Genomic DNA, 57,671 nt, shown 5'->3' with positions numbered 1-57,671 from the left:
GTGGTTGAGTTGAAACCCTTGCTGCTTGAGTGCGACGATGCGTTGTAACCTGAGAACGTCTTTTTGGGTGTAGAGGCGGTAGTTGCTGGGCGATCGCACTGGTTGAGGAAGTAACCCCAGTTGATGGTAATGGCGAACCATCCGCGGAGTCATCCCGCCTCCCACTGCTTGAGTGAATTCTTTGATAGTCAGTGTTGTCATACCCCACTACCTAAATTCTTTCGCAGCATTTGCAAAAAATTTATCCCAAGGAATATTTGCAGGTGCATCATCACAGACAATTGCAATCATAGTACGCAATAAAGGTAAAGCTTCTCCATCTAAATCTCCTCGCTTCACCATTGCTTCCACAGTTTCTCCAATAGCTAAAGCTAAAGAAGCACCTTCAATGGTATCGTTTGGCATATACTCAGCTTTCGCTTGACTGTAGAGCATATCCAAACCCAAAAGCCTACCCATACGGCTATTACGTCCACCTTGACAGGTGACATACAAATCACCAGTACCAGGAAGACTATAAACACTGTGGGATTTACCACCCATTTTTTCAACTAAATAAGCTGTCTCTTGCATTCCTTGGGCAAAGATTGCAGCGGCTAGATTGTGCATATCAGCACCATTAGCAGCCTTACCTTCTTTTTCTAAGAATCCTATCACCAAGCCCACTGCCAAGGCGTAGACATTTTTGAGGGCGACACACACTTCGACACCAATCATGTCGGTACTTGTCCAGACGTGATAGTAATTTGTACGCAACAACCCAGCTAGCTTATCTAGTAAAGCTTGATTTGTACCAGTAAATACCACGCAAGTATGACGACGAGCTGCCAATTCTTGTGCAATGGAAGGACCACCAATAGCAGCTATTTGTACATCCTTTTGATATTTAACAGGCAACCCGGCACGGAGAACATCTGGCAAAATAGACAATTTTTCACCATCTCCTGCTAATCCTTTTGTGACTGCTAGGATGGGAATTTCTGGAGACAATACGGAACTGAGGGCTTGTGCTACCCACTCGATACCATGAGAGTTAACTCCTAAGACAACTAAATCTACACCCTCTATTGCCTCAGCTAATTTGTCGTGGGTATAAGGTTTAAGACTTTCAGCAACTTTTAAGCGTAACCCAGGATGAGGATAACCAGCCTGAAGCTTAGAAATAATATCACCGTCCAGATGGGTTCCGACTAGATGAACGATATGTCCGTTATCAGTTAGAGGGAAGCTGATAGCAGTCCCCATAACACCTGCACCCAGAATAAGAATTTTCGCCATTTTGTCAAAATTCCTTGACTATAGACTATAATTTAGTGGCAGTGGTTGTTAAATCGGTTAGCTTGTTTACCAACGACTGAATGCTAGGAAATAATGGCTTGTAAACTTCGCTATAAAGTTTAGAGTAGATAGCCTGCCTTTCCTCAGAAGGCGTAAAACGCTCAGCAGTGTGAGTCAGACATTTTGCGGCTGTACCAATATCAGGATACCATCCAACTGCAACTGCTGCGAGAATCCCCGCTCCTAAACAAGTCGCTTCTGTGGTTGTAGAACGCACTATTGGTATACCAGTCACATCCGCTAAAATTTGACACCAAAGATTGCTTGTGCTTCCACCACCCATGACTACATATTCGTTAAAACGTTGGTTTGTGGCTGACATGACTGCATCCCCTACAAGTCTTTGCTCAAAGGCAATACCTTCTAAGATAGCTCGGTAAAAATGTTCTTTACCGTGGGTACCTGTCCAACCAATTGTGATACCAGTAGCATTAGCATCCCAGTAAGGATTCATAACGTTGTTCCAGTAAGGCACTAACATTAATCCTTCAGCGCCAGGAGATACCTTTGCTGCAGCAGTTTCCAGTATCTCTAGTGGACTGAGGTTAAGATTGCAGTTGTGTAAGTCGCTGGCAAACTTTTCTACAAACCAGGTAAGAGTAAAGACACCACCAAGAAGAACAGTTTCTAGAAAATAAGACCCTGCAATGGGTGCATACATGGTGCGAAATGACGGATTGACAAAATACTCCTTACTGATTATGCCGCTTGCTATTGCCGTACCTAAATTAAGATAAGCCCGACTATTGCCCACAGCATTAGCACCTAAACCTGCACACTGCCCATCACCAGCACCCGCAATGACTCGTAAACCTTTAGGTAATCCTGTAGCAACAGCACCAGTATCGTTGACATAGCCAATAACTTCTCCTGGTGGTACCAATTCAGCAAATTGTTCTTCTCGCAATTCGAGTGACGTGAGTAAATCTGTTGCCCAGCAATGAGCTTCCATATTCATTGCTCCCATTGGATCAGCACAAGCCAAACTGGTACGAAAATTTCCAGTTAGGTGATACACCAAGAAGCCATGAACATCTAAAAATTTATAGGTGCGGGCAACATTTTCTGGTTCATGTTGGGTTAACCAGATGATTTTAGATAAAGAAGGCGTCATAGAGACGGGTTTACCAGTAACTTGGTTGTATTGTCCGCCAAATTTTTCATCTAGGAAAGTAACTTGGTTACGGCTGCGTTTATCCATCCAGGCGATCGCATTGCGAACAGGTTTACCCTCCCTATCTACTGCCACAAAAGTTTCCCGTTGATGAGTAATGCAAACTGCCTCTACTTGTGATACGTTGATTTGAGTTAGTAATTGTTGTATAGCCTCGCAGGTACTATGCCACCACCGTGCCGCATCCTGTTCGTACCAATTTGCTTGCGGTTGTAATAGTGGATAAAATGCTTTTCCAAAAGCGACAGCTTTCCCTTCCTGGTTCCATGCAATGGCTTTACAGGCTGTTGTGCTACAGTCGATGCCTATGACTAACGCGTTATTTTGACTCATTTTTTATGCGATTGTCGCCTGAATATGATTTTACATCAGATGCGACAACTTCTGTGCGTAACACTTGACATTGACATTAATGTCAAGGTTTAGCCTGAGAGAGTGTTGATAATGTCACTCTCATGCTCTACCCACAACGTCTAACTCAATTCACCAAAGAACATACAGAAGCTTTCGCCGCCATCCTTTGTGGAGTGCTGTTGTTTTTCGGATGGTTCGCCTTACATCTCAATTTTTTAGGATGGGCGCTGCTACTATTACCTGCAGCTTACGTTATTGGTGGTTATGAAAGCGCCCGTGAAGGACTGACAACGCTTTTCAAAGAAAAAGAACTGGATGTAGATTTGCTGATGATTGTGGCGGCGTTGGGTGCTGCGATCTTGGGCTTGTGGAAAAGGGAATACCATCTTATTCTTGATGGGGGAATCTTAATTCTCATCTTTGCGATTAGTGGGGCGCTGGAAGGCTACGCCATGCAACGAACCGAGCGCAGTATCCGCTCTTTGATGAGCTTGACACAAGATACAGCACGGGTTTTGCGTTCTGGAAGGGAGGAAATCATTTCCATCAGTCAGCTAAAGGTGGGAGACGAAATTGTTGTCAAACCAGGGGAACTCATTCCCACCGACGCAATGATTGTTTCTGGTTTGAGTACCGTTAACCAAGCTGCTATCACAGGTGAGTCCGTACCTATAGAGAAGACGGTGGGTGAGGAAGTCTTTGCAGGTACGCTCAACGGTTATGGTGCGCTCAAGCTTAAAGTGCATCAACCACCAGAAAGCAGTTTACTTCAGCGTGTGATTCGTCTGGTAGAACAAGCACAAACAGAAGCACCTCCTTCTCAACAATTTGTTGAGCGATTTGAACGGAGATATGCGCTGGTTATTGTGGTGGCTGGGTTGTTGCTGGCAATTTTACCGCCATTTGTCTTGAATTGGGACTGGGAAACGACGATTTATCGTGCTCTTACCTTTTTGGTGGTTGCTTCTCCCTGTGCTCTGATGGCTGCAATTATGCCCACGTTGCTTTCTGGGATTGCTCAGGGTGCAAGACAAGGAATTTTGTTCAAGAATGGTGCCCAGTTGGAAATGATTGGTAAAGTTCGGGCGATCGCCTTCGACAAAACTGGTACCCTAACAACAGGACAACTGCAAGTTTTTCAAGTCATTCCTACTAGTGGATATACAGAAGCAGATGTGTTGAAGGTGGCTGCTTCTGTAGAATCTTCTTCCGAACATCCTATAGGCGAAGCTATTGTGCAGGCTGCTCGTGATTTGAATTGGTCAAGAGCAGTTGAAGTACGAGCAATACCAGGACAAGGAATTTTGGGTATGAACGGACACCAAGAGGTTATTGTCGGGAAAGCGGATTTTGTCCAACAGTATGTAACTCATTTACCAAGTGTATTACCTCACCCCGCCCTAACGGGCACCCCTCTCCTTAGTAAGGAGAGGGGCAGGGGTGAGGTTTTAAACGCGAGTGAATTGAAGGATTCAGCAGACTTGTTACAACAGGAGGGTAAAACGGTTGTTTGGGTTGCACAAGGAGAACAGGTGCTGGGTGTGATTGTCATTGCAGATGAAGTCAGAGGAGAAGCAGCAAGAGCGATCGCCCGCTTAAGAAAACTGGGAGTCGAGCAAATTGTCATGTTAACAGGCGATAATAATCGCACTGCTCACAGCGTCGCCCAAGCAGTAGGAATTGATCAAGTGTATGCAGAACTTTTACCAGAAGATAAGCTTGATATCATCCGTCGTTTACAGAAAGAGTATCAAACTGTGGCAATGGTGGGAGATGGTATCAATGATGCCCCAGCCTTAGCTCAAGCATCTGTGGGAATTGCGATGGGCAAGATTGGCAGTGATGTCGCATTGGAAACCGCAGATATTATATTGATGGCAGATCGATTGGAGAAAATAGAAGCAGCGATGCGTTTGGGTAAAAGAGCGCAGGCGATCGTCAAGCAAAATATTACTGTTGCTTTGGGTTTTATTGTTTTGCTTTTGGTTGGTAATTTTGTAGGAGGAATTAACTTACCTATTGGGGTGATTGGGCATGAGGGTTCTACGGTGTTGGTGACTCTGAGTGGTTTACGATTGCTGAGGAAGTGACCAAATCAGTGAACAGTGAACAGTAAACAGTAAACAGTAAACAGTAAAAGTGAGTCCAGTGCTCCAGGTTGTGCACTGAGTTTGTCGAAGTGAGGGTTTCCCGACAGAGGCGACGGGCGTTCCCGAAGGGTGATAACTGATAACTGTATTCATGAGTCATTTGGTAGAAATTGTGTCACACATTGTCCGCCAAGAAATAAATTTCTTGGCTCAAAGTCCAAGTCCGTTAAAACGGACTGAGTAAGTTTTTTAGTCCGTTTTAACGGACGCGTGTTTATTAGCCCAGAACTTAAGTTCTGGGCGTACTCAGCCAGAGGTGCAAGATCTGAGCTAACGCACTTGCTGAACTCAGTTATACCCTTTTCGCACCGCCCAAAGAGCGATCGCGCAAAGCGCCCCCTCCTGCGGAGCAATAGCTTCGCTGCTGCGCTCCTTTGCAGATCGCCTTCGTGAAATCAAAAAAGAGAAGCGTATTACTAACCACTGACTCCTGAATTTTGCCGTAATTACTTCGTCAAGCTAGGTGCAATAATAGCCATGAGTAACAAAAACCCAATTTCTAACACGTAGCTCACATACACACTAGGGTTTAACAAACCATCCTTGAGGTAATTGCTACGTTTGGGCGAGAAAGAACTATGCTTGACAGCATGAGTCCATCCGCCGTATATGCAAGGACATCGTAATCCATGATTGGCGAGAATAGACTCAATCTCTGCAACACGAGGATAGAAACCGCGCTGAAAGTATTTCCATTGACTTTCTAATATCCAGAAAAATACGGGAATTGCACAACCAATTAAGGCGATGCTCCCGGAGGGAGCCGCGCAAGGCGCTAACGCACTTCCATTAGTTTTTTGCTGTAACATCAACGCTAAAATAGCCCCAGTGCCTGTGATACCAAGAGCTTTGATAACCCAAATTTGTTTATTGTAGTCTTCGATAGTCGTTTGCAAGAAAAAGTATTCTTTTTCCAAAATGTTGCGTTCAAATTCTGTGAGTGATTGAGTTTCAGGTTCTGGAGTTGTCGGCGGTAGATTAGACATAGAGAAATCTTGAGGCGTTGCTGAGATTGAGATAAATCAGGAAAAATTTCTAGGCGGAGATGAAAACACAGCTTTTCGCTAGCAGGGAGAGCAGATGCTGCGACAGTTGGGTACTCGCCTACAGAAGTTTGGGGAAACACCACTGTTGCTGAAGATGCTGTGTTCTGTTTTCATAGGGACGGGTAAAATACCGCCAAATCTGGGAATGGTGTTTCGCGAGTTTACCCAGTTTTGTGAGAACAAGCGCTTGGAGGGTGTTCTGGTAACAGATGAGTCTCGCCAGTGGTGGCGGCGACTGTTGCAACATTTAGCCTTAAAGATGACTCAAGCAAGTGAATCGACTGAGTTCCAAGTTGCCATTCCCAAGCAAGAAGCACAGGATATACTCAAGGAGTTTCTGCAACAGCAGGGATATCATCAACCCTGGAAAGCACTCGAATGGCTTGATGATTTACTCAAGTATCACCTGATTCAACTTGGTACAGAAAACAAAATTGAGTTTAAACACCAACTGATTCAAGAATATTACACTGCCGAGAGTCTACTCAAGCAGTTACCCCACTTTAGTGACGACAAGCTGAAACGGGAATATTTGAATTACCTGCAATGGACTGAACCCCTAGCCTTGATGTTGGGGTTACTGGAAGAAGAGAAACAAGCGCTGCGGGTGGTAAAGTTAGCGTTAGAGGTGGATCTGAAGTTGGTAGCAAGGCTAGCAGGTGCGGTAAAACCAGAATTTCAAGTGCAGACGGTGGCGTTAGTTGTTGGGTTAGAAGTTTCTCAAGAACTTAAATTTGAGTTATTAAGCACAACACGTTCTGAACATGCAATTTCGCCCTTGCTACAAGCTTTAAACCAGAAAGATTCTTATGTGCATAGGAGCGCGGCTAATGCGTTAGGAAATATCGTGGATTCCACAGCAGTCACTGGACTGATTCAAGCTTTAAAAGATGAAGATTCTCATGTGCGTAGGAGCGCGGCTAATGCGTTAGGAAATATCGGGGATTCCACAGCAGTCACTGGACTGATTCAAGCTTTAAACGATGAACATTTTTATGTGCGTAGGAGCGCGGCTAATGCGTTAGGAAAAATCGGGTATTTCAGAGCAGTCACTCCACTGATTCAAGCTTTAAACGATGAATATTTTCATGTGCGTTGGATCGCGGCTAATGCGTTAGGAAAAATCGAGAATTCCACAGCAGTCACTCCACTGATTCAAGCTTTAAACGATGAAGATTCTCATGTGCGTAGGAGCGCGGCTAATGCGTTAGGAAATATCGGGGATTTCAGAGCAGTCACTCCACTGATTCAAGCTTTAAACGATGAATATTTTCATGTGCTTAGGAGCGCGGCTAATGCGTTAGGAAATATCGGGAATTCCACAGCAGTAACTGGACTGATTCAAGCTTTGAACGATGAACCTTCTTCTGTGCGTAGCAGTGCGGCTAATGCGTTAGGAAATATCGGGAATTCCACAGCAGTAACTGGACTGATTCAAGCTTTGAACGATGAACATTCTTCTGTGCGTAGCAGTGCGGCTGATGCGTTAGGAGAAATCGCTAGTCCTGAAAAACTACCAGAATTAACTCATCTTTTATCAACAACCACAAAAACCTATCTACTAGATACAATCTCTAAAATACAAAACCGTTGCAAATTCTACAACTACACCCTAACTCAACCACCTCGCCCACACCCAACACCCATTTCTATCTCCATGACTTACATTCTCCATCTCTCCGACTTGCACTTTGGCACGCTTGAAAATGCAGATTTATGGTGTAGCCAACTCGCAGATGATCTCAAAATAGGACTCGATTGCTCCCGCCTCGATGTCCTCATCCTCTCCGGTGACATTGCTAACAAATCCACCTCAGAAGAATACGACGCAGCCAAAGAGTTTTTAGACGTGCGATTCGTTGCTAGCTGAATCACGGTGAAAATCCGTACATAAGCAAGCCAACTTCGTTGTAATGTCAACAAGTTGAACTTCAGGAGAAATGAAGGTGAAAGCCCTTCCCCTCAAACTCAGAGGTGACTCCCTATCTGCCCACACCGAACAAACTCGGAATTTTGTAGAGTGAAGCTGGGAACAGGGCGCAATCAGACGGTTGTTATGGACTGACACTGGCGCAAAGTCTGCCGGGGGGATACTCCCCCCGGCGAGCTTTGCGCTAACGGGGAGTGCACAAGATGAAAATAGAACCTAAGAAAGTGACTTAACCTCAAGCAGGGCATAAACACAAAACCCCTGACTTCACCAGAGAAAAACCCGCCAATGGTGTCTAAGCAAGTGGCAAAGAGTAAGGGGATCTGGTAGTCAAATTGGTTCCATCTGACGGCACAAAACAATCTCTCCTGAGGAACGAATAAAAACGAGTTAAGAGTCCTGGGCGGTCGAACCCAAGGTAGGTATGACGAGATACGGAACTCTCTTAACTCGGGTAGGATTCAGCGTAATTGCTGAAAGGTGTTCAGAAAACAATCAAAAGGAGCACGAGCATGATTAGGCACAGTCACCGGACTAGTGAATCTTGGAAGAATCTACCCTGGAAGAAATTCCGGAAAGATTTATTCCGCCTGCAAGTTAGATTGTTGTGCGATTCGTTGTGAGTGAATCACGGTAACCAGTCCGTAAATAACCTCACCAACTCTTAAGAGTTGAACTTTCGATGAGATGTAGGTGCAAGCCCTACCCGCCAGATTCAGGCGTGACTCCTTATCTGTCCACACCGAACAAGCTCGGTTCTTGTAGAGTGAAGCTGGAAACAGGGCACAATCAGACGACTGTTATGGGTTGACACTGGTGCAAAGCTCGCCGGGGGAAGCTTCCCCCGGCAGACTTTGCGCTAACAGGGAGTTCCCACGGTAAAATCGATGCCTAAAAAAGTAACCTATTACTAAGCGGGGCATAACCAAAACCCCCGACTTTATCAGAGTCAAATCCCGCCGAGTTCAACAATGACAGCGGCAAGAATCTAGGGGTTCTGATGGTTAAAGTGGCACTACCTAACGGAACAACGCCACATGCTTCAACCGGGGGAACCCCGGCAACGCAGTGGCTCATCAATCTATCGAAGGAACGAATAAAAACGAATCAAGGGTCATGGGAAGGTCGAACCCCATGTAGGTAAGACGAGATACGGAAGTCCCCTGATTCGGGTAGGATGCGGCTTATTGGCTGCAAGGTATTCAGAGTATATTCCCCGGAGTTAGAGCATGATTAGACACAGTGTAACAACTAGTGAATCGTGGAAGAATTTACCCTGGAAGAAATTCAGACGTAACTTATTCCGCCTACAAACGAGAATATATAAAGCAATTCGAGCGGGAGACAAGCGTAAAGCAATGTCCCTTCAGAAACTTATTCTGAAATCCCAAGCGGCTAGATGGATGGCCATCCGTCAAGTAACTCAGTTAAACGCTGGAAAGAAAACGGCAGGAATCGACGGCAAAAAATCCCTCACCATTGAGGAACGATTTGAACTAGAAAAACTGCTTAATGCATCCACTAACAACTGGAAACACCAGAAGTTACGTAGTATTCCCATCCCAAAAAAGGATGGCAGTACCAGAATGCTAAAAATTCCAACTATTGCAGACAGAGCTTGGCAAGCTATCGCGAAGTACGCTCTAGAACCAGCACATGAAGCACTATTCCACGAAAAAAGCTACGGATTCAGACCGGGAAGAAGCGCACACGATGCGCAGAAACTCCTGTTCAATAACCTTCGCTCCAAAAGTAATGGAATCAACAAACGAGTCATAGAACTCGATATTGAAAAGTGTTTCGACAGGATTAATCACACCACTATTATGGAGAACCTTATTGCCCCACAGGGTATCAAAACAGGTATATTCTGATGCCTAAAGGCAGGAGTAAACCCAGAGTTTCCAGAACAAGGAACACCTCAAGGTGGTGTAGTCAGTCCGCTTTTAGCCAACATTGCTCTTAATGGTATCGAAAGTGTCCATAAATACAGACACGACGGAAAACCGTACGAACCATCAGTCCGCTACGCAGATGACATGGTTATAATACTTCGACCACAAGACGATGCTACTGAGATACTCGCAAAGATAGGTCATTTTCTAGCAGAACGAGGGATGAAGGCAAGCGAGAAAAAAACATGCATTACCGCTGCGACAGATGGATTTGATTTCCTTGGTTGGCATTTCAAAGTGCAAAACAACGGAAAATTCAGAAGCACCCCTTCAGTGGATAACTTCAAAAAATTCCGTCAGAAAGTAAAAGCCATTGTCAACAACTCGAATTATGGTTCCAAAATAAAAGCTGAGAAATTAGCTGCTTTGGTTAGAGGATGGAGAAACTACCATAGATTCTGCAAGATGGATGGATCGCGAAATTCGCTATACCACATCGAAACAAGAGCATACAAGGTATTTAATAAGGAAGCCAAAAACGACCGATACTCCAGTAAGAAATTACTAGACAAAGCGTTCCCAAAGGTTTCCTACTCCGAAAACGCTCACATCATGGTCAAAGGGGATAAGTCTCCCTTTGACGGAGACTTAACTTACTGGAGCCAGCGCAACAGCAAGTTGTATGATGGGCACACCTCTAAAGCACTACAGAAGCAAAACCATACATGTGGATACTGTGGAATAAAATTTACCAGTGAAGAACGGGTAAATCTCCACCATACAGACGGAAACCATGACAACTGGAAGACAAAAAATCTATTAGCTGTACACGAATCTTGTCACGATTACATCCACATGGGCAAAAGGGATAAAACCCTAAGAATATCGGGAGCCGAGTACACAGAAATGGGTACGCTCGGCTCTAACTGAGAGGTGCTCGGGATAAGCGCGACTTGAAAGGTCGTTTAGAACGGAGAGCCGACTCTCCTAGAGAATTCACACTCTCTACCCTAATGTAAAAGACTTTCCGGAGTCCGGTCACGCCCAAGTAGGTAACGAAACAGGCGGAATGCAGACCACAAACGTAACCTTAACTACTAGCCCAAAGTGGTAAGGAGCAAGAGGGAGTTCTCCCAAGATGAACAAAAGTAAATTGATGTTTAAACTGCGTCATCGCACAGGGAGCCAAATCAGGCTGACAGGTTCCAACCAAAAGGTAAGTGGGTAGATTTATGGTTTTATGCTCTATAAATCGTGTGAATATAACTCCCACCGCAGGAAAGTCAACATCTAAAGGAGAATATACACTAAGCGAAACAACAAGGTAAACCCCATAGAGTCTATAGGATGTCGATACCAATAGTAAGCTAACCGCAAGGAAAGCAGAATCCTCTGGAGGGTAAAGGATGGAGTAAAAAGCAAAAGCCCGTTTGTAATGAACGAGATAGGGGTTCAAACTTTGCCCCTGACCGAAAGGAATAGCAGACTTACTCTGGGTCTTATGAGAAAGAGAAACTCACAAAGAAACTTAATTCAAGGACAAGTTAGATGTCGTACCTCGGTACAACAAACGGACTAAGAAAACCACTAGAAGATTGGAGCCAAATCAACTGGCGAAAAATCAACAAAGCGGTTAGGAATCTGCGTCAAAGAATCTTTCTCGCGAGAAAACTTGGTAACTGGCGGAAGTTGAGAAACCTCCAAAAGTTAATGCAAAGAAGCTACGCCAACCTATTACTCTCTGTTCGGAAAATCACTCAGACCAATAAGGGTAAAGCAACGGCAGGAATTGACAAAGAAATAATCAATACCCCAAAGCAGCGAGTGAAGCTGGTAAACAACTGGAGTGGAGGAAATCAAGATCCTACAAAACGGGTAATGATCCCCAAAGCCAACGGTAAGAAACGACCGCTCGGAATCCCAACCGTGCGCGACAGAATCGAACAGGCAATAATAGTCAATTCACTAGAACCCGAATGGGAAGCCGTATTTGAACCAAACTCCTATGGATTCAGGTGCGGTAGAAGCTGTCATGATGCCATAGCACAAAATTGGATAAGATTAAATGCAAGTCCAAATGCTAGAAATAACTGGGTTTTAGAAGCTGATATTCAAGGATTCTTCGACAATATTGCCCATGAATCTATCCTTAGACAACTAGGTAATTTCCCAAACAAAAACCTAATCAAAGGATGGTTAAAAGCTGGATTTATCTTTGAAGGGATATACAGCCCGACAGAAACGGGTACACCACAAGGAGGGGTTTGCTCCCCGCTCCTAGCCAATATCGGATTGCATGGATTAGAAACCTTTATAAAATCCACCAATCCAAAACTTGGAGTGGTTAGGTACGCTGATGATTTTATAGTCACAGCTAGAGACAAAGGAAGCCTCGAAAATGCCCAAATCCAGATTCAGCAATGGCTGTCAGAAAGAGGTTTGAATCTCAGTACGGAGAAAACGTTCATAACGTCAATGGCAGATGGTTTTGACTTCCTCGGCTTCAATCACCGCCATTATAATGGCAAACTGCTTATCAAACCCTCGAAAAAGAAAGTCTTAGACTTTTGTAAACGAATCGGTCAAGAAATAAAAGCAATGAACGGATGTGAACAAGAGGTAGTCATCAAAAGACTGAACCCAATTCTCCGAGGTTTTGCTAATTATTACAGAGGTGTGGTTAGTAAAGAAACCTTTGAATATGTCAAAAGTAGAATATGGCAATACCTCTGGCGTTGGGCTAAACGTCGCCATCCCAACAAGAACACAAAATGGGTACGGAAACGTTACTTTCAGACCAGAAATCGCAAGAAATGGACGTTCGCTACATCTACTAGCGACCGCCGAGGCAAACAAAAGGATTTAATCCTATACCCGATAGCGTACACGCCCATCGAACGCCATGTAAAGGTCAAGGGGGAAGCATCACCGGATGACCCCTCACTCAAAGAATATTGGGAAAAACGCCACCAAAAATATGGTAAGAGCTACTGGGAGAAAAACTCTCGGAATTATAAAATCGCTCAAAACCAAGACTGGAAATGTACCTGTGGTGAACCATTATTCAATGGAGAGGAAATAGAAACCCATCACATCGTACCTGTTGCTCAAGGTGGACTTGATGACGTAAAAAACCTTCAGCATCTACACAAAGCGTGTCATAAGCAGGTACACACAAAATCCAAGTCAACTCGCTTGAAGTAAGGCTTGAGCGCAGTGAGTGCGAAAGTCTCATGCTGCGTTCTTAGGGGAGGGGAGAGCGGTGACGCTCGAACCTTACCCGACTACCTGACATCGACTCTACCAAACTCTGCCAAGAATTCCAACTCAAGCAAGAGCAAATTGTCATCGTTCCTGGTAACCATGACCTCAATTGGAAATTCTCAGAAGATGCTTACACATCACATAGGCGCAAAAACTATCAAGGTCAACTCAAACCAGGAAGCTATTATGAGGATGGTAACTACATCGAAGTTCGAGAGGAAGAAAAATATAAACAGCGCTTTGCCCACTTCAGCAAATTCTATGAATCCATCAAACACCAACCTTATCCTTTAGAGTATGACGAGCAAGGCATTTTGCACCACTTCAAAGAACAAAACATCCTCATCTTGGGGCTAAATTCTGCTTGGGAGTTGGATCACCACTACAAATCTCGCCCTAGCATCAACCCCTCAGCCCTCAGCAAAGCCCTTAACTCTATCCGCCAAAATCAAGAATATCAAAACTGCCTGAAAATCGCAGTTTGGCACCATCCCCTCGACAGCCCCTACGATGACCCTCCGGGTTCGCCAGATGCCTACGGAGGGAAACCCTCCTGCAGCACTGGTCTCACCGTATCAAAGAAAGCGATTTTCTACAACGTTTAGCGGTCAGTGGTTTCCGCTTTTTCCTCCACGGACATGTCCACCAAGCACAAAAGGGCTTCTATGAATACGACGCTGAACGCGGACTTCACCGCATCTGTGCGGGAACTTTTGGCGCATCCATCAAAGAACTCGTCACCGCCACCTCTTGGCAATATCACCTGTTCCAATTTGAAGGTAACACACTCACCGTCCGCAGCCGCAAGCGACAATCTGAAAATGGTGCATGGGAAGCGGATAACTGCTGGCGACAAGGTAGGGGGAAACCATCATCGGAGAAGTACACAATTGCGCTTGATTAGTCAAAGAAATTACCAAGAAAGGGGTGTAGGGGAGCCAGTACTGCAGGAGGGTCTCCCGACCTAGGTATCTGGTGAGACCAGCGCTGCAGGAGGGTTTCCCTCCGTAGGCGACTGGCGAACCCGAAGGGCGTGTGTAAGGGTGTAAGGGTGTAGGGGAAAAATAGAGGATCTTGTTTATGGTACTGTTAGTAAGTGTCGGCGTTTTTTATCACAGTTTGCGTCGTAACTCGTCTGGGAATGTAGTGAGTATGGGTGGCTGAATTTGGGAGTGTAAGCAAATGCATAAGTTGCTTTGACTCACAATTATAAAAGCATTAGAAGAAACTATTCGTCATCAAATAAGGATCTATTAATGTCAGGTACTTTAACTCTCAGGAACAATACAATTTTTAAGCAAGACCCCACTTTTCAGGACAAGGAACAGGTTACACGTCAAGCAAATGATAAAATTCCATTTTCCTGGATTGAAATTAAAGATTATAAGGGGATATCGTTTGGTCAACACCAGCACTTGGAAGTGCACATTGAGGGTAATGGAATTGTATCTGACCAAGGTAACTCTAGACAAACCTGGTTCGTTAATACCAAAGATGTAGCCAGAATAGATTAAAGACAATAATTGTGGGAGTATAACAATATTGTGCTTCCACATTGTCTTTTAGGGCATCTACGGAAATATCCGCTACCGATCTTGCGGGTAAAATTCATCTGCACGTAGTACTGAAATGCATCGTTGCCTTTTATACAATATTAATGATTAAGATTTTTAACAGAAGTTTCTGTAACTTTATTTAACAATCTAGCAACCTGATGCTGATTTTTATAAGATAAATTTATCATAATTAACTCGCAAAATTTCATTACTAATCGAGTTCAATTTCTGGTTACATCCTTTTATTTTTCTCGTAGTATCAAAGGTGAAGCTAATTATAATTCGCGGCTCTTCCGATAAGAAAAGCCGTAATTTTTGCTTCAGCATAACTTATACAGTCCATTTGCAAAACAGAGAATTACGAAATGGCAACTTACAAAGTAACACTGATCAACGAAGCTGAAGGCCTGAACGAAACAATTGACGTTGAGGACGATACTTATATTCTAGACGCTGCTGAAGAAGCTGGTCTTGACCTGCCCTACTCTTGCCGCGCTGGTGCTTGCTCTACCTGTGCTGGTCTGATCAAAGAGGGTGAGGTTGACCAAGGTGACCAATCTTTCTTAGACGACGACCAGATTGGTAATGGATATGTACTGACCTGTGTGGCTTATCCAAAGTCTAACTGCACCATCGAAACCCATAAGGAAGAGGAACTTTATTAAAAGTTAGGGTTCTCAAAAATTAACCTCTTGCAAGAGTTTTTGATGTCGTAGAGACACAAAAGGAAAAGAAGCAGAACCAACAACACAAATAGGTTTGTGCTGTGTCTGCTCCAACACCTACTTTGGCATTAAGTCTAGATTCAGGTTATATAAGCAGGAGCAGCGGGTGTCCCACGTTCCTGCTTTATTTGCCTAATTCTAGCAATCCGCTACTGACAAATATAACAAAGCTTACTTTGTTAATTATCCGTAAATTATTTGACTATTTAAGGGAACGCTTAACAGGCTTCGTCGAACCTCCGAACGGGAATATCAAATGTAGTGAGTTTTTAAGCGCAGAACACAGCCACTTTCACAAAAATCAAATATGAGTCTTATACTCTACTCCACAAAAAAGCCTCAGTTACCCTGCAAGGGTAAAAGAGGAGGATTTTGAGTATAACTAATCACTCAGTTCCTTTCGGAAATCCCGTTGCCGAGAATTTGAATTTGAGTTCCAGGATAGTAGAATTGGAGAATTTTCTGATTCTCCCAACCTAGCTGAGCGAGATTCATCGCACCGACTTGACTCAAACCAACTCCATGTCCTAAACCGCCACCAACAAAGGCATATCCCCATAGTTCTGATTCACCTTTATTTAAGGGTTTTAAGTAAAACAGTGTGCTTACAGGAGCAGCAAAAGCACTGCGAACCTCATCTTTATGTAAAGAAAAGGTGCCAATCTCTGTTTTTACATCAAGTTTAAGAATGCGTCCGCTCTTGCTTCTCTCTACGACTTTCATATCTCTGATAGTTTTAAACTTTGCGTAGGGACTGTTTTTCACTTTCAGAAATTTTTGTAAATCCTTGGTAATATCTTTCAAGCTAGATTCCTTACGCCAACGGAACAAGTCTTTCTGACTTTCGTTAAATCCTTGTTTGATACTGATAAACCGTTGAAATTGGTTTTCATCGGCTAAATTCTGTCCAGACAAGTTCCATACATTATCGCTTGGAGCATCTATGATAGGTTGCAAATAAGGACGATCATCACCATTCCAAACATCGCTAAAAGAAGCAGTGACGCCACCAGTCGTAGAAGAATATAAGGCATCTACGAGATCGTTTTTGTAGGTGAGAACCATACCCCGTGTTGTTGCGATCGCCCGATCTGTGTTTGGTGTCACTCCATTCAACCCATAATACACTTGACAGTGAGTATCAGCACATAATTGATACCCATCTATTGCAAATCTATGTAAATTACGCAAAGCATAAGTCCGGGCAAGAACCGCTTGTGCTTCCATCGCTGCAGTTGGAGCCGAAGCACCAATTTCATACGGCACAACTCCACGCAAGTATGTTTCCAAAGGCACTTTGTTCACGAGAGTATAGGAACCGTAAGCATTTGGCTGCAACTTCATCTGTCCAGCGTAAAGATGTGCTTTTTCTGGTTTTTTAGTTTCGTTGACGCGAACCAAATTTTTATCGCTACTAATTTCCAAATTATCTAAGTTGTAGCGCTTACCATTCAATTGTCCAGTGACTCGCGGAACACTTTGTAAAACTTGGCTATCTACAAAAGCAGTTTTTCCACCTGCAGATTCTACAGTCGAAAGAAGCAAACGCCTGAGTAAGGGAGTGTTATACACGTCGCGCTTTGCCCAAACTTGCCAGCGTTCTGGTTGGGCTATTTCTACCTCTATTCCCTTCTCACGCCAGTGTTTCGCGCTGTCTTCGGCTGTTTCGTAGGTGCGGTAAGTCCCTAGCACAACCCTTTCGTTGACGACAGCCACGGGTATTGCTTGCATTAAGACTTCCAGTTTGACAGGCTTGGTGGTCACTACGGTTTCCTGACGATTACCATCTTGAAATTTCAGCCTCAAGCGATCGCCTTTGGTAGGTTCTAATTCTAACTGTTCTGTGGAATTATCTCCAAATCGTTGCACTATGCCAATCCTGATTTCCACATCTTTTGTGTTGCTAGCAGGACCAGAGGCTCCTGTCAGACCTAATAAACAAAATGTGGTCAGTACGGTGTAAGAAATACGCCAGATAATTTTCATAGAACCTTTGTTCTTCCGCTACAACTGTCTAGGGGTGGATGATCCGCAAAAACAGTATGAAATCAGAAGGAGAATGGTAGATTTATTTGGTTGTCAGCCCCCCAAACCGGAAAATCCTTGGAGAAAAATTTAAACCGGAGCATCCTGAATATTAAGACCCTCGTTTCTCCTTTGGGGTTCCTTGAAGGGCTTTGATCAAAAGTATGTAAAACTGGGCAACTACAGGCAACTATGTGCGCACCACGATGACTCGTGGCAGTATCGCAGTTTTACACAGGTTCAACCCAAGGTTGACTCCCTATGTAGTTTAGTAGTTTTTGGCACAAGTTATTTGAGCAAACTAATATTAGTTTTGCCAATTTAGTTGTAGACAACTCATACTCATAACGAGTATGATATATCAAGAACCACAAGACACGACTCATGAACAAAACTTATTTATGATTAAAGTTCAAGAGATTCCTTTAAATCAGATACGGCGACCTTTGCCACGTACCAACGACCCCGACAAGGTAAAAGCTCTGATGGAATCGATTGCTGCCATTGGGCAACAAGAACCAATCGATATATTAGAAGTCGATGGACAGTATTATGGATTTTCTGGATGCCATCGCTATGAAGCTTGCCAGCGTTTGGGTAAAGAAACTATATTAGCCAAAGTTCGCAAAGCTCCCAAAAGCGTTCTGAAGATGCATTTGGCATGAATTTCATTAGCTGTTATGAGCAAGTTTTTGATAAGCGATCATTAGCAATAACTAAACAGGAGAAAAATATGCAAACTCGGGTTTTCCCAGTGAATATCGGCATTGACGAAGCAAGCAGAGCTAAAATTGCTGAAGGTTTGTCTCGCGTGTTGGCTGATACCTACACCCTGTACCTGAAAACTCATAACTTTCATTGGAACGTCACAGGACCAATGTTCCAAACTCTGCATCTGTTGTTTGAAACGCAATACACAGAGTTAGCAGGTGCAGTTGATTTAATTGCCGAACGAATTAGAGCATTGGGCTATCCTGCACCCGGTACTTACAGCGAATTTGCCCAACTTACTTCTATTTCAGAAACGGATGGCGTTCCCAAAGCTACGGAAATGATCCGCCTCCTAGTGGAAGGACAAGAAGCCGTTGTCAGAACTGCGCGGTCTATCTTCCCCATAGTAGACGAGGTTCATGACGAACCTAGTGCTGATTTATTAACTCAGCGGATGCAAATACATGAAAAGAATGCTTGGATGCTGAGAAGTTTACTTGAAGAATAAATTATAGATGGGAATTATTTGTTGGTTGTCAAAAAGTACCACTAACCACTAAACTGTAGTTCTGAGGAACCAGCAGTTAGTCATTGCCAACGATGTCCCACATCGATTTCACTTCACAGTTGCATGACTTGATGCAACGTGTGGGTATTTCTAGTTTCAAAGCTCTGAGTCGCACTGCTGGCGTCTCAGAGCATCAGCTTTTGCGGCTACGGCGGCTGGGAGTTGAGCAGATGCGGGTGGATGTTCTGTTCAAGTTAGCCCAAGCACTGCAAATAACTTTCAATGAGCTAGTTACAAAATTCTCTCAAAAAAAGTTAGAAAAAAGTAAAGATATATCAACTAACGAATCTCAACAACTGTTACAAGAAATAGCAGAATTAAAAAAAGAGTACGAGCGATCGCAACAGCAAATGCAGCAACAACGACAAGTATTGCTGCAGGAGTTTCAGCAGTCTAGTTTACAATTGCTGGAATCTTTGTTGTTGCAATTTCCAACTGCAGCACACAAAGCACGAGAAAATTCCCAATTAAGCGCGATCAACATCGTACCGTTAGTGCAAAAACCCTTAGACAGACTTTTGCAGCAGTGGGGGGTGGAAGCCATAGCACCTGTAGGAGCAGAACTACCCTATGATCCACAAGTACACCAACTTCTAGAAGGTACGGCACAAGTTGGTGAACTGGTTAAGGTACGTTACATTGGTTACCATCAAGCTGATAAACTGCTATATCGAGCCAAGGTGAGTCCCATTCCACCAAAAGCCTAGGTGTTTGGCTAAAGATGATATCAAATCTTGAGGCAATTGGTGTTGTCAAAAAATGATTTAGGTATGAAATATCAAGAACTTGTCAAGATTTTGATTTGGTGATTGACTTATTATTCGTAATTTATACATACTTATGTGGCAAGTGTTTTTGAAATGAATTACGATCAGTGTAGAGTTCATTATTGTGTCTTTTTTAATACAAAACAGTGTGCATATGATGGTAGAAGAAGTAAAAGTTGTTCAACTTAGTGGTATTTTAGATGCGGCTCAATCGCAAGAGTTTAGAAAAAAAATTGATGAAATTTTACAAAAAGAAAGTAGCACTAAAACAGTATTAGTTGATTTCAAAGAAGTCACTTTTATGGATAGTTCTGGCTTGGGTGCTTTAGTGTTAGCTTTTAAAGCTCTAAACTCTGTAGATAAAAATTTTGTGATCTGCTCGATTAATGAGCAAGTCAGGATATTATTTGAACTGACAAGTATGGATAAAATCTTTAAAATCTATTCAAATCGAGAAGAATTCAACCAAGCTGTGAGTTTTGGAATAAGTTAATCAAATTCAACCTGGATCATAGATAAATCATCATCAAAAGCTTCTTTGGAGTTTAAAGAGATGATATCATTTAAAATGTGATCCAGTTTACCCTCATATTCAAGCTGTGAGGTGACAAGCATCTGAATAAAAGCGTCTAAAGTCCAAAGAGTACCATCTGATTTGGTAATTTCATAAGCACCATCACTGAAAATATAAAGAGAACTGGATTCTTCAATCTGACAAAAGTCATCTACATATTTTACCTCTGGGAACATGCCTACTGGCATACCAGGGGTTTTCAGTCTTTTAACTTTCGGGTTGGTTGGGGAATTTCTAGATACTAAGACTGCTGGTGGATGACCTGCACTTGCGTAAATTAACTGGCGCTTAACCCGGTTATAAACTCCATACCAAATAGTAAAGTATTTATCGTTTCGATAATTCATTTGAAAAGTATTATTCAACGCTTGCAAAACATCACTGGGTTGATAATAATTCAGACCTGCAAGAGCACGCGATCGCAATAAGTTCAGCACGGAAATAGAAGGAAGAGTTGCTCTGAGTCCATGTCCAGCTGTATCTAACAGGTAAATTGCCAGATAATCAGAGTCAAGCCAGTAGTAATCAAAACAATCACCACCCAGTTGACGCGAGGGAATAAATTGGTAATTAATTTTCAAAGGATGCGTCATTGGCATAGGCAAAAGGGAACACACATATTCTGCAGCTTCTGCCAATTCTGCTTCTAAAATTTGCTTTTGAGTTTGTAAATCCTTACTAAGTTGGTGTAGACGCAATCCCGCTCTTACCCTCGCTTGCAATTCATTTTGTTCAATAGGTTTAGTGATAAAATCATCAGCACCTGCATCTAGCCCTTTAACGCGATCCGCGACCGAATCTAAAGATGTTAATAAAATAAAAAATGTGGTGGATAATTGAGGATCTGTCTTGATTCGCTGACAAACTTCTAATCCATTTAACCCTGGCATAATCCAGTCACAAATAACCAGCGCTGGAGAACAAGCTATTGCTTTTGTAATTCCATCTTTACCGTTATTGGCTACCAAGACTTTATAACCCTGTTTTTCCAGCATCCTTGTAAGAAGTATCTGTACTGCTGGATCATCATCAATTACTATAATTTTAAATGCACTATTCATTAGTCAATAGTCATTAATCAATAATCATTTAAAGTATGGACTGTTCTAAAATTCTGGGTGTTTGATGATCTCCTAGCTGATAATGGGATTGGAAAGAGGGTTTAGCCAAAAGAGGATGATGCTTTTAAGCTGATTCAGATCGCGATAGGCTTGTTGCTTAAACCACTGTCCTAAAGCGTCAAACGGTGTGAAAGATTCTCCCGTTTGCCATTTAATATCTTGCCCTAAGGGTGTGGTGTGAGTCCCGTTTAGCATCTGTGCTATCACCATCTCTGGAAAGCGTTGTTTTAATAACTCAGTTAAAGCTGTTGATTGGTCAAGGGTGTCGTTGGTAAATTTGATCAGCAAGTTACGACGAACGTTATACCTGTCTTGGACGAGTTTGTTAGTTTCTAACGGTGAGGGGGTAAACTCGACTGCGGCTAAGTTAAACTGTTCGATTAAGGGAATGGCATCCCGTGCAGCATAATTGTTGAAGGATATGAGGATATTGCCAGCGCGTTCTACATTGAAGAGGCTGCCGATAAGCAAGTGGAGTTTACAACCCATGCTATGCCCGATTCCATAAATGGGAAGGTAGCGCTTGCGTATTGCCGAATTATCCTGTAAGCGTTCTAGGGCGCGTTCAAAGTTTAAGAGGACAGATTTTGCGATCGCACTATGATCCAAAGTGTTCACAAACGGTGTCGCGATCACTACATAGCCTTTGTCTGCCAGTTGTTCTAGCAACCAACGGTACGTCAGATGGGGTGCTGTTGCAACAAATGCCCCGCCCAGAAAGTGAATCACACCAACAGGATTTCGCGGAACAAGTACCCAGTTTCCAGAAATTTCTTGCCAGTCCATGTAAACAAGGTAAAAAGTTAAAGAAAAAAAGTTTAAAAGTTAATACTTTTTCATAGTAAACCTTGTTGACTGTTCTTGTGGAATGATATCAAGCTTGCAGGTGGTGAGAATTCCTTTGGGAACGACATACCAGAGCGATCCCCAGTTAAGTCAGAAATAAACTTTGTGTCCTTCATGATAAAGTCCAGATAAACACAAGTCAATTACATGGACCAGCTAAGGCAGGACTTAGCCGCAAGCATTGCTCCTTTGTATCTCTTGAGGGAGGGAGTGAGCAAGGGAGGTGTTTCTTTCATTCGTAACAGGTTGCAATAGCTACACGTGGATCGCTCCTAAAGAAAAACTGACGAATTCCAAAGTAGTATGCCCTATGGGCATATTTGAAATTTTTCCTTTGAAAGGACACTTCGCTCAAGGCGGGTTCCCCTTTTGAATTTTGAATTGTTTATGCTCCCATTCCCGAATATCGCTTCAATCCCCGTCGCCACAGCAAACGATTCAAACCCAAAAACACCAAAATCCAACCTACTATTAATGAGAATCCCCGTGTCAAATCTACGGGTGATCCAATCAAAATATTTGCCGGGAAATCAATCATATAAGGAAATGGTGTCCAAAGTACTATCGCTCGCACAGATTCAGGAAAGACCTCTACAGGTGCAATCATTCCAGATAAAAATAAATAAAACAAAAACCAAAAATTTTCTACAGCACTAGCTCGTTCCGTCCAAAAAGCAAGCATTGCAAACGAGTATTGCATGATAAAGCGTAAAACAAAAGCAAGTACACTCGCCAACAAAAATAGTAAAAAGTTTGCTATTTTTGGCACCCAAAAAGCTTGTGGATAAAGGAGAAAAAAGACGACTATCAGTAACAATGTAAAAGGGAAACGAGCCATTCTTTCAGCAATATGGGAAGCAACATGATGCCACACGGGATCAATAGGTTGTAACAAGCGCGGTGAAAGTTTTCCTTGTACTATTTCATCTTCAAACTGCCAAACCACCCAAGTTACTGTGATTTGCCTAACAATGAAAACTGCAAGAAAGTAACGAGCAAAATCCACAGGTGACAAATTGAACCGTCCTCCTTGAGCCGCTTCTATCCACACTCCCATTAAAATAATTGGTAGAGAGTTTGACAGTAGCCATAAAATGACTTCTGCACGATACTCAATCGTATAAGCGTAATACACTGACAACAATGTCAGGGCTTTTCGGAAAAATCGCTTGATCATAAAGATTAGTCGCGTTCTGATTTATGAAAGTTACGCATCCTCAGATTCCCGACTTCTAAAACAAGTTGGGAATCTTGTTGTTCACTTTAACAAAAAAGCCTCTCCAGGGAGAGGCATAACCATGAACGAGTAAAAAATTTAACCTAAGAAACTTAGACCTTTTACAGCTATCACTCCAGCTATTGCTGAAGCTACTAAGGAAAGAAAAGCGGTATTAAATAACCACCAAGCAGCACCTGCAACGGCTTTTTTAGTTTCAACTGCTTGCTTTTGAGCTTGCTCTTTAACAGCATTGAGACGTTTTTGCGTTTCCTTTTGGATGCGTTCGGCTTGATGTAACACCTTATCCCGCGTCCCTTCAATTCGCTCGATAATTTGGTTTGCTTGCTCTTCGGAAATATCCTCACGCGAACTCAAGACAGCAACTAGGGTTTCACGATCAAATTGACCGAGGCGATCGCGCAAACTCTCAAATCCTGCTTGTGGATCGTCAAACAATGTGGCAAAATCTTGCTGAATGCTTTCATAGTTGAGTTCGGGACGTTCGAGTGAGTTGAGATAGTCGCGAACTTTAAGCGTGGCACCGTCAATCACCGATTGTACTTTTTGCTGAACTTGCTCATATTGTTCAACCACAGAGTTACGCACAGACTCGATTTGGTCTACAATTCGGTTGGCTTCCTCTTCTGAGATATCCTCGCGCCCAGACAGCAAAGCTACAATTGTCGAACGGTCAAATTTGGCAAGGCGATCGCTTAAAGTTCCGACTCCAGCGCGAGGAGAAGATAGCAGCAATTGCAAATCGCGCTTGATTCCTTCGGGGTTTAATTCGTCTTTGTTGGTGTTGCGCAGGTAGTTTTCCAGATTCGCTTCAAAGTCCTGAACCTTTTGAGTCGTACGCTTTGCCAAGCGTTGCGGCGCTTTGACAATCTGATCAATTCCTTGTTGCAAAGAGTCGATAGTACGGTTTACTTGCTCTTCGCTCAAATCTCCTCGTTGCGTCAGGAGTTTGACTAAGGTTTCGCGATCAACTTGGGACAGGCGATCGCGTAATGCATTCGCACCATCTTTAGGATCGGCGAGTAATTTTTGCAAGTCTTGCTGAATTCCTTCAGGATTGAGTTCTTCCAGATTCGTATTGCGGAGATACTCACCAATAGCGGTTGTAGTTTGCTCGTACTGCTCTTTGGCTTTACCCGCTACTTTTTGAGGTGCTTGCAAAACATTGTCCCGGACTGCAAGTAAAGAGTCAATGTTTTGGTTTATCTGTTCTTCGCTCAAATCTTGCCGCTGACTTAATAATTTTACTAAAGTATCGCGGTCAAACTGTGAGAACCTTCCCTTTAAAGCCTCAAATCCTGCTTGGGGATCTTCTAGCAAAGTTCCAAAATCACGCTTGATACCTTCTGGATTAAGTTCTTCTTTGTTCGTATTGCGCAAATATTCTTCTACTTTTTGCCGCAGTTCATCAGCTTTCGCTTTGGCTTGTTCCTGGAGTTCTTTTGCCCGATTTAAGACATTATCACGTGTACGTTCGAGTTGACCAACAATATTATTGGCTTCCTCTTCGTTAATATCTTCGCGTCCAGCCAGCAGCTTCACCAAGCTATCACGGTCAATATCTGAAAATCGTTGACTCAAATCTTCAACACCAGCTTCTGGATCTTCCAGCAGCTTTGTCAAGTCTTGCTCAATACCTTCTGGGTTAAGTTCTGCTTTACCAGTCGAACGCAGGTAGTCTTCTAAGCGAGTGCGGAGGTTTTGGGATTTTTCTGTCGCGTCCGCTTGGTTAACAGTTTCTAAAACTTCGGTGCGAATGCTTTCCATCTGCTCAGCAATTTCTTTGACTTTTGCTTCGCTGATGTCTTCTCGCTGCGATAGCAAGTTGGCGAAATACTCTAAGTTGAGTTCCTCCAACTCCCGTTTTACAGTTCCGGGGTTAGCGTTGTCGTCAAAGATGACTTGTTTGAATTCATCTTTGATTGTCAGAGGGTTAAAATGCCAAGGTAAAGAGTTTTGTATGTATTCTTCTACATCTGCCTTGATAGTGTTGGATTGAGAGGAAGGCGATTTACTACCTACAGAACTACCCAACTGACCAGCTTGCTCTGTTGCTTGGTCTTTAAGCTTTTGCAGTTGTGCTGTAATTTTATCAACATCTATTTCCTTAACTTTTCCTCCTAGCTGTTGTAGCAGGGGTTTAATTTTCTCAATGTCTATCTGCGAGAAGTCTACCTTTTTCAAAACTGCTGGTAAAGCAGCACCCAAACCAATTTCTACACCTTGCTTCACTATCCCGCCGGTGGGGTTAATATTGCTTGCAGCGACTGAGGCTAATTGCTGTAGCTGTTGACTTAATTGCTCTGGCTTCAATTCTTCCGGAGTGGCAGAGTTAAGTAAATTAATAACTTGTTCTGTGGGATTTTGCCCTTGAGCAGCTTGGTTCCAAGCACCTTGCAATTGATCTACAAGCTGATTGGCATCTTCTTTAGAGAAGTCTGTGCGACTACTAATTAAATCGACAAAAGTCTGGCTATCGATATTTTTTAGCAAGTCACTATCAGCAACTGATTCCAAATCTGCGTCTTTGAGCAGCTTGTCAAACTGAGAGCGAATTTCTTTGATATCCAACTGGGGTGATTGCACACCAGCTAAAGATTTTTGCACTGTGTTTTTGATACTATCAGCATCAAAACCTGATGTGAGTTCGCGGCGGACGGCTGCGGTAATTTCCTCAGCAGTAGAAACCATTTGATTTTTAGCAACATTAGCGCCAACAGCTGTAGTTGCTGTACCCACGAGTCCTTGGAAGCCAGAAGTCGCAGTGCTGACAACAGAACCAATTAAGGAACCTACTGCTGTTGAACCAAACCAAGTTATTAAGGAGAAGTAGGTAGACCAGATGACTACACCAATTATCCCTCCTATAAGCGCACTTTCAACCAAGCTTAGTTTGACTGCCAGAAAAGAAGCACCGAATAATGCAATGGTTGCGGTAACAACCGCCCAAAGACCTGCGGCTGTTTCAACTTTACGAATTGTTCCACCCAAGCCTTCTGAATCATCAGAACCATCACCTGTTCCTAAAGATGATATTCCCACAGCTATGGAGAAGTTTGTTAATAGTAATTGAAAGGCAAATGCCATCAATACACCAGTCACTAATGCGACTAAAAATTTAGGATCACAAAAGACAAGCGCAGCCTGTTCTGGATTTACAAGTTCCGGATTTGCTGGGATTGGTACTGCTCCAAGTTGGTTCCACAGCAAACCCAACGTCATTTCCACACTTTTAAACATGTTATCTCCTTGATCACAACTTAAGTACACATGCCAATCTAGAAATCTCTATTAATCTTTAGGCGTTTCTACAAGCAGAGCTTAAAGATTTTTCACAAGACAACCCCTAGTGTTACCGTTCAAGTTACTGGTTAAATCGTTAGGTTGATAGCAACTGCAACTGCAACTACTGGCTTTGGGATAGCTCTACTTCTTAACAAATCCACGATAAACGCAGCACCTATACAACAGCAAGCATTAACACCCACATAGAAAAAACTATCCATCCTCTTGCTATTGTCTAAGTTTAAGTACCTAATTAGAGCCAGTGATATCGTTCACTTTCTCCTTCACATGTTCTCCTATCTCTTAGATTATAAATTTCATGATTGGGAACCATCTTCCTAGAGAATGACTTGATTTTACCGAGAGAATGATTTAAAACTTTTTAATATTTTGGTGACTCACAATTAGAAAAGTGCCAAATATTATAGATTACAAGACTATATGTATATATAGTCTTGTAATCTCCAGGAGTCTTCCTCTGAAGATGCATTATCTAGCGAGCGCTAGATGTTGACTTTTGAAGTAGTTTCTCAGAACCCTGATTACCTGTGAAAATTTGTATTATGAGCTAGTAGTATTGTTCTGACTACTTTCTGGCAAAGATTGTCAAGCATTAGATTCCTAAAAATAAAGAAATGATAAGCATTTCAAGGAAATCAGCTAGACCATTTATTGAACAATAAACAACAGAGCCGTCAGTCGCGCTTGAGTCAGTAATGTTGGACAGTGCGACGTCAAGATGAGTAATGGGTTGCTCTCCCCCCACCAAAATCTTTGATGCATGTGGTCTATAATTAGATAGCGCTCACCAATCCCTACCATAAAAATTGCTAAATCAGGAATTCCAGTATAGTTGACTTGTTGTAGAAAAACATTTTATTGGACTTTATCTAAAAACGAATAATTTTTCAATTTGATAAAGAGAAAACTTATCCCAAAAGATGGGTGAACATTTCGTTAAAAAATAGTATTAATATGATTAACTTCATTTAGAAGATTCTTGTACAAATAATTTTAGCGCTTAGGAGGAAGTAAGGATGGTCTTCGGTTTGAATCAGTGTACTGTAAGCGTATTTACTCATTACTCTGTGCAAAATGTGAGCTGTATAAATTGAGAGATTCTGGTTTGCCAATCAACAGAGTATTTGTGGTTGTGCAGGAGAAAGATCGCAATCATCAGATAAAGTGGTGCTGAAATTACAGAGTGTGTTGGCAATAAAGCTGACGAATATCCTGTAGTTGCAGCAGTTTATGACATGCTAGGCTAGTACCATAAATATAAGTAGAAAAAATTGTTGTTATTTGAGAGGGAGCAAGTATTATGGACAGCGAATTACAACAAGCTGAATACACTGATGCCAAGATAAAAGAAGGCATCAAAGCACTTGAAGCTTCAGAACCAGGAACTTTGGCAATGCTACCACCTGCGACTGAAACTGAAGAGGAATTGCAGCAGTTTGGTGGACAAATTTCTACCTTTTTGGCAGAACTACCCGAATACTTAGGTAGGTTTGTCAACGAATATAAGCTACCAGTTATTAGCTTTGCTTTACTTGTAGTGACGGTGACTCTACTCAGGCTAATATTGGCGGTGCTAGATGCAATCAATGATATTCCGCTCCTAAGTCCGCTGCTGGAGTTAACAGGGATTGGTTACACAATTTGGTTTACTTTCCGCTATTTACTCAAAGGTCCTACTCGGCAAGAATTAGGTGCAAAAGTGGACTCAATCAAAAAAGAAATTATCGGCTGAAATATCTCAAAACGTTTGAGCTAACTACAGTATAGTTCCAACAAAGTTTTTTGGTACCATTTACACCCGTTGTGGTCAAGTAGAAATTGCTTTTTCTGCTTGACCACTTTTTGAATCAATGCTTATTTGCTCATCATTGCTTCACCTAGGTGAATTAATCGTAGTTCGCTCTTAACTGAGCTGGGATCGTCGTAAATGGCGATACGCACAAGCTAAAGCCAAGGGCTTATACCACCTTTAAGTTGCTCTTTGTCAAAACCACCGCAACCAAACGCAATCACGAAGTTGAAGATATCACCTCTTCCTAAGTTCTTACTTCCAATGGTAGAATGACTGTAAAAGTGGAACCAACTCCTACTAGAGATTTGACAGTGATTTTGCCTTGCAATAACTTTACAAGTCGTGTAACTATGGCTAGTCCTAAGCCTGTGCTATTGGGGGGATGAGGTCTGTGGGAGTGTTGAGCGCGAGCAAATGGCTCAAAAATGCGCTCTTGATCTTCAGGAGGAATACCAATTCCTGTATCAGTCACTGCAAACATCCACTGACTGCTCTCTATATTGTGACACTCAATCGCAATGCTACCTGTTTGCGTGTAACGAATAGCATTGCTAATTAAATTTGTCAAAATCTGTTGCAGTCGTAACGGATCTGTGATCACTTGTTTTGGTAAATCATCACAAAGCAGTACAAGTTCTAATGCCTGCGCATCAGCTAAGGGCTGCATAGTTTCGATAACTATATTAATCACAGAACGCACATCTGTAGATGCTAAGTGCAACTGCATGTTGCCCGTTTCATACCGAGAAAGCTCTAAGGCATCATTAATTAGGTGAAGCAACTGATGAGCATTGCGCACTACACGCTCAATGTGTTCTACACTGGGAATAGTATCTCTTATTTGTTGCTGAGAGGAGCGCTGTTGACGCAAGAATAATTCTGAATAGCCAATGATTGAGTTCAGCGGTGTTTTCAGTTCATGTGCTAGCAGGCTCATGTGATCTTGGCTACTAAGAACTAACCGCCTCAATTCTTCTACAGTTAAAGTTAAATGGTTTTGTAATTTCTCCAGTTCTTGGAAACGCTGTTTAACATAACTTTTAAAGCATTGGGCGATTGCTTCATCTACAACTGTATTAATTAGTGACACCGCCCGTAAAACCTCTTCAGCCGTTCCTTGCGACAATTCAGGACGCAAATGAGAAATGATAGTTACGCGCAGCAGGTGATATTCTCGTACAACCTCCGTGGGATCAAAGCCTTGTTCTGCTCTCTCAAGACCATGTTGCAAACTCGCTTCTACAATTGTCCTGACATCACTCTGTTCAGTTTGAGCCAGCACTGTCACCAAAGCAGCAAGAACATGAGGAATATGATCTTGAATTGCTGTGCGTGAAAGGTTTTCGGTACTTTTGATTTGTCTATCTTGGGCTACAATTTCCACCCAATTTTGTGCGATTGCGTTAACTTTAAGGGACAGCAATTGACTAAAATCTTGCATGGATCAGAGGTGGTGCGTTTGCTGGTTATGTTTAACTATTACCTGTATAATAATTGATCTCTAACAGTCCTGTCATAGATACTTATTCTTACCTTAAATGATTTGTAGCCAATAATGCTTAATCAGAAAAGTTTGTATGAAATTATGGTTGGAAGAAGAAAGAGACTCGCTTGAACAATTGTATATAAGAAGTCAGAAGTCAGAAGTAAAAATCCCTTTCTGCCTGACTTTTAGACAAGAGCGTTGTACCTCAATTAGTTGCAATGCGCTGTAATCAATGAAATTTTACAATACTCCAAAGTGAGAAAGTCGCGATTATACGAAAAGCATTTGTGCAGCTATTTTGAGGTCATAACAATTAGTCATCACAAATTTTTCTGCAACTTCTTGAACTTCCGTGGTTAAAGGTTCCGATTCTGCTCAAAGCGATAGCTAGCCCCTAAGGGGCAAAGCTCGCCGGGGGGAGTATCCCCCCGGCAGACTTTGGCGCTGCGCAAACGCTGCTGCCTAAGCGCAAAGCGCTCAGCATGAGCGTTCGGCAGATCGCATCTGTTCCGGCGATGTGTTTTTCTTCTTACCCTTAATAGGGAGTACAGCTTACAGTGAGCACAAAGTCCATCTCCATGGGCGGGGTGGAGATACGAATAATGCGGAAGGCACAGCCACACCGCATTTTAGATCATGAAAGGATGTATTGCACTCAACACTGGAGGCACTATATTTAGTATGGAGCGTTTGCAGGGGCTATGTCCCTAAGAGTACGACCTGTACTACGCCCGTTATAGCCTTGGAAATCCTGATACTGTTGCGCTTCAGACTCCGTAACTTCAGCTTTAATTCCTCCAGGAGGTGGAGTTACCCACTGAGGACGGCCTTGCGCATCCCGGAAGTAAACACGTCCATTCTTTGAAAGGTAGTACTTACCTTGCGCTCCCTCTTTTTCGTTATTCTTATGTCTGTTGTAGAGGTAGTATAAAGCAGCTGCACCAGCTAATGTAATTGCTACTTTCTGCCCTGTATTTAATCCCTTTTTCGGTTTGGTTTGGTTTGCTGGCTCTGGATTATTCACTGTTCTACCAACAGTATTGTCAACAGGTGGCGGTGCTGCAGTTTTTGAACCTCCTCCACAGCTAGTAAGCAGTGGGAGTGTTAGCAAAGCTGAAAGAAATATTGCAACCGGAAAGGAAGCTTTTTTGCGTTTCGAGTGTACTATGTTAGTCATATTTCTTCTCCACCCTAATTTTAGTAAATGCTGTTTCTTCGCGTCTCTAATAGGATTTTAGATTAGCAATCCTCACAATTATTTTAAATATTATTTACGACAATAGAGTAAGTTTTGCAAACGTTCTACCAGAAGACTGAGTTGATCATATGTGGACAAGACGTTCCCCCTTTTGATATACCTCTGACGTAGCAGAACAATATTGTTAATTTTTCCACTGACAGTTATTCACGAAGAATACCATATTTCCATATTTTTAAACTATCTTTTTAGAGGCGATCGCGTAGCGGTGCCCTGCTGGCACATCGCCCTTGGCGGTTCCTAAAAGAGCATCGCACGTAGCGTGTTCATTTCTATCTTAGGGTGAGTGAAACACGTAAAACAATAGGCTATTGTTAGAAGCTGTCTAGCCAACTAATTTGTAATTCAAACCATTTTCGCCATGCTTCTTCAAGACAAGCAGACTGGTCATTTAGTAGAAATACACGACTTAGAAACACTGATTAGCCCATTGAAACCTACTGTCTCTGGGCAACTTCAAGCAGGAGAAGAAGAACAAGATCCAGAAGATTATAAAAAAGAACAATTACTTTTTCCTTCTGGTGAGAGCCTGCCACGCTGTTGGATGGATGAAAATTATAAAGACTCTTAATTTTCTTTCATCTTAGCAATCATTATAAGCAAGGTTTATCATGATAAATCATCGAAAAATCTTGCTCATAATTGTTTGTATATTGGACTTCCATCTGTTTACTACACATTTTAGCTAAAAACAGAAAATATTTCATAATATTAAAAATAGTTATTTTTGATGAAGAGAAAGTATTTTTTGAAATAAAAAATATGAAATCAGTAAAAAACATACTATACAGCAATTATAAACGAGTTGTGAAGTTACTCGTTGAGATTGGGAACGCTTAACGCTTAAGAAGAATGTACAAATGTACTTTGTTTTCTAGCGCAAAGCGCAGGCACTTTCACACAAATGAAATAGGACTGCTATAGCAATCCGCTCAGTTATGAGATTCTCTGATTTTCTTACTCTGTGACACGCCAGACGCCTCAACGGTCAAAGCTCGTCGCTTGGGTTGCTTCCCCCGACAGACTTTGGGGAAACCCCCCTTCGGGTATCTCCTGCATAGCGCTGGATTCACCGCATAGGGCTGGCTGCTCTGCGTTCTGGTGCGGTTCATTTCTTAGAAATCAAATAGGAGTCCTATATATAGCCAAAATATATCCCTGAAGATATTATTGTCAGTTTTAAAGTATCTCTCTTGAAAGAGGAGTTAATGTGTTTGTTTTTTTAGGCTTGATTTAAGAAGAGTAAGACCGTTTTCAACTTATTTCAAGCTATGAAAACTCAACAAAAATCAGAAATAGACCAGCCAGTAAGTATAGGTAAACATACGAAAGGAGAACCATCAGTCAAGGAACAGAATTTAACAGTAAATCCCGGAGATGTGATTGCTGATAAGCCGCAAAGCGTTCAAGAAAAAGCAAAGCAAATTGCTGTAGATTCACCGGATATTACAGGAGACTGGATTAAGGTTCCTACCTACTTTATTGTGGAATACCCAAATGGTGAAAAAAAAGCACTTCACCATGTAAAAGATGCTAAGCAAATCTCTGATGTGATTCGACAAGCACGAGTTGATGAGAACGGAAATCGAATTTGGTGGTAAAAATGGCAAGCAACCCGCTGTTAACAATAAAAGATTACGGTCAAAGTATCTGGATGGATAATTTGACTCGGGACTTAATTCAGTCTGGTGAACTTCAAGGCATGATTTCGAGTCGGGGTATCCGTGGGATTACTTCTAATCCTGCGATTTTTGAAAAAGCGATTGCCGGAAATGTGCTCTATGATGCTGATATCGAAGCAGGAATTCAAGCAGGTTTACCTGTTGAGAAAATTTACGAATCCCTAATCTTTGAAGATATCCGCAATGCCTGTGATATTTTCCGCCCTATCTACGAAGAGTCTGGAGGCTTGGATGGCTACGTCAGCATCGAAGTTCCTCCAACTATTGCCCACGATACAAAAGCTACGATTGATGAAGCGCAGCGATATTATCGCGAAATTGGGCGGGAAAATGTCATGATAAAAATTCCCGGTACTCTCAGCGGCTCACCAGCAGTAGAGCAGGTGATTAGCGACGGAATTAATGTCAACGTTACCCTACTGTTCTCGATTAAAAGCTATGAAGAGGCGGCTTGGGCATACATTCGAGGTTTGGAAGCAAGAGTAAATAAGGGTCAAGATATTAGCAAAATAGCCTCTGTTGCTAGTTTCTTCCTCAGTCGAATTGACATTAAAGTTGACCAAATCGTTGAGGAAAGAATTAAGACAATTGGCACTGAAGATTTAGCAATAGAAGCTCGCTTAGTTGCCCTTAAAGGCAAAGTTGCAATTGCTAACGCTAAAATTGCTTACCAAAAATACAAAGAAATTATCCAGAGTGAGCGTTGGAAAGCTTTAGCAGACAAAGGAGCGAACGTACAGCGACTATTGTGGGCTTCTACCAGTACGAAAGATCCCACCTACAGCGATGTGATGTACGTTAACGAGTTAATAGGTTCAGATACCGTTAATACTCTACCCCCAGCAACAATAGAAGCCTGCGCAGATCACTGTGACGTTGCTAATCGGCTTGAGAGTGGGGTAAAAGAAGCATATCAGTTGATTGACAGTCTTAAAGACCCAGATATCAAGATTAATCTGGATGAAGTGATGGATCTTGTCTTAGATGAAGGGATTGACAAATTCATTCAGCCCTACCAATCACTGATGGAATCAATGGAAGAAAAAGTCAAACAATTGTCTCCCGCTTAGTGACGTTAACTATAGTTCTCTCACCGCCTATCCAATATAGCGTTTCTGATGTTGGGTGCAATACACACCAGATGTAGAGACGTAGCATGTGAGTCCACCGCTGCGGGAGGGTTTCCCGACAGCCAGGCGACTGGCGAACCCGAAGGGCTACGTCTCTACATTATTCTTATTTATATTCAACCGCGTCATTTCAAATAACTGCTGGGCATTCCTTCCAAGAAAACCATCAAACAGCACTTGCTGATCTGGTTCCACTTCTACCATATAGCGCTGGGCAATTTCATAGTAGGCATAAGTCCAAGGAAGTTGAATTTCCACATCTACATTATCTTCTAAGACTGTGACAACTTCAGTAACTGCTTGAGTTGCCGTTTGCCGCAAACCACTAGCAATGTCTCCCTCAATCTCAGCTTTCATTGGCACACCCAAGTTAGCTAAACCACGAGCAGTAGTCTCAATATCTGGGTATTTTGGGGTATTCTGACGATTAACGTAGCCTGTAAAGTGATTGACAGCATAACCGTGCACCAGCACCCAAGCACCATATTGAGTTACCTTGTTCACTTCTTCCACTACAGAACGCCGGGGAGGTTGCCAAGGGGACATAAAGATTCTATGGAGTTCTTTGGCAAGGCGTTTAGTCTCAGTAGCGAATGCCTGGAGAATTGCTGAATAATGAAATAAATTTACGCCCAAAACTGTTTGTTGGATGAGCTGAACAGTCTCTTCTGGCAATTCATCAACAATCAACTCGCTGATAAACAACTTCGGCAAATCAAATTCCTCTTGCTGAGGATGGCGATAGTGACGGGCGTAAAGATGGGTTTCTGGAAAAGAGTATTCCCCAGCCGCCTCGTAGCCCAAAGCCTCAGCAAATTGTCCTAAATAGTCAATACCCAAATTAACCTTACCCTGTGGACTGTCTACCTCCATGCGTAAAGATCGAAAAGCAATGTGATCATTAGCAACAGTCCCACCAGCATCAGTGATCATTTGTGCGTAGATGCGGGCATAACTCACCCGGATGCTGTAATCTTGCCAAAGTAATTTCCAAAGATGACGAGCAATTTCGGGGTTCATGATGTTTGTGGCGATGCATATCAAACTTTATGATAACCTCTGGCAAGGATGCGAAACAGCATAGTTTCTTTTGTTACTGAGGTGTAGCTTCATTGTGAAGTTTTGTAACAAAAAAGAAAATCTTACTCCACTCCAACTGAAGAACATATAGAGCCAACACTAATCCAAATATCACTTAGCGTGATATTCATTTTGTTGAGCTGCGTTCCGTGACGGCAGAGATATAGCATTTGTGCTATATCCTCTGTCTTACTTATCAGTTATCAGTTAGCAGTTATCACTGTTCACTGTTTGAACAGTCTTACTGTTTCTGGGGTATTGATGATAGGAATATTTTTTAACACTCCCATGCCACGCATGTGATATTGCTAAAAGAGAAAAGTATGAATAAACGCCTGATTAAACGAATCATTTTTCCATCAATCGCTTTTTTTGTTGGATTTTTTATCACGCTTACTCATGTTGCTGCACAAGAAGTGCCATCTAAGTTGCAACCAGACAACAACCCGTCTCAACCTAATGGGCAACTAGACAACTTCTTTAACTTCAATTTTTGGATCTTTGTTGTGTTTATTTTGATCGCTATTTTTTGCCTAGCTAATTTCATTAAAAATCGACACTGTCCTCAATGCAAAACGTTCAATCTTAAACGGACTCAACAAGTTTTAGTTCGAGCAACCACTAGTCATTCAGGAAGGCGTAGGGTAATCCGCCACTGTCAAAACTGTTCTTACCATCACGAGTATGAAGAAAACATTCCAGTAATTAGGAATGATTACAGTGGCGGTGGCGGCAATGATTACAGTGGCGGTGGCGGCAATGATTACGGTGGCGGTGGCGGTGATGGCGGTAGCTGTGGCGGCAATGATTACGGTGGCGGTGGCGGTGATGGCGGTAGCTGTGGCGGTGGCGGTGATGGCGGTGGCGGTGGCTGAAATAATCTCTTACTTTTTATCGGAAGAAAACTCAATTGTAAAGTTATGTAACAAGATAGATAATTTTGTTCCACTCCAACTGAAGAACATATAGAGCCAACACTAATCCAAATATTACTTAGCGTGATATTCATTTTGTTGAGCTGCGTTCCGTGGCGGCAGAAATATAGCATATCTGCTATATCCTCTGTCTTACTTATCAAGTACCAGCCGCAGTTATCAGTTATCACTGTTCACTGTTTGAACAGTCTCACTGTTTCGGGGGTATTGATGATAGCAACATTTTATGAAATTTCAACCAATAGAGTTATACCAAACCACTCTAAGATTCTCTTGAAATGAAAAGTTTTAATTCGGATTTATTCATCAACTGGACAGGGGGAAATGAAGAACATAATCCTAATCATTGCTGTAATTGCAGTTTTTGTGGGGATTTTAAGTGGTGTATTAATAGTTGGATTAATTTCTCTCCAACGACGACGCCAAGTAGTAGATAGCTTGGTACGTAGTGATAATATTATCGGTTGTTTTGCTACGGTGGAAATTCCTTTGACTCACAACAGTCCTGGAAAGGTGCGTGTGAATCTTAAAGGTTCTTTAGTAGATTTCGTTGCTTTTACTGACGAAACTCAACAACTTCATCAAGGCGAGCGTGTCGTTGTTGTTGGCATGAAGGGCAATAAAGTATGGGTGGTGTCTGTGTAGAGAGGGAGGAAAACAGGAGATCAGATATAACAAAAAATACCATGCACTCAAAAGTAACAAGTAACCACTAATTACTAACTACTAACTATGAAAACTCAGCAAAATATCGCAACAGTGCCAGTCGCACAAATTAATCTCGACACACCTACTAACAAGGACAACAATAGTGTTGAAGGACTACTTTTTAGCAGTATCCCCATTGCACTTTCTATCTTTAGTGCTGTTGTATTTGTATGGTTCGTTAAGTCTTTTTTGTGTATCTGTAAACCGAATGAAGTATTGGTTCTTTCTGGACGTAGGTGGCGTACTCAGGATGGACAAGAAGTCGGTTATCGAGTGCTATTAGGTGGACGGGCTATTCGTATTCCGATTGTGGAAACTGTTAAGCGTATGGATGTCACCACTATGCCGGTACGGGTAGAGGTACGAAATGCTTACGCCAAGGGGGGAACACCTTTAAATATTCAAGCAATTGCTAATGTGAAAATTTCCACAGATCCAGCGGTTGTGGGTAATGCTATTGAACGCTTTTTGGATCGCGATCGCTCAGAATTAACTCGTGTCTCTCGCGAAACTCTAGAAGGCTATCTGCGGGGTGTTGTCGCTACCCTCACACCTGAAGAACTTAATGAAGATCGCCTGAGTTTTGCCCACCGTATCGCCTCTGATGTTAGCCGCGACCTTACAAAACTAGGATTACAACTCGACACCCTGAAAATTCAAAGTGTTTCTGATGATGTAGATTATCTCAAATCTTGGGGACGCAAACAAATAGCTCTTGTTGTTAAAAATGCGGAAATTGCTGAATCAAATGCGATCGCACAAGCAGAACAAATAGAAGCCCAATGTGACGAACACGCCCAAGTCGCCAAAACCCAAGACAGAATTATTGTGCTGGAGAAAGAAAACGAACTCCGCACAATCAAAGCAAAGCTAGAACAAAAAGCCCGTTCTGAAGAAGAGATTACCACAGCTGCTGCTCAAGAAAAGAAGGCAAAAGCTGAACAAGTTCTGCAAGCACTACGTTCAGAATTAGAACGCTTGCGCTTACAAGCGGATGAAGTCCTCCCAGCCCAAGCCCAACGCCAAGCCCAAGAAATCCGCGCCAAAGGAGAAGCCGCCCCCTTGGAAGAAAATGCTAAAGCCGCAGCTTTAGTTAACGATATTCTCTCCCAAGTTTGGCAGCAAACCGGAACAGATGCTTCCAAATTATTCCTAATCCAACAAATTGAAACTGTACTCCAAGAAGCAGTGCAGATTCCCAAGCGCATTCAACTCAAGAAAGTAAACGTGATTGACAATGGTGATGGAAAATCTTTAGCCAGTTTAGTCAACGTTTATCCTGAAATCGTGCTTCAGTTCCTAGAAAGCGTCAATCAAACCCTTGGTATTGATGTCACAGGAACTCTCAATCAAGGAAAGGACTAAGGTTTTAAGTGACTCACTATTTCCAAACTCCCGAGGTTTTTTATGAATACCCTAAAAACTTTTGCTATCACCATAATTGCGGTGACTTTGGGAACGCAGAACCCATCTGCTGCATTGGTTAACAAACCAGTATCCCATCAGAATTTAGTATTTGTAGCACCTAAGCAATCAGATCTCATTTTCGTTATCCCGTTGAACGCACCCCAGCGAAACAAGTTATGGGTAAAGTCCCCCAACTCACATCTTTTGGGTACAAAAGCAAAGGAACGCAATTCCTGAAATGAGCGATTGCCTACCCAAAGCTAATAAGGTTAATTAACCTGTTTTAATGTTCTACAAATTACACTTCAATTCGGGAGAAAAATGATGGAAATAATCGCTTTACTACTGGGAATTTTTGGTACTGGAACTGCCGCTGCTTGGTGGGTGATTCGTAACTTATACTATATTTGTCAACCAAGTGAAGTATTGATTTTCGCTGGTAGTCGCACTTCTCTTGATGATGGAAATTCCGTTGGATACCGCTTAGTGAAAGGAGGTAGTAGGATTCAAACCCCGCTATTAGAGAAAACTTTCCGCATGGATCTGACAAACATGATTATTGAGTTGCGAGTATCGAATGCATACTCAAAAGGCGGAATTCCTCTGACAGTAGAAGGAGTCGCAAATATCAAAATTGCTGGAGAAGAACCGACAATTTACAATGCAATTGAGCGACTCTTGGGTAAAAGCCGCAAGGATATAGAACAGTTGGCAAAGGAGACGCTAGAGGGAAATCTGCGGGGAGTATTGGCAAACTTGACGCCAGAACAGGTGAACGAAGATAAAATAGCCTTCGCCAAAACCCTACTTGAAGAAGCTGAAGACGATTTGGAAAAGCTGGGATTAGTACTAGACAACCTACAAATTAAAAACATCTTTGATGAGGTACGCTATCTGGATTCTATCGGACGCAAGCAGCAGGCAGAATTATTGCGAGATGCACGCATAGCAGAAGCCCAAGCGAAAGCCGAGGCAATAATTAAAGTTTCAGAAAACAACCGTATTACTAAACTCAAACAAATTGAACGGGATTTAGAAATTGCCAAAGTAGACGCGGAACGCAGAGTTAAAGACGCGCTAACAAAGCGGACTGCGATGATCGCAGAGGTAGAAGCGGTTGTCAATGCCCAAGTCGCAAAGGTGCAAGCAGAAGTTGGCGTGCAAACCGAACGCATCAAAAAGGTAGAAAACCAGTTACAAGCTGATGTGGTTGCACCAGCAGAGGCAGAATCGGAACGGGCGATCGCCAAAGCAAAAGGAGATGCAGCCCGCATTGTAGAAGAAGGTAAAGCCCAAGCAGCCGGGACGCAGTATCTCGCCGAATCTTGGCAAAACGCTGGTGCATCTGCCCGAGAAATCTTCATCTTCCAAAAACTAGAACCATTGTTGCGAATGTTAGCTGCAGGAGTCCCAGAGGTACGAGTAGACAATTTGACTGTAATTGATGCTACAAATGGTAGTAGTGTTCCCAAAATGGCGTCTTTCTTGGAGCAGTTACGCCAGACAACTGGTGTCGATGTTACCAAAGTTATCAATCAACTTAAGTCTGAAGACAAAAATAGCAAGTACGAAATCAGACCACATCTGGAAAAGTAGCTTTAAAACAGTGAACAGTGAACAGTGAACAGTAAACAGTAAACAGTGATAACTGATAACTGGTAACTGATAACTGATAACTGGTAACTGATAACTGGTAACTGATAACTGATAACGTAGGGGTAAGTTATGCCAAGACTATTGCCAGGTAACCCTGAACAATCAAATCAGACTGACGATGACAGTATGGATGAATTAGAAGTACAAATCCTCCAACTTGTGAAACAAACCTGTCAGCATCCGAGAGGTAGTATTGAACGTCAAAAAGGATTGCACAAACTTTTTTTACTAATTCAAAAAACAGGAAAACTGTTGCGGGGTACGGGTGTACCTGATGCGGAGGAAGCACTACAAAAAACCTGGCTATATTTTTGCTGCAATCTTTGTGAGGCTTGTACTGCCAAGAACCCCTACAATTCAGAAAAAGGTAGTGTCATAACATGGCTCAACGGGTATTTGAAGTTTAGGTTGGAAGATCATCGTAGGGTTGGTAGTAATAATAGAATTCATCCCATACAAGATCAAAATGGTGAAGAACTAGATCCAGTAAATTTAATTCCAGCGCGATCGCAAGCACCACCCATATTACAAGAAATTCAGGAATGGTTAAAACAAGAAGGCAATAATTTGCGTCGCATCCATATAAAAGATCGCCCAGACATTAACTGTCTAGTCTTAATTGAACGTCGTTTACCACCTGAAACTCCCTGGGAAGATTTATCTCAAGAGTTTGGCAAATCCATACCCACCCTCAGCGGTTTCTATCAACGTCAGTGTTTTCCCCGCCTTCTCAACTTTGGCAATTCCCAAGGTTATTTTGATGGCGAAGGTTATTTTCATATCGAATCCTAATTTTTGAATCTACGGCTATGAGTTACTCTACCCAACAGCAAATCATCTCTATTCCCATTCCGGCGAAATTTCGAGAAACTGCTCTGGAATTTGCCCAAGAACAACCAACTCAACCAAAAGCTAAACAAGTGTATGTAAATACTCTAGCTGTACTAGTGGTCAATAGCTACTTAGAAATGCTGGATATTACGACTGAATTAGAAGCCAGTTATAGCTGGAACCAATACGGGCGCTTGATGGCAGATGTTGCAGATTTACTGCTTACCGGAGTGGGACGTTTAGAATGTAGAGCAATCAGGACAGGCGATCGCCTTTGTTATGTTCCTCCTGATGTTTGGGACAATCGTATTGGTTATGTTGTTGTAGAACTAAATAAAACCTGCACCGAAGGAAAAGTCAGAGGATTTTTACCTGATATTAAAACATCACAAATTGACATTGAAGAGTTACAACCATTAGAAAGATTAATAGAATCTTCCCATCTCGTGCATTTGCGGCAATGGCTTGAAGGTATCTACAAATCTCAATGGCAAAGTATTGAAGAATTATCCTGTAAAAGAACTCCTCAAGTAGCCTTTCGTTTTAGAGGGGTAAGAGGATTTCAGTTAGATAGTTCAGAAGAAGTTTGGAAAGTCATTGAGCAATTATTTCCCCATCGCAGTTGGGAAAACAATTTACCTTCAGAACTTTTAGAAAAAATGTCTGGTAATCAAGTCGAAGATGTAGAATCACCTCACCATAATATTAACTCTATTAGTGTTACCGATGTACTTGCTCAGCTTTTAAAAACAACTGAAGATGAAGAGAAGCGTTGGAAGCTTGCAGAAACTTTGTGGACGATAGAACCAAAGCACCCTGCTATCAGTGCTAGACGCATCATGGATTTAGGGATGCAACTAGCAAATAATCCGGTGGCTTTAATGGTAGCAATTTTATGTAAACCTGACAAAACTGTTGCTGTTCTGTTGCGAGTATATCCGATAGGAAATCAGTCCTACTTACCACCCGGCTTGCAATTAGCTGGATTGTATGAAAATGGAGAACCGTTTCTTGAAGTCAAAGCAAGAGTTGTTGATAATTACATCCAATTAAAATTTTGTGGAGAATTTGGTGAAAGATTCGGAGTTCAGGTTAGTGTAAATAATGCAAATATTACGGAACACTTTATCATTTAGCTAGGTCAATTAGTACACGGTGAGAAAAGTGAACATGCGGGTTATCTTCGAGATTGGAGAAGGCAGTGTTGAGACAGGGTTTCCTGTCAGAGTTAGAATAGGTGAACAAGGTAGACCAGATTCTGAGAATTTTTCTGGCAGGTTACCGCCCGCATTGCTAGTTAAGAGAAACTACGAAAATTGGCAAACAATTTATCGTCATTTACCAGTCAATTGGTTAATCACCCTTCCTGAAAGTCAAATAACAAATGTATCTACTATAGAAGCTTGCAATCAAGCTGCTCAAGATTTTCTATCCAGTTTCAACGAATGGTTAAATAAACCATCAGTACGACAATTAGAGCGGCGAATTTCACGAAGAGTTGATAATTGGAAAAATACCCGTTTTATTTTACAAACGCAAGATTCTCTGCTACAGCGATTACCTTGGCATTTATGGGATTTTTTTCAGTTGGACGATGATCAGCCAGAAATTGTAGTTAGTCCAGAGTATGAACTATCCAATAAGAAGTTAAAAACACAGCAGTTAACAACTCCTGTTAAAATCCTTGCTGTTCTCGGTTACGGTCATGGTATCGATATTCAACAAGATTTGCAAGCCCTCGGACAAATATTACCTGGTGCAATCATTGAACCTTTGAGAGAACCATCATGTCCAGGATTAAGAAACAAATTGTGGACTCCATCTTGGGATATTTTATTTTTTGCGGGACATAGTTGTAGCCAACAAGATGCTAGTTGCGGAGAGATTCAAATTAATGCCAACGAGAGTTTACCGTTGGATAATCTGCGCAATACTCTCAAACATGCTGTCCAAAAAGGATTAAAACTTGCAATTTTTAACTCTTGCGACGGACTTGGGCTAGCACGCAATTTGGCTGATGCGCGAATTTCCTATACAATTGTCATGCGCGAGCCTGTTCCCGATATAATAGCACAACATTTTTTGGAATATTTTCTCACCGCATTTGCGGCTGGTGAATCTTTATATGCATCTGTACAACAAGCTCGTGCACGCTTGCAAGAAGAATGGGAAAATCAGTATCCTTGTGCTTCGTGGCTACCTGTTATTTTTCAAAATACTGCAGCAGCAGAACTGAAATATCCCCGACAGCATCAACAACAAAATTGGAAAAAAGTTGCTTTGCGAACAGCTATTGTTATCAGTGCAATAGTAGGTTTTGGTATGATTTCATGGCGTGTTCTTGATGAATTTCAATCTCGTGCTCGCTTTAGCGATGGCAATAAAATCTTAGTCAAAACATTCACAACTTCCTATAAACAAGAGGGTGTAAAGGCGTATAGGCAGAAAAATTACAAGCTAGCAACAAGTAAGTTTCAACAGTCTTTACAGCAGTATCCTAACGATCCAGAAACGTTAATATATCTGAATAATTCCAAGATTGGTCATGAACTAGCACTGACAATTGGCGTTCCCGTTCCTATTGGCACTAACCCGAATGTTGCCCAAGAAATTCTCCGGGGAGTGGCGCAAGCTCAACAAGAGATAAACAATCAAGGTGGCATGAATGGAAAGTTATTGAAAGTTAAAATTGCCAACGATGATAACAATCCTGATATTGCTGTAAAGGTTGCTGATAGATTTGTGCAAGATAAAGATAATATTTTAGCAGTAGTTGGGCATAACAGTAGCGATGCTAGCCTTCCAGCCTCTGATAAATATCAGGCTCGAAAATTGGTGATGATTTCACCAACCAGTAGCTCCACAAGATTAACAGATCGCCCACATGGCACCGACGGTAACTATATCTATAGGACAGTTATCAGCTTTACGACAATTGCAGATGCTCTGGCTGAATATGCCAAAACTACTGGCAAAAACCGAATAAGTACCTGTAATGATTCTAACGCAGCAGACCAGTCATTTAAAAATGATTTTGAGAAGGCAATTGCGCAAAAAGGTGGTCAATTAATTAACATTAATTGCGATTTTGCGTCCAAGAATTTTCAGCCAAAAACGATTATAAAAAATGCAAAAGATGTAGATGCCATACTTCTGAACCCTCAAGTCAACAGAATGGATAAAGCGATTGCACTTGCCAAAGAAAATCAAGGCAAAATTACGTTATTAGGAAACCCCAGTTTACAAACCAAAAACACTCTGGCTGCTGGCGATGCTGTTAACGGTATGGTGGTACCAGTTCCTTGGCATGGAAGCGTCTCCCCCGACAAAAACTTTGTCCAAAATGCATACAAACTATGGGGTGATAAAGACTTAGTTACCTGGCGTACAGCTACCGCTTTTGATGCGACTCAAGCAATTGCCGCAGCATTTAAACAAAAGGATACTAGAGAAGGAGTACAACAAGCTTTATCATCTGGTACTTTTTCCCTACAGGGAGCAACAGGTACAATTAAGTTTTTACCTTCAGGCGATCGCGTTGGTAATGCTGTGTTAGTAGAAGTCAAACGCAATCCCAAAGCCTCCACTGGCTACAGCTTTGAACCAAAAGACTCTATGGAAAGCCGTATTAGTCTGGGTGAGAAAATTTTAGTTCAAGATAACCCTAGTAACGAGAAACAATTGGGCGTGCAAGCTTTCGCAGCAGGAGATTATGACAACGCAATAGCACATTTTCAAGCATCTGTGCAAAAGATGCCCAACGATCCCGAGTCGCGGATATACTTACTAAATGCTTCTGCTGCTCGTAGTGCTAAAATCTTGAAAATTGCTGTGAGTGTTCACATTGGCAGCAATCTTAATGTTGCCAAAGAAATACTTCAAGGTGTTGCTCAAGCTCAAGATGAAATCAATAAAAAAGATGGCATTAGAGGACATTTATTACAAGTAGAAATCGCTTCTGACGGTAATAATCGCAACATTGCTGAAAAACTTGCCAATTCCTTAGTGGCAGACCAGAAAATTTTAGCAGTTATTGCTCATAATGGATCTGATGCTTCTGTTGTGGCTTGCCCCATTTACCAGCAGAGGAAATTAGTAAATATTTACCCCACCCTTTTTTCTTTCAAATTATTAGGATGTGGCTCCTATATATTTCGTACTGCTCCTAATATTCGTTCTATTGCTGAGGCTTTATCTAGCTACGCTATCAACAATCTCAATCAAAGAAATTTAGCAATTTGCGTAGATGGAAGAGTCATAAATCCTCAATCTCTTCAAGACGAATTTAGTTATGCTATCAACAAAGATGGAGGAAAACTTGTCAATATAACCTGCGATTTCTCAGCACTAGATTTCAACCCAAATAAAGTTATTACTGATGCTATTAAGAGCGGTGCAGATGGCTTAGTCTTAGCTCCTCATGTAGACAGAATTAACAAAGCATTAGATTTAGCCGCAGCCAATAAAGGAAGGCTGAAACTGTTTGGCAGTCCTACCCTTTATACATCCCAAACACTACAACAAGGACGCTCAGATGTCAATGGTTTGGAGTTAGTCGTACCTTGGCATCCAGAAAAGAATTTGAAAAATAACTTTGCAAAAAATGCCCAGCAACTTTGGGGTAGTCCCGTGACTTGGCGTTCTGCCACAAGTTACGATGCAGCTGTCGCTATTATTAGCGGTTTGCAGCAAAGTACAACTCGTGAGGAACTACAAAAAGTCTTGCATAATCCCAACTTTTCTCCTGATGGTGCAACGGGGAAAATTCAATTTTCACAATCAGGGGATCGTAATATCAAAAATGATGTCGTCTTAGTTAAAATTAAACCAAGTAGCACATCTCCAACTGGTTATAAATTCTTTTTGAATTCTCCTTAAATCCAGCGAACATGCATAATTTAAGAAACAACTAAGTGTCATGAAACTGATTCTACTAACAGATGGATAACAACCTATGCTAATTCTATTCCAAATTCTTACATCACATCAAAAGCTCGAAGTGTGAGCGAAATTCTTTGACCTTGATATTTCTTTGAAAAGGGAATTTCATGAGTCCAAGCTTGATTGGTTTCATAAGGTATGACAAACACACAACCATGTTTTGTCACAAAGTCTTTATAGCCTTCCCCTTTCCAAGGACGTAATCTAAATATGCGCTCTTCTCCAAATGAGATAACAACAATCGGTGCGCCACTGAGCATATTTGTAGTACTATCGCGGTGTTTTCCCATATAGTGACCTAACTTGCCATCATACCAATTGACTACCATTCCATTGAGGTGATTATTTATCTTCTCTTTACTCCATTGTCCAAGCGGTTCAAGCAATAACGGAATAGGTAAAGCTTTGTTGACTCGTCCTGTATAGTGATAATCTACTCCATAAACCTGCTGCCAACGTGGTGCTTTAACAAAACGCCCATACATTTTGATTTCATGAGCATCACATGGATGTATATCCCAGAGATTATTTAGTTCTGCTTGATTCAAATGCAATTCATCAGGTAAAATTCCTGTCCAAAATTTATGATTCTTGTCTAATTCATGACACTTCAAACCATCATACATAGGTGTTTGACTCCTGTACTTTAAACGTCTTGGCGTTGCATAGCCTCATATTAAGACCTCACAAGAACAGGAACAATTTTATCCAGAACTATAAAATTTGTTACAAAACAAGATTTTTTTTTAAAGCATACTTGAGGTGCTTTACTTTGTTGAATGGTGCACTCCAAGTATGCTAAAAACAGTTTACGATTGCAGCGATTTTGCAATAACTCCCAATTGTAAACCAGGCGGATAACTGCCTTCCTCTTTTATCCGCTTAATCTCAGCTTCGGTGATCCGCAAATTTAACTTTTGTGCTAATTCCCGCACAATATCCCCTCGATCAATCACACCAGCCACAGCACCAGCAGGAGAAAGCACCGTGATGCGGGGTAATTGTTCATTTTCCAGCTTGTTAATCACCTCTGCTATAGGAGTTGACTCAACAACAGTGGGAATTTCTGTCAGGGGATGCACTATACTTTGCACCGTGAGGGTTTCCCATTCACTTCTTTCCACAAGGCGCAAATCGTCTATGGAAATGATGCCCCGGTAACGTCCATCAGATTCGGCAAAATAAACTCCAGGAGTGTTAGTCTCCAAAAGGTAGGACTCGGCGAAAGAACGCAAAGTCTGATTAGCATCGACGACGCGAAACTCACGAGTCATTGCATTGGCGGCAATTAAATTGAGTAAGGTTTCTTGTAATGTTGTTATGCGGTCATAGGTGGTGGCATTGCGGATACCAAACCAACCTAACAAGGCTATCCACAAACCAGTGACTAATTCCCCTGTAAAATAATCTACTGCTAGACCTAGGGCGATCGCCCCATAACCCAAAATTTGCCCTGCTTTTGCTGCTAACCGTACAGCTTGAAAGCGGTTCCCTGTTACTTTCCACAAAGCTGCTTTTAAAACTTGTCCGCCATCTAAGGGTAAACCAGGAATCAGGTTGAACAGTGCCAAAACTAAGTTGATTCTGCCTAAATCTCTAACCATGACGTTAGCAGGACTGTTATCAGGCAAAACATTTACTAGCAGGCTGAGGAGGACAAACAGGACAACACTCACGAATGGTCCGGCAATTGCGACTTGAAATGCTTTTCCTGGGGTTTTGGATTCTTCTTCGATAGAAGCAATACCACCAAACAGGAATAGAGTAATCGAATTGACTTTTATACCTTGCGATCGCGCAACTAAGCTATGACCCAATTCGTGCAATAATACTGAACCAAAGAGCAGTAATGCCATCACCACTCCACCACTCCAAGCTAGAGTCGTTCCCCATGTTTGGTAAGCCACCCCAAAGTTAAGGGTTGCCAACCCTAAAATCACAAACCACAGGGGGTCTAAAAACAGTGGGATTCCGAATAAAGACCCGATTTTCCAATTTGTTTGCATCACATTTTCCTAAAACTAGATATTTTTAATCGCTCAGAAATACGTTTTATATGTTCTTTTTTACACATATATCCTTTTGCCTCACTAACTTTTGCTTACTGAAATTTGGAAAATCAGCAATGGCTGGTTATATAGACTCCAATTTCTAGAATAGACAATTCTGAAGAGCGAGCAAAACTCAAACTAGGGCGCAGTTATTTAAGAGTTAAAAATATAAGTGGCAGGTCTTCTCTGCTTCAAAAGATGACTTGAAAGAGAAAAAACCTGCCGCGTCAAAGTCCAGCGAAGCCGAGGCTTTGAGTTTATGTGTACGCTACGGTACTTAAAAAAGACTATGGTCGGGGATACAGAGATGTTGTCATAAAACATCTCTCTCAAAATCTAGATGCCACCGAGATTTGTCAACCCCAGAACAATGCCAATCCCTACAATATGCCCAAAACACATAGCAGCAATGAATCCTGGAAGAGTTACGGGAAGTACGGGCAGTTTGGGACCTACCTTGGGAGATTTAGTAAACGATGTCAGCAAAAGAGCTACTAAACAGCTGACGCTGATGATGATTCCTACAGTAGGATTCCACTCAGGTGTTGCGGGAACAGTGGTGGCGGCTGCTGCTAGTAAGATAGATGAAATCAAGCTTTTATCTCCTAAATAGAAAAATTGACAAGTGGTCAGTCATTAGCATATGGCTAGCTATGCGCTGACTGCTTATTGGTAAACCATAAAGATTATAGAATCATAAAGGAAAGAACTTGAAATTGTTTATACAATTTAGGTTTGATGTAACTATTACTACTATTATTTCTCAAAAATATCTATGCGGGTAAAGATTTGCGGAATAACTCAACCACAACAGGGGAAGGCGATCGCCTCTTTTGGTGCAACAGCCTTAGGATTTATTTGTGTTCCAACCTCACCGCGCTATATCAATATAGAGCAAATTCGGGCGGTTGTGGAACAACTGCCCGAAAAAATCGACAAAATTGGAGTTTTTGCCAATACTTCTGTTCCTGAAATTACTCAAACAGTAGTTCATTCTGGCTTAACTGGCGTTCAATTACACGGAGATGAATCCCCGGAATTTTGTCAGCAGTTGCGTCAATTGCTACCAGATATAGAAATCATTAAAGCTTTGAGAATCCGTAGTTTTGAAGATACTGAAAAAGCTGAAACTTATACTTCAAACGCAGATACGCTGTTACTTGATGCTTACCATCCACAGCAACTAGGTGGTACAGGCACAACTCTAGACTGGACAATGTTGCAGCAATTTCGCCCTAGCTGTCCTTGGTTTTTGGCGGGGGGACTCACTCCAGAGAACATTATACAGGCTTTGACTCAGATAACCCCTAGTGGCATTGACCTATCGAGTGGTGTAGAACGTGCCCCAGGAGATAAGGATTTAGACAAGGTAGCTAAGTTGTTTGAAAAGCTGCATTCAAAGTGCTGAGTGTAATTAACAGTTATCAGTTATCAGTTACCAGTTATCAGGTAGGAAACGGACAAAGTCCACCCCTTGTTCACTGTTTACTGTTCACTGTTCACTGTTAAGCGTTCCCTAAAAATTCGTAATGTGACACCTGAGGGTGCGGAATGTAGGTTAGAACAACGATGATTGGTGACGAATTAAGTTGAAGAATTCTTCACGAGTTTTATGATCATCTTGAAATACACCCTGCATTGCGCTTGTCACAGTCCAAGAACCAGGTTTTTGGACACCCCGCATAACCATGCACATATGTGTAGCTTCCATCACAACGGCAACTCCCTGTGGTTCTAGAATCATTTGAATTGCTTGAGCAATTTGGCGAGTGAGCCTTTCTTGCACTTGCAAGCGTCGGGAATACATCTCGACAATACGAGCAAGCTTGCTCAATCCCACAACTTTTTGATTAGGGATATAAGCAACATGAGCTTTGCCCATAAATGGCAACATATGGTGTTCGCACAAGCTAAAAACGTTGATGTCCCGTACTAATACCATCTCATTATGACCTTCATCAAAGATGGCTTCGTTGACGATTTCTTCTAAAGATTGGTTATAACCACTGGTGAGAAACCTCATTGCCTCTGCTACCCGCTTGGGTGTTTTCAGCAATCCCTCGCGTTCGGGATCTTCTCCAACACCCACCAGTAGAGTCCGTACCGCGTCCATCATTTGCTCCATTTGCTCCTCTGTTTGCGGGTGCAACTCAGCTTGCTGCCCATTGTGAGTGTTGCGATCTGGTCTTGTAGAGATGGCTTCCGTCAAGTCTGGAATCAGAGGAGATTGTTGAGAGCAATTGGTTCCGTCGGAAGGAGCAATAGTCATGGTGTCGAGTTTTAGTTAAGGTTTGATTAGGAGCAATGAGTCAGCAGTCATGAGTCTTGTATTATTAGCAAAAACTAAAGACAATAGACAAATGACTAGTTAGAGTGTGCCAGCCCCAGGCACGATAGTCAATTTATGAATAACTGCCTGTTGTGGTAGCAAAGGAAGCTCAAGAACTAACTTTCAAATTGTTTAACGGTTTGATAACCACGTCACTACTCTGTTATATAAGTCTGGTAGTGTCGATAGATTAAACAAACCTAAGAATCCGATTAACTTTCTTCGACAATTGCTATTTTGTATTGCGAAGAGATATTTACCCCATTTCACATATTCCATAGGGTTAGAAGAAACTGTAGATGACAGTTGTAAAAGTTGTACAAACCGCTAATATCTGTACAGCATAGCCGCTCGTACTGGAATAGGTAAGACATTTGCGCTCCTACTCCCTAGAAATTCATATCATAATTCAAGGGGATAGTCAGCTTAGTAGTTTAACGAGTACGCGGTTTGTACCTCCTACTAAAAACTATAAGTTTCTATATTACCCATAGGGACAGAACATAAGGCTTAGCAGTTGACTCATGACTAAAAATACAAATGCCTATGACTTAAAAGATTGTTAAAAATCTTTAAATGACATAGGCAATTATAGCATTGCCGCTATTGTGATCAAGTAGCTGAGGTCTTATGAGTGGGACAGTTCAGTAAAGACACCAATTTTCCGGAACTTTTCGTAGCGCATTTGGCGTCGTTCACTAGGAGCCAAGCGGTTGAGTTCCTCCAAATTGTCTAAGAGGGCTTGCTTGAGAGTGGTAACTGCTCCCAGAGGGTCAGAATGAGCACCGCCAATGGGTTCAGGTAATATCTGGTCGATGATTCCCAAGTGTTTCAAATCCGGTGCTGTCATTTTCAAGACAGCTGCTGCTTGGGGGGCTTTGGCAGCATCTTTCCACAAAATAGCAGCGCAGGCTTCAGGAGTAATCACAGTGTAAACGGCGTGTTCAAACATCAGCAGGCGATCGCCAATACTAATACCCAATGCACCGCCAGAAAAGGCTTCACCAATAACAGCACAAACTATCGGCACATCTAAGGAAAACATCTCACGTAGGTTGTATGCGATCGCTTCTCCTGCACCTTGTCGTTCAGCTACGACTGTAGGTAAAGCTCCTGGCGTGTCGATAAAAGTTAAAATTGGCATGCCAAACTTGTTGGCATGTTCCATCAACCGCATCGCCTTACGATAGCCTCCAGGGGAAGCCATACCGAAATTACGGGCAATATTGTCTTTTGTGTCGCGCCCTTTTTGATTACCCAGCATAACCACAGGTTGTCCGCCCAAACGACCTACACCACCAACTAAGGCAGGGTCGTTAGAACCACAGCGATCGCCATGTAACTCCATCCATTCATCACTGATAGCTTGAATATAATCAAGGGTACTAGGGCGGCGCGGATGACGAGCGACTTGTAGTCGCTGAGACGGCGATAGACTACCAAATATTTCTTCACGCAGTTGCATGGCGCGTGCTTCTAGCTGACGAATTTGACCAGAAACATCGACGCCGTTTTCTTCTGCAAGTTGCCGAATTTGCTCAATTCTAGTTGCCAGTTCTGCTAGCGGCTTTTCAAAATCCAACAGTAGCGGTTTACGCTCGGTAGTAGCCATTTTTTGACGAAAAAAGTGAAGAGTAAAAATTGAGGTGTGGGGCAAGGGGATTTTCTAGACTCATGAGTCACTAGCTCATAACTAATAACTCATGACTTATGACTAATCACTAAACCAGGAGTGGTCTAAATCCATGCTTTCTTGATACCTGACCAATTTGCTCCATTTTTTCTACAGTAATCCGATTGCGCCCCCAAGAGAAGTTAGTGTATAACTTCTCAAATTCCAATAGCATTGATTCTGCAAAACAAGCAAACAACTGGCGTGCTGGAACATCCATATTGACGATGCCCATAATTTTCCAATCAATATCCAGGGAATGTTCCACAATCCCACCATTTAGGACGTGTACACCTGGATGCTGAACTTTAGTTGCGAGATTTTTTGGATAGCCACCATCAATCAGCAAACAAGGTTGCTTTAAAACTTTGGGATCGATTTCCATCCCTTTAGGCATACTAGCAACCCAAACGACAATATCAGCTTGGGGAAGTGCTTCTTCCATAGACAGGATTTTTCCACGCCCCAGTTCGTCTTGCAGCTGTTGTAGGCGTTCTTGGTTACGGGCTACTAGCAACAGTTCCTTAACATCTGTTTTTGCATCCAACCAACGACAAACAGCACTACCAATATCTCCAGTCGCCCCGCATACAGCAACCGTTGCATTTGATAGTTCAATGCCTACTTGCTTCGATGCTTTTTCTACCTGTTGACAAATGATGTATGCTGTATGAGTGTTACCTGTGGTAAAGCGTTCAAACTCTAATTTAATATTGCGGACTTGTTTGAATTGCTCTAAATTAAAGTTTTCAAAAATTATTGAAGAAAATCCGCCTAAAGCTGTAATACTTATCCCGTGCTTTTGAGCGTGAGCCATAGCGTTGAGGATTTTGCGTGTTGCAGCTTTGATGCGACGAGTTGCCAGCATTTCTGGCAAAAAGCCTGACTCTACATACCGCCCTTCAATTTTTTGTCCGGTAACACTGGTAACTGTAATGTTATCGACAATTTGGGGCGGAGCGCTGCACCAAAAATCTAACCCCTGATCAGCATATTCTGGGTAGCCCAATTCTTTGGCTACTGCTTGCGCGTGTTCTAAACTAGTAAGGTGTCCGATTAGACCAAACATGAACGATGTTGTGACGCGTATCCTTCGTTAGAAGGGTGGAATAGGCGGGTTAAGATATAATTAACCCTTCAAAATACTACACAAAAACTAACCAGCAAATGAGAGTCTGCTCTGGCTTTTAAGAAATTCAAAAAAAGGATGCAAGCCCCACTCGCTTCTTAAAAATTCAAAATTCAAGATGCAAAATTCAAAAAAAGACTCTTTAATTTTGAACTTTGTTAGCGCAGCGGGACGCACTCCTCCTTTGTTCGCGTTGCAAGAACGTGTCCCCTTGGGACTCAGCGTGCCCGTCCGCCGCAGGCATAGGGCATACTTTGAATTCCTCCCAAGGGTAGATCCCTAATCCCCACTCTTTCAAGAAGTGGAAACTTTGAATTTCCTGTTGTCCTATCCGGTGATTCCGTAGGCAGACAGACGCATGAGCTCGCGGGTGGAAAAACCAATATTACTAAGAGCTTCTCCGTATTGAATCATGAAAGCTTCTACTAAAGCGTCCTTTTCCATAGCTAAGGTGCGCGCATCATCCTCAACAGAGTTGAGCATTTTCCACACTATGGGTAAGTTTTGGCGATTTGCTTCTTCTAATTCCGCTTTGGATTGTTCAAAGTGTTCTTTCAACCATACTTCTCCAAAGTTGAGGTGGCTGTATTCATCTTTAACTACCCCTTCGGTGATTTTACGAGCAAAATCATCAGCAACTTCGATGTAAATTTCGTATGCGGCGATCGCAAAACATTCAATAATCAAAGACTGAATCAGCAAGCAAGTAACGACTTTACCTTCAGCGGCTGCTTTTTGAAAATTTTGATGCAATGGGGCAAAAAACTCTTGAGCAAATTGCATATCTGGCGTTACCTTCAGATTGCGCCCACAAGCTTCAAATCCTTTTTTGTGGCGACTTTCCATCTTAGAAAGCCGAATTAGCTCATCTTGATTTTCGCTCAGCAGTTCAGTGAGTTTGAGATAATTTGCGTGCGCTTCTTGTTCGCCTTCTATCACAATCGCATTGATCCGGCTGTAAGCGTCTTTGTATACTTCGCTCTGGAAGTCAAGTTCTGGTTGATCTACAAGCTGCTGCATTGTACATTCACTCCCGTGAAATGAATTATCTTATACAAGAATCGAGTTTTGCCCGTGAAATAAGGGCAAGGGTAACTATGATTTAATTTTACTTAACAAGTCTCTATGTTATAGATTAGCTTTTGCTGGTGGGATTAGCTCAAGCTAATTCACAAAACAAGTAGGCAATAACAGAGACAGGGGATTCATGATGGATGACGAATCCAAAATCCTAAACGCCAAGCACTCTCAACATAGACCTTTAGAAGGAGACTTCAGCAAGGGTAGCCTAGCAGCTAAATTGAAAACTTCCCCAAGGCTAGGAATTCTACTGCTAGCTGCTGTTATAGTATTATTACCCTTAGTTGTCGAGTTGTTGACATCCTTTGTTCCTAATAAGGCACTATCTTGTGTTTTAGGGGAAAATAGCTGGTTTTTAGTCCATTATCACGATACCTGGGAGACAGGTTAACTTTTACTTGCTTTTGCTAATTCTAGCTTAGTGCGCGATCGCGCGTTGTGCGTCTTTCAACAGAAGAATTGAGCAATTTATAGCAGCGCCTGTTCATCGTTAGTGACATCGCCAAATCTTTACTGCACCATCATTACTACTACTGACAATGCTCTTTCCATTTGGACTGATAGTGAGAGAATGAATCAAATCTAAATGTCCGGTAAGGGTATCAATGAGTTGCCCATTGCCCATGTCCCACAACTTGATAGTTTTATCCCGACTTCCAGTGGCGAGAATTTGACCATTAGGACTAATAGCGACAGCACTTACCCAATCAGAATGACCGACTAAGCTACGAATCATTGTGCCATTGTTTAAGTGCCACTGTTGAATAGTTTTGTCGCGACTGACGCTAATTAATGTCTTACCATTAGGACTGATAGCAATACCAGAAACCCAGTCTGTATGCCCAGTGAAAGTGCTAAGCAACTTCCCGCTTATTAGGTTCCACACCTTAATCGTGTTATCTCGACTACCACTGACAAGAGTTTGACCATCTGGACTGATAGCAAGGGCACAAACCGAGTTAGAATGCCCCATAAGATTGCGAATTTGTTCCCCAGTGGGTAGAGACCATACTTTGATTGTGTTGTCCCTACTACTACTGGCAAGAGATAGACCATCTGGGCTGATGGCGATCGCATAAACCGAGTCGGAATGTCCTTTCAAATTGCGAATGTGCTTACCACTACCCCAATCCCAAATTTTGATAGACTTATCTAAGCTAGCACTGGCTAATGTTTGACCATCTCGGCTAAACACTAAGCAAGTAAACCAAGTTGCCTCGCGTTTCAGCAAGCCTGAGTGTGATGTCAGGGTGCGAATTAAGCTGGCGCTGCCTAAATGCCACAGTTTAATGGTACTATCATCGCTACCACTAGCAATTGTCTGACCATCTGGACTGATAACAACAGAACGCACCGAGGCAGCATGACCTGTGAGAGTGTGTAAGCACTCCCATGTCTGAGTAATGGTTGATGGTGGTGTTGGGTTAGAGATAACTGTTTCTGGAATGTTAGCAGATGAAGTTGTGGCGTGTATATCTCTTAATACTTGATCAACTGATTGGTAGCGATCACCCACTCGCTCTTGTAGTAGTTTGTCTAAGACTTCCCCTAACCTTTTGCTGATGGTTACATCTGTTTTTTCCAGGTGTTCTCGCCATAACCAACGAGATTCCCAGGAACTGTAGAGATTAGAAGGGTGGATTCCTGTAATTAAATGTAAACAAGTTGCACCTAAAGCATATAAGTCACTGGCTGGATATGCTTCACCAGAGCGGATTTGTTCATTCGGAGCATAGCCTGGAGTACCCGCCATTGTACCCCGGTTCACAGACATAACAGTGCCCGAAGCTTGTTTGGAAACTCCAAAATCAATTAAAGCAAGAGCACGATCTTTCTGGCGACAGATAATATTTTCGGGCTTAATATCCCGGTGAATAACGCCGCGTTCATGAATAAACTTCAGGACTGGTAACAAATCATTTAGAAATTGCCAAATCTGACTTTCGTTGTATACTCCATATCGTTCCAATTCCTGTAATAAATTTTGCCCATCGACAAACTCTTGTACCAGATACAAGCATTTGTTCTGTTCAAAAGAGGCGAGCAGATTGGGAATGCGCTCATGCATCCCTAGTTCGTACAGCCGAATTGCCTCTTGATTAAATAATTCAATTGCCTTGTTTAACGCTTGTGAATTTCCTTGAATTTCTGGTGACGGTGAAAATTGCTTAATGACGCAGAATTCATTCATTCTGTCTTGATCGACTGCGCGGTATGTTTTACCAAATCCACCCTCACCTAGCTGACTTATGGCACGGTATCTGTCTTTCAGCAGCAGCTTTGTCCCGCAACTTATGCAGAAATTTCCATGCTCAGGATTTTGATGTTTTTGACAATTGGGATTGAGGCAGTAGCTCATACTTTTGATGGTTATTGGGGAATGGAGTACTATGAAGCCTCTATCAAAACGCTAACAATCAACGTTATTCGCTAATCACCGCTCAACGTAGATTGACTTATGTTTTATTTCTATTCAAGTAAACATAAATGTTTGATATCCATAAAATTACACCAAATACCATCCACACAATTTCTCTACCTGTGAAAGATTCGTTGACTCGTATGTTTGGCTGTTGTTGTTGCCAATAATAATTCACTGCCTTTAATACAGTTAATAATGGAATGAAGCTTAATAACCATACAAGCTGCAGTGAATTGTGAAAATCTAGCACATAAAATATCCAGTAAAAAAACGTCACCCGAAAAGGTGAAGGCTTTTCTCTATATCCTTGTTCTTCAGCTAGGGCAAATAGTTTTTGAGATAAACTGTATAAGTAAAAAGGTAAAAACCAAGAGCGAAACCAGGCACTAATTTTTGGATTATTGCGTTCTTTGAGAAATTTCCATTGTTTATGCGCCCAGGGGAGTTGATAAATACCCAAAGTAAAAATATATAAAGTGCAAAACTTCCATAAAGGCATTATGTTAGAAAGCTCACCATTATTTATTCTATGGTTATATTGATTCATCTTTTTTCACACAATATACTGAGTAGTTACATTAACAACACTCTCGCTAACAAACTTATCTTCGCAACTTTTTGCAAACTCACTGTATGTAATTAAATATATACATAGTAGCCTTTTTACTTAGTTTTGACTAGGAAACTTAGTAAAATGTCAGTCTTGATTGCTAGTCGTAACCCTCTACGAACAATAACAATTAACAACAATTTTTAAACCGGTTTTGATACAGGATTCATCTACATCTACAACGTCTTGGCAGTTGATTCCTGAAAAGCAAAGCCCAGAAAGCAAGTCGTGATTTATCAAACCAAGCCCTAATCTTGCAAATTAGGTTGAGCCTACACTGCAGACTTAATTTGTATAGTAGTACAAAACTGCCTGCCTATGGAGGTAACGAAGTTCTGATTGTTGTTTCAAAAGAACCAGACGAAGCAGGGGAGGACACGGTTCGTATTCAACAGCACGCGCGTATTTGTGTTTTCTCCACTCCCCACAGCCTACTTTTTAACTAGTCTCCTGTATCTGCAAGCGGATAGTGTGTTCAGTCCCACCACTCAGTTGTAACTCCATAACTTCACCGCCAAGAGGTTCCAAGCATTCCAGAAGTTCTCGCAAGCGTGGTGTACTTGCACCCGTATCCACATACAAACGGTCTGATAGATTACCAATTTTCTTCCAACTCATGTACAATTTGGCAATCATTTGCTCTAGTTGGGATGCTTGATTTACTAAGTCTGCTGCTATGCTCAGACAGCCAACTCTTTGAGCTTCTATCAAGGCTGTTTCGATGTCAACTTCTTGAGCGTTTAGCGCTTGGACTTGAACCGCTGCTTTGAGATATTTTGCCAGATTACGAGCATCTGTGGTGACTTGCTTGATGGTATCTATGTCAGGATTTTGGGATATTTCCTTTTGAATCGCGTTTTGGTGAGACTCTGGCAATTTCTCCAT

At 42.1% G+C, this 57,671-nt stretch carries 46 protein-coding genes and 2 pseudogenes (2 of these 48 cut by a window edge); 26 read left to right on the top strand and 22 right to left on the bottom strand.

Going from position 1 to position 57,671, the window contains the following annotated elements; translation table 11 throughout:
* The 3 genes in view from DP114_RS13615 to DP114_RS13605 are tightly spaced (at most 25 nt apart) and all read right to left on the bottom strand, a layout consistent with a single transcriptional unit that may run on beyond the window.
* A protein-coding gene (locus DP114_RS13615) for a precorrin-8X methylmutase (RefSeq protein ID WP_171976336.1) crosses the window boundary here: on the bottom strand, positions 1-201 show its 5' end (the start). The gene continues 906 nt to the left of window position 1, outside the view; the window shows 201 of its 1,107 coding nt (coding positions 1-201); it begins with the start codon at positions 199-201; its stop codon lies off the left edge, out of view.
* Positions 202-207: 6 nt separating this feature from the next.
* Positions 208-1,278, bottom strand: coding sequence for an NAD(P)H-dependent glycerol-3-phosphate dehydrogenase (locus tag DP114_RS13610; protein ID WP_171976335.1), 1,071 nt, complete (start codon positions 1,276-1,278; stop codon positions 208-210).
* A 25-nt stretch (positions 1,279-1,303) separates the two neighbouring features.
* On the bottom strand, positions 1,304-2,845 hold the full coding sequence (locus DP114_RS13605; protein WP_171976334.1) for an FGGY-family carbohydrate kinase: 1,542 nt from the start codon (positions 2,843-2,845) through the stop codon (positions 1,304-1,306).
* A gap of 122 nt (positions 2,846-2,967) precedes the next feature.
* Here DP114_RS13605 and DP114_RS13600 point away from each other — a divergent pair, with 122 nt between their 5' ends.
* Positions 2,968-4,956, top strand: coding sequence for a heavy metal translocating P-type ATPase (locus DP114_RS13600; RefSeq protein ID WP_171976333.1), 1,989 nt, complete (start codon positions 2,968-2,970; stop codon positions 4,954-4,956).
* 506 nt (positions 4,957-5,462) lie between these two features.
* Here DP114_RS13600 and DP114_RS13595 read toward each other — a convergent pair.
* Positions 5,463-6,002: a hypothetical protein gene (locus DP114_RS13595; RefSeq protein ID WP_169267191.1), complete on the bottom strand. Its 540-nt coding sequence runs from the start codon at positions 6,000-6,002 to the stop codon at positions 5,463-5,465.
* 94 nt (positions 6,003-6,096) lie between these two features.
* Here DP114_RS13595 and DP114_RS13590 point away from each other — a divergent pair, with 94 nt between their 5' ends.
* The 7 genes and pseudogenes from DP114_RS13590 to DP114_RS13565 all read left to right on the top strand — a co-directional run bounded on the left by DP114_RS13590 (position 6,097) and on the right by DP114_RS13565 (position 15,372).
* On the top strand, positions 6,097-7,932 hold the full coding sequence (locus DP114_RS13590) for a HEAT repeat domain-containing protein (protein ID WP_171976332.1): 1,836 nt from the start codon (positions 6,097-6,099) through the stop codon (positions 7,930-7,932).
* Positions 7,933-8,504: 572 nt separating this feature from the next.
* A pseudogene (locus DP114_RS36300) lies at positions 8,505-8,597 on the top strand (reverse transcriptase N-terminal domain-containing protein); the annotation flags it as partial.
* Between the two features lie 624 nt (positions 8,598-9,221).
* Positions 9,222-10,817, top strand: a pseudogene (locus DP114_RS13585) (group II intron reverse transcriptase/maturase).
* A 618-nt stretch (positions 10,818-11,435) separates the two neighbouring features.
* Positions 11,436-13,091, top strand: a complete 1,656-nt coding sequence (gene ltrA, locus DP114_RS13580; RefSeq protein WP_169264597.1) for a group II intron reverse transcriptase/maturase — start codon at positions 11,436-11,438, stop codon at positions 13,089-13,091.
* A gap of 374 nt (positions 13,092-13,465) precedes the next feature.
* Entirely contained in the window at positions 13,466-13,756 is a 291-nt protein-coding gene (locus tag DP114_RS13575) for a hypothetical protein (protein WP_172195209.1), read from the top strand.
* A 651-nt stretch (positions 13,757-14,407) separates the two neighbouring features.
* Positions 14,408-14,665: a hypothetical protein gene (locus DP114_RS13570; RefSeq protein ID WP_169263787.1), complete on the top strand. Its 258-nt coding sequence runs from the start codon at positions 14,408-14,410 to the stop codon at positions 14,663-14,665.
* 407 nt (positions 14,666-15,072) lie between these two features.
* Positions 15,073-15,372, top strand: coding sequence for a ferredoxin (locus tag DP114_RS13565; RefSeq protein WP_169263786.1), 300 nt, complete (start codon positions 15,073-15,075; stop codon positions 15,370-15,372).
* 450 nt (positions 15,373-15,822) lie between these two features.
* Here DP114_RS13565 and DP114_RS13560 read toward each other — a convergent pair whose 3' ends face one another.
* Positions 15,823-17,418: a SpoIID/LytB domain-containing protein gene (locus DP114_RS13560; protein WP_169263785.1), complete on the bottom strand. Its 1,596-nt coding sequence runs from the start codon at positions 17,416-17,418 to the stop codon at positions 15,823-15,825.
* A gap of 440 nt (positions 17,419-17,858) precedes the next feature.
* Between DP114_RS13560 and DP114_RS13555 the strand changes: the two genes are divergently transcribed.
* From DP114_RS13555 to DP114_RS13540, 4 genes are all read left to right on the top strand, one after another.
* Entirely contained in the window at positions 17,859-18,122 is a 264-nt protein-coding gene (locus DP114_RS13555; RefSeq protein WP_169263800.1) for a ParB N-terminal domain-containing protein, read from the top strand.
* Between the two features lie 68 nt (positions 18,123-18,190).
* The gene (locus DP114_RS13550) at positions 18,191-18,676 is read left to right on the top strand and encodes a Dps family protein (protein WP_169263784.1); all 486 of its coding nucleotides are present in this window, start codon (positions 18,191-18,193) and stop codon (positions 18,674-18,676) included.
* A gap of 92 nt (positions 18,677-18,768) precedes the next feature.
* Positions 18,769-19,443 (top strand): nucleotide exchange factor GrpE, encoded by a 675-nt coding sequence (grpE, locus tag DP114_RS13545; protein WP_169263783.1) that lies wholly within the window; start codon positions 18,769-18,771, stop codon positions 19,441-19,443.
* Between the two features lie 217 nt (positions 19,444-19,660).
* On the top strand, positions 19,661-19,996 hold the full coding sequence (locus tag DP114_RS13540; RefSeq protein ID WP_169263799.1) for an STAS domain-containing protein: 336 nt from the start codon (positions 19,661-19,663) through the stop codon (positions 19,994-19,996).
* Here DP114_RS13540 and DP114_RS13535 read toward each other — a convergent pair.
* The 4 genes from DP114_RS13535 to DP114_RS13520 all read right to left on the bottom strand — a co-directional run bounded on the left by DP114_RS13535 (position 19,993) and on the right by DP114_RS13520 (position 26,521).
* Positions 19,993-21,138 carry a SpoIIE family protein phosphatase gene (locus DP114_RS13535; protein ID WP_169263782.1) on the bottom strand — a complete coding sequence of 382 codons (1,146 nt, stop codon included), beginning with the start codon at positions 21,136-21,138 and terminating at the stop codon, positions 19,993-19,995. The genes DP114_RS13540 and DP114_RS13535 overlap by 4 nt on opposite strands.
* A 72-nt stretch (positions 21,139-21,210) precedes the next feature.
* On the bottom strand, positions 21,211-21,984 hold the full coding sequence (locus DP114_RS13530) for a DUF1350 family protein (RefSeq protein WP_169263781.1): 774 nt from the start codon (positions 21,982-21,984) through the stop codon (positions 21,211-21,213).
* A gap of 445 nt (positions 21,985-22,429) precedes the next feature.
* Positions 22,430-23,218 (bottom strand): ABC transporter permease, encoded by a 789-nt coding sequence (locus DP114_RS13525; protein ID WP_171978188.1) that lies wholly within the window; start codon positions 23,216-23,218, stop codon positions 22,430-22,432.
* Positions 23,219-23,359: 141 nt separating this feature from the next.
* The gene (locus DP114_RS13520; RefSeq protein WP_171976330.1) at positions 23,360-26,521 is read right to left on the bottom strand and encodes an MFS transporter; all 3,162 of its coding nucleotides are present in this window, start codon (positions 26,519-26,521) and stop codon (positions 23,360-23,362) included.
* Positions 26,522-27,887: 1,366 nt separating this feature from the next.
* Here DP114_RS13520 and DP114_RS13515 point away from each other — a divergent pair.
* Complete coding sequence (locus tag DP114_RS13515; RefSeq protein WP_169263779.1) at positions 27,888-28,319, top strand: CAAD domain-containing protein; 432 nt, start codon at positions 27,888-27,890, stop codon at positions 28,317-28,319.
* A 304-nt stretch (positions 28,320-28,623) separates the two neighbouring features.
* On the opposite strand, the gene DP114_RS13510 is transcribed toward DP114_RS13515, so the two are convergent.
* Positions 28,624-29,820: a sensor histidine kinase gene (locus tag DP114_RS13510; RefSeq protein WP_171976329.1), complete on the bottom strand. Its 1,197-nt coding sequence runs from the start codon at positions 29,818-29,820 to the stop codon at positions 28,624-28,626.
* 721 nt (positions 29,821-30,541) lie between these two features.
* Entirely contained in the window at positions 30,542-31,042 is a 501-nt protein-coding gene (locus DP114_RS13505; protein ID WP_169263777.1) for a hypothetical protein, read from the bottom strand.
* Between the two features lie 442 nt (positions 31,043-31,484).
* Here DP114_RS13505 and DP114_RS13500 point away from each other — a divergent pair, with 442 nt between their 5' ends.
* The 3 genes from DP114_RS13500 to tal all read left to right on the top strand — a co-directional run bounded on the left by DP114_RS13500 (position 31,485) and on the right by tal (position 33,875).
* Positions 31,485-31,694, top strand: coding sequence for an acetyltransferase (locus DP114_RS13500; RefSeq protein ID WP_169263776.1), 210 nt, complete (start codon positions 31,485-31,487; stop codon positions 31,692-31,694).
* A 700-nt stretch (positions 31,695-32,394) separates the two neighbouring features.
* Positions 32,395-32,724: a hypothetical protein gene (locus DP114_RS13495; protein ID WP_171976328.1), complete on the top strand. Its 330-nt coding sequence runs from the start codon at positions 32,395-32,397 to the stop codon at positions 32,722-32,724.
* Positions 32,725-32,726: 2 nt separating this feature from the next.
* On the top strand, positions 32,727-33,875 hold the full coding sequence (gene tal, locus DP114_RS13490; RefSeq protein WP_171976327.1) for a transaldolase: 1,149 nt from the start codon (positions 32,727-32,729) through the stop codon (positions 33,873-33,875).
* 147 nt (positions 33,876-34,022) lie between these two features.
* On the opposite strand, the gene DP114_RS13485 is transcribed toward tal, so the two are convergent.
* Positions 34,023-34,955: a DUF1338 domain-containing protein gene (locus DP114_RS13485; protein WP_169263773.1), complete on the bottom strand. Its 933-nt coding sequence runs from the start codon at positions 34,953-34,955 to the stop codon at positions 34,023-34,025.
* A 383-nt stretch (positions 34,956-35,338) separates the two neighbouring features.
* Here DP114_RS13485 and DP114_RS13480 point away from each other — a divergent pair, with 383 nt between their 5' ends.
* The 8 genes from DP114_RS13480 (at position 35,339) to DP114_RS13445 (ending at position 45,430) form a co-directional block, all read left to right on the top strand.
* Positions 35,339-35,890, top strand: coding sequence for a hypothetical protein (locus DP114_RS13480; protein ID WP_171976326.1), 552 nt, complete (start codon positions 35,339-35,341; stop codon positions 35,888-35,890).
* A 384-nt stretch (positions 35,891-36,274) separates the two neighbouring features.
* The gene (locus DP114_RS13475) at positions 36,275-36,595 is read left to right on the top strand and encodes an NfeD family protein (RefSeq protein ID WP_171976325.1); all 321 of its coding nucleotides are present in this window, start codon (positions 36,275-36,277) and stop codon (positions 36,593-36,595) included.
* Positions 36,596-36,682: 87 nt separating this feature from the next.
* Positions 36,683-38,023, top strand: coding sequence for a flotillin family protein (locus DP114_RS13470; RefSeq protein WP_171976324.1), 1,341 nt, complete (start codon positions 36,683-36,685; stop codon positions 38,021-38,023).
* Positions 38,024-38,065: 42 nt separating this feature from the next.
* A complete protein-coding gene (locus tag DP114_RS13465; protein WP_169263769.1) occupies positions 38,066-38,302 on the top strand; it encodes a hypothetical protein in 237 nt (78 codons plus the stop codon).
* A gap of 87 nt (positions 38,303-38,389) precedes the next feature.
* Positions 38,390-39,661, top strand: a complete 1,272-nt coding sequence (locus tag DP114_RS13460; protein ID WP_171978187.1) for a flotillin family protein — start codon at positions 38,390-38,392, stop codon at positions 39,659-39,661.
* Between the two features lie 129 nt (positions 39,662-39,790).
* Positions 39,791-40,513 (top strand): sigma-70 family RNA polymerase sigma factor, encoded by a 723-nt coding sequence (locus DP114_RS13455; protein WP_246163166.1) that lies wholly within the window; start codon positions 39,791-39,793, stop codon positions 40,511-40,513.
* 17 nt (positions 40,514-40,530) lie between these two features.
* Complete coding sequence (locus DP114_RS13450) at positions 40,531-41,688, top strand: DUF1822 family protein (RefSeq protein WP_171976323.1); 1,158 nt, start codon at positions 40,531-40,533, stop codon at positions 41,686-41,688.
* Positions 41,689-41,722: 34 nt separating this feature from the next.
* A complete protein-coding gene (locus DP114_RS13445) occupies positions 41,723-45,430 on the top strand; it encodes an ABC transporter substrate-binding protein (RefSeq protein ID WP_171978186.1) in 3,708 nt (1,235 codons plus the stop codon).
* Positions 45,431-45,528: 98 nt separating this feature from the next.
* On the opposite strand, the gene DP114_RS13440 is transcribed toward DP114_RS13445, so the two are convergent.
* From DP114_RS13440 to psaK, 3 genes are all read right to left on the bottom strand, one after another.
* Positions 45,529-46,119 carry an alpha-ketoglutarate-dependent dioxygenase AlkB gene (locus tag DP114_RS13440; protein WP_169263766.1) on the bottom strand — a complete coding sequence of 197 codons (591 nt, stop codon included), beginning with the start codon at positions 46,117-46,119 and terminating at the stop codon, positions 45,529-45,531.
* Between the two features lie 183 nt (positions 46,120-46,302).
* Positions 46,303-47,499, bottom strand: a complete 1,197-nt coding sequence (locus tag DP114_RS13435; protein WP_171976322.1) for a site-2 protease family protein — start codon at positions 47,497-47,499, stop codon at positions 46,303-46,305.
* Between the two features lie 381 nt (positions 47,500-47,880).
* On the bottom strand, positions 47,881-48,138 hold the full coding sequence (gene psaK / locus DP114_RS13430; RefSeq protein ID WP_169263765.1) for a photosystem I reaction center subunit PsaK: 258 nt from the start codon (positions 48,136-48,138) through the stop codon (positions 47,881-47,883).
* Positions 48,139-48,319: 181 nt separating this feature from the next.
* Between psaK and DP114_RS13425 the strand changes: the two genes are divergently transcribed.
* Positions 48,320-48,952, top strand: coding sequence for a phosphoribosylanthranilate isomerase (locus DP114_RS13425; protein ID WP_171976321.1), 633 nt, complete (start codon positions 48,320-48,322; stop codon positions 48,950-48,952).
* Between the two features lie 150 nt (positions 48,953-49,102).
* Here DP114_RS13425 and folE read toward each other — a convergent pair whose 3' ends face one another.
* The 4 genes from folE to DP114_RS13405 all read right to left on the bottom strand — a co-directional run bounded on the left by folE (position 49,103) and on the right by DP114_RS13405 (position 53,694).
* Positions 49,103-49,813, bottom strand: coding sequence for a GTP cyclohydrolase I FolE (gene folE, locus DP114_RS13420; protein WP_169263763.1), 711 nt, complete (start codon positions 49,811-49,813; stop codon positions 49,103-49,105).
* 688 nt (positions 49,814-50,501) lie between these two features.
* Positions 50,502-51,485: an acetyl-CoA carboxylase carboxyltransferase subunit alpha gene (locus DP114_RS13415; protein ID WP_169263762.1), complete on the bottom strand. Its 984-nt coding sequence runs from the start codon at positions 51,483-51,485 to the stop codon at positions 50,502-50,504.
* A gap of 109 nt (positions 51,486-51,594) precedes the next feature.
* Complete coding sequence (locus DP114_RS13410) at positions 51,595-52,614, bottom strand: long-chain acyl-[acyl-carrier-protein] reductase (RefSeq protein ID WP_169263761.1); 1,020 nt, start codon at positions 52,612-52,614, stop codon at positions 51,595-51,597.
* Between the two features lie 387 nt (positions 52,615-53,001).
* On the bottom strand, positions 53,002-53,694 hold the full coding sequence (locus DP114_RS13405; RefSeq protein WP_171976320.1) for an aldehyde oxygenase (deformylating): 693 nt from the start codon (positions 53,692-53,694) through the stop codon (positions 53,002-53,004).
* Between the two features lie 187 nt (positions 53,695-53,881).
* Between DP114_RS13405 and DP114_RS13400 the strand changes: the two genes are divergently transcribed.
* Entirely contained in the window at positions 53,882-54,145 is a 264-nt protein-coding gene (locus DP114_RS13400; protein ID WP_169263759.1) for a hypothetical protein, read from the top strand.
* A gap of 99 nt (positions 54,146-54,244) precedes the next feature.
* Here the strand turns inward: DP114_RS13400 and DP114_RS13395 are convergent, their stop codons facing one another.
* The 3 genes from DP114_RS13395 to DP114_RS13385 all read right to left on the bottom strand — a co-directional run.
* Positions 54,245-56,113 (bottom strand): WD40 repeat domain-containing serine/threonine-protein kinase, encoded by a 1,869-nt coding sequence (locus DP114_RS13395; RefSeq protein WP_171976319.1) that lies wholly within the window; start codon positions 56,111-56,113, stop codon positions 54,245-54,247.
* Positions 56,114-56,210: 97 nt separating this feature from the next.
* Positions 56,211-56,723, bottom strand: coding sequence for a hypothetical protein (locus DP114_RS13390; protein ID WP_169263757.1), 513 nt, complete (start codon positions 56,721-56,723; stop codon positions 56,211-56,213).
* 501 nt (positions 56,724-57,224) lie between these two features.
* Positions 57,225-57,671, bottom strand: the 3' end of a protein-coding gene (locus tag DP114_RS13385) for a hypothetical protein (protein ID WP_171976318.1). The gene runs 585 nt beyond the window's last position; 447 of the gene's 1,032 nt are visible here — the last part of the coding sequence; the start codon falls outside the window, past its right edge — the gene reads right to left on this strand; its stop codon occupies positions 57,225-57,227.

The organism is Brasilonema sennae CENA114 (genome assembly GCF_006968745.1).
In the GTDB taxonomy this organism is placed as follows: domain Bacteria; phylum Cyanobacteriota; class Cyanobacteriia; order Cyanobacteriales; family Nostocaceae; genus Brasilonema; species Brasilonema sennae.
Note: the sequence above shows the minus strand (reverse complement) of the source record. Positions and strands in the feature narration are given on the sequence as shown.

Bases quoted from the DNA above. Each gene is read 5' to 3' on its own strand.
- DP114_RS13610 (WP_171976335.1), bottom strand. From the start codon at position 1,278: ATGGCGAAAATTCTTATTCTGGGTGCAGGTGTTATGGGGACTGCTATC.
- DP114_RS13605 (WP_171976334.1), bottom strand. From the start codon at position 2,845: ATGAGTCAAAATAACGCGTTAGTCATAGGCATCGACTGTAGCACAACA.
- DP114_RS13600 (WP_171976333.1), top strand. From the start codon at position 2,968: ATGCTCTACCCACAACGTCTAACTCAATTCACCAAAGAACATACAGAA.
- DP114_RS13595 (WP_169267191.1), bottom strand. From the start codon at position 6,002: ATGTCTAATCTACCGCCGACAACTCCAGAACCTGAAACTCAATCACTC.
- DP114_RS13590 (WP_171976332.1), top strand. From the start codon at position 6,097: ATGCTGCGACAGTTGGGTACTCGCCTACAGAAGTTTGGGGAAACACCA.
- ltrA (WP_169264597.1), top strand. From the start codon at position 11,436: ATGTCGTACCTCGGTACAACAAACGGACTAAGAAAACCACTAGAAGAT.
- DP114_RS13570 (WP_169263787.1), top strand. From the start codon at position 14,408: ATGTCAGGTACTTTAACTCTCAGGAACAATACAATTTTTAAGCAAGAC.
- DP114_RS13565 (WP_169263786.1), top strand. From the start codon at position 15,073: ATGGCAACTTACAAAGTAACACTGATCAACGAAGCTGAAGGCCTGAAC.
- DP114_RS13560 (WP_169263785.1), bottom strand. From the start codon at position 17,418: ATGAAAATTATCTGGCGTATTTCTTACACCGTACTGACCACATTTTGT.
- DP114_RS13555 (WP_169263800.1), top strand. From the start codon at position 17,859: ATGATTAAAGTTCAAGAGATTCCTTTAAATCAGATACGGCGACCTTTG.
- DP114_RS13550 (WP_169263784.1), top strand. From the start codon at position 18,191: ATGCAAACTCGGGTTTTCCCAGTGAATATCGGCATTGACGAAGCAAGC.
- grpE (WP_169263783.1), top strand. From the start codon at position 18,769: ATGTCCCACATCGATTTCACTTCACAGTTGCATGACTTGATGCAACGT.
- DP114_RS13540 (WP_169263799.1), top strand. From the start codon at position 19,661: ATGGTAGAAGAAGTAAAAGTTGTTCAACTTAGTGGTATTTTAGATGCG.
- DP114_RS13535 (WP_169263782.1), bottom strand. From the start codon at position 21,138: ATGAATAGTGCATTTAAAATTATAGTAATTGATGATGATCCAGCAGTA.
- DP114_RS13530 (WP_169263781.1), bottom strand. From the start codon at position 21,984: ATGGACTGGCAAGAAATTTCTGGAAACTGGGTACTTGTTCCGCGAAAT.
- DP114_RS13520 (WP_171976330.1), bottom strand. From the start codon at position 26,521: ATGTTTAAAAGTGTGGAAATGACGTTGGGTTTGCTGTGGAACCAACTT.
- DP114_RS13515 (WP_169263779.1), top strand. From the start codon at position 27,888: ATGGACAGCGAATTACAACAAGCTGAATACACTGATGCCAAGATAAAA.
- DP114_RS13510 (WP_171976329.1), bottom strand. From the start codon at position 29,820: ATGCAAGATTTTAGTCAATTGCTGTCCCTTAAAGTTAACGCAATCGCA.
- DP114_RS13505 (WP_169263777.1), bottom strand. From the start codon at position 31,042: ATGACTAACATAGTACACTCGAAACGCAAAAAAGCTTCCTTTCCGGTT.
- DP114_RS13500 (WP_169263776.1), top strand. From the start codon at position 31,485: ATGCTTCTTCAAGACAAGCAGACTGGTCATTTAGTAGAAATACACGAC.
- DP114_RS13495 (WP_171976328.1), top strand. From the start codon at position 32,395: ATGAAAACTCAACAAAAATCAGAAATAGACCAGCCAGTAAGTATAGGT.
- tal (WP_171976327.1), top strand. From the start codon at position 32,727: ATGGCAAGCAACCCGCTGTTAACAATAAAAGATTACGGTCAAAGTATC.
- DP114_RS13485 (WP_169263773.1), bottom strand. From the start codon at position 34,955: ATGAACCCCGAAATTGCTCGTCATCTTTGGAAATTACTTTGGCAAGAT.
- DP114_RS13480 (WP_171976326.1), top strand. From the start codon at position 35,339: ATGAATAAACGCCTGATTAAACGAATCATTTTTCCATCAATCGCTTTT.
- DP114_RS13475 (WP_171976325.1), top strand. From the start codon at position 36,275: ATGAAGAACATAATCCTAATCATTGCTGTAATTGCAGTTTTTGTGGGG.
- DP114_RS13470 (WP_171976324.1), top strand. From the start codon at position 36,683: ATGAAAACTCAGCAAAATATCGCAACAGTGCCAGTCGCACAAATTAAT.
- DP114_RS13465 (WP_169263769.1), top strand. From the start codon at position 38,066: ATGAATACCCTAAAAACTTTTGCTATCACCATAATTGCGGTGACTTTG.
- DP114_RS13460 (WP_171978187.1), top strand. From the start codon at position 38,390: ATGGAAATAATCGCTTTACTACTGGGAATTTTTGGTACTGGAACTGCC.
- DP114_RS13455 (WP_246163166.1), top strand. From the start codon at position 39,791: ATGCCAAGACTATTGCCAGGTAACCCTGAACAATCAAATCAGACTGAC.
- DP114_RS13450 (WP_171976323.1), top strand. From the start codon at position 40,531: ATGAGTTACTCTACCCAACAGCAAATCATCTCTATTCCCATTCCGGCG.
- DP114_RS13445 (WP_171978186.1), top strand. From the start codon at position 41,723: ATGCGGGTTATCTTCGAGATTGGAGAAGGCAGTGTTGAGACAGGGTTT.
- DP114_RS13440 (WP_169263766.1), bottom strand. From the start codon at position 46,119: ATGTATGATGGTTTGAAGTGTCATGAATTAGACAAGAATCATAAATTT.
- DP114_RS13435 (WP_171976322.1), bottom strand. From the start codon at position 47,499: ATGCAAACAAATTGGAAAATCGGGTCTTTATTCGGAATCCCACTGTTT.
- DP114_RS13425 (WP_171976321.1), top strand. From the start codon at position 48,320: ATGCGGGTAAAGATTTGCGGAATAACTCAACCACAACAGGGGAAGGCG.
- folE (WP_169263763.1), bottom strand. From the start codon at position 49,813: ATGACTATTGCTCCTTCCGACGGAACCAATTGCTCTCAACAATCTCCT.
- DP114_RS13415 (WP_169263762.1), bottom strand. From the start codon at position 51,485: ATGGCTACTACCGAGCGTAAACCGCTACTGTTGGATTTTGAAAAGCCG.
- DP114_RS13410 (WP_169263761.1), bottom strand. From the start codon at position 52,614: ATGTTTGGTCTAATCGGACACCTTACTAGTTTAGAACACGCGCAAGCA.
- DP114_RS13405 (WP_171976320.1), bottom strand. From the start codon at position 53,694: ATGCAGCAGCTTGTAGATCAACCAGAACTTGACTTCCAGAGCGAAGTA.
- DP114_RS13400 (WP_169263759.1), top strand. From the start codon at position 53,882: ATGATGGATGACGAATCCAAAATCCTAAACGCCAAGCACTCTCAACAT.
- DP114_RS13395 (WP_171976319.1), bottom strand. From the start codon at position 56,113: ATGAGCTACTGCCTCAATCCCAATTGTCAAAAACATCAAAATCCTGAG.
- DP114_RS13390 (WP_169263757.1), bottom strand. From the start codon at position 56,723: ATGAATCAATATAACCATAGAATAAATAATGGTGAGCTTTCTAACATA.